Raw genomic sequence first — 57,671 nt, forward strand, 5'->3', positions numbered from 1 at the left:
CCCTCTCCCTTCCCTGTCTCCTTCTCGCTTTCCCCCCCCCCCCCCCCCCCCCCCCCCCCCCCCCCCCCCCCCCCCCCCCCCCCCCGCGACGAGAGCGGTTCTGTGTGTTCTCCGGGCACGCCGAACCGGCGTGCTTGCAGCACGTAAATACATCAGCTTCCCCCCACAGGAAGTCAGACAGACAGCCAGAACCGGTGACCCACATGGTCACCTCGGCCACACAAGCTGTCACGAGAAACACACAAGCGTGCGAGGCGTGCCCCGCAACACCCACCCCATACGGGCCGGAATCAGCCCCACCACTTCGACCGGGTAAATCTGGACAGGGTCAAGCAAACTCCCACCGCCCACAGGGGGAATTGTCCGCTCCGTTATCAATTCGGACGGGCACGCTGACCGAAACCCTTCGACTGCACCTCAATCAGTGCGTCCCGACTGGCTGCTGACCGCTTTTCGGCCAGGTTCAGACCTGACCGGGATGTGCGGAGAGAGCGCTTACCAGCCCTGGAACGCGAACCCACACCGGCACAACTTGTCTCAGAGCCAGCGGGCAGCTGGCGGGGTTGCTGAGGGCAGAGCTTCACTCCATGCACACTTACGGCGTCCGGCACCTTCCGACGCTGTCCACGCCCTGTGAAGGACTCCCCCGCGATGAGCGAACCGGGCAGAACCCGGCCCTCTTGCCACGCCAGCACGGCCTCCGGCCGACTTGCCCGAGACGTCCGGTGCGCCGGCCGCCTCATGTGCTGGAGCTTGGCCATCGGCATGGCCACAGCCGCCACCAGCCTGGTCCTCGAACCACATACCACTTGGTGGACCGCGCTCTGGCCCATCCCGTGGTACCTCACCGGCCTGTCCATCCCGCTCTGGGCCGTCCTACGTGCTCGCGAGAAAGCCGCCCAGCATCCCGACGAGGACGACGGCTTTCCCCGGCGATGGGACAAAGCCGCCTGACCCACCAGCCCTCCGCCTGCGCCGCGAGGCTGTCGAAATCGCGGAGTCGTGCATCGCGCACCGGGGTGCAGAACGGCGGGTGTCGGCTGCACAACTGACGGCGCGGGCCCAGCCCGAGGCATACCTCGATCCGGCGGCCTCCGGCCCGCCTCGTTCACCACGGACCACGCCGACCTCCCATGGCAGGACCTCGGGGTCCTGCTCCTGTGGGGCGCGGTCGGCGCGGTCGGCGCGGTGGTGGCGGTGCGCCGGTTCCGCTGGGACCCGCGCGCGGAGCGCCGGCGGGCATCACTCAACTGAGGCCGTGCCCAATACCCGGCATCCCGCCGCCGCTGCCTGACTCGGCGACGGCTCCCTGTGACCCAACCGACTGGTTCGACGGCCGCCTACTCGGCCGCCCAGGGAAGTGACGACCTTGGGCGACTGCAGATTCTGCCCGGTCGCGCGGGTTCGGTAAGACGTTCAGCCTGGCCAACCGCCTCCGTCAGCAGTGGACTTGGCGAATTCGGCGAAGGTCCGCGGCGGGCGACCAAGGGCACGCCGCACGCCATCGGAGACGTACTCGTCCGTACCCTCCCTGAGTGGCTCAATGACGTCCGCGAAGGCTTCGGCGTCCGCGAGCGGCAATCCCTGCTGGACGAGTTCCGCGACGTAGCCCTCGACGGAGAGCGGCACGTAGCGAATTTCGCGGCCGGTGGCCTCGGAGATCGTGGCGACCACCTCGGTCAGCGTCACCGCCCGGGGTCCGGACAACTCGTAGATCTGGCCCGCGTGCCGGCCCTCGGTCAGCGCGGCGACCACCACCGCGGCGATGTCCTCGGCATCGACGAAGCTGGCAGCCCCATCGCCGGCGGGCAGCCGCAGCTCACCGGCGAGGATGGCATCGGCGAAGAAGCCCTCACTGAAGTTCTGCGCGAACCAGCCCGGCCTGCTGATCGTCCACTCCAGACCGCTCTCCCGCACGGCGGCCTCGCTGTCGACGATGCCCTCAATGACACCGCTGCTGTCCTTCGCGTAATCCGGATTGTCGATCCCCCGCCCCGAGGCCAGCACGATTCGCCGCACCCCATGCTGCACCGCCCGCTCGATGAACGGGCGAACGAGCTTCGTGCCGTCCAACTGCACGATGTACATGGACCGCACGCCCTCCAGAGCGGCATCCCAGCTGCCGCTGTCGGTCCAGTCGAAGAGGTGCTCGCCGTTCCGGGCCGCCGCGCGAACCGGCAGCCCCTTGGCCCGTAGTTGGCTGACAACGCGGCGGCCAGACTTACCCGTTGCCCCGGTGACAAGAATTGGATGTTCAGACATGACCCCAGTCAACCGGCGGACACCGAGACGATCCATGGCCAACAAGCTCCACTTGATGTCCAGGCGTCTAGGCTGAGGGTATGGACGCCGTTTCGGAGCTGTTGGCAGAGGTACGGGCGCGCGGCGCCGTCTTCCGGCAGACGATCATGCGACCGCCCTGGGCCCTGCGGATGGCCAGTGGCGCCCCGCTGACGCTGGCCACGATGCTGCGCGGCCGAGCCTGGATCGTTCCCGACCAGCACGAACCGGTGCCCGTCGGCGTCGGCGACATCGCCGTCATCCGTGGCGACGCGCCTTACACAGTGGCCGACGACCCCGCGACCGCACCCTCGCTGACGGTGACCAGCGCCGACTACTGCACGGGAGCCGAGGGCGTCGAGCACGCCTCCGGGCCCGCCCGGACCTGCGGAACGCCAGCCGAGGGGGCTGCCGTGCTGGTCAGTGGGGCTTTCGAGCGCCGGGGAGAGCTCAGCGAACGACTGCTGCAGGCCCTGCCCGCCGTGCTGGTGGTGCCGGCCGAGGGCAGCCCCCACCCGTGGCTGGAGATGGTGGCCGAGGAGGTCACCAGAGAGCGACCGGGACAGCAGCTGGTGCTGGACCGGCTGCTGGACCTGATGCTGGTCTCCGCGCTGCGCAGTTGGTTCGACAACCCAGACGCCGATGCCCCGGCCTGGTGCCGCGCACTGGACGACCGGGTCGTGGGTACCGCGCTGCGGCTGCTGCACGACACACCCGCCCGCCCTTGGACGGTGGCGGACCTGGCGGCCAAGGTGGGGGTATCGCGGGCAGCGCTCGCCCGGCGATTCACGGCGCTGGTCGGCGAACCACCGATGGCCTACCTCGCGGACTGGCGGATCACCTTGGCCGCGGACCTGCTGCGGGAGACCGACGACACGGTGGGCACGATCGCGAGGAAGGTGGGCTATGCCAACGCCTTCGCGCTGAGCGTGGCGTTCAAGCGGCTGCGCGGCGAACGGCCCAGTGATCACCGGAGCGCGGAACCAACGCAGTGGCGGGCCGGATGAGTCCCGGGCGCCGGGCCCGTCCCGTATTTCAGAGGGACACCTACGCTGTTCTGCCGGCGGCAGAACAGCGGCCGGACCGGGCTCGACGATCACTACAGTCCAGTCTCATGACGACGGTTACGACGCGTACGGTCGAGTACCCGGCCGACGGTTTGACGATGATCGGGCACCTCGCGCTCCCGGCCGGTGTCGACCGCCGGCCCGCGGTGCTGCTCGGACCAGAGGGCATGGGGCTCAGCGACATCGAGCGCCGCCGGGCCGACGCTCTCGCCGAGCTGGGATATGTAGCGCTGGCCTTCGACCTTCACGGCGGGCGCTATTTGGGTGACCCCGAGGAGATGCTGGCCCGTTGCATGCCACTGCTCGCTGATCCCGACCGGATGCGGCGCATCGGCCACGCGGCACTCGACGAGTTGCGCACCGAGCCCCGGACCGACCCCGACCGGATCGCCGCCATCGGCTACGGCACCGGGGGCGCCATCGCACTGGAACTCGGGCGTGACGGCGTCAACCTGCGCGCGATCGGGACAGTCAACGCAACTACCACGGGCCGACCGGGCGAGGCAGCGCGCATCCGCTGCCCGGTGTGGGCCGGGGTCGGATCGGAAGACCCGATCATGCCGCCCGCGCAACGAAACGCGTTCACCGCTGAGATGCAGGCCGCGGGCGTCGACTGGCGCCTCGCGGTCTACGGCGGCGCCTTGCACGCCTTCCACCACCCGCCGGTCGACCACCCCGTGGTCCCCGGTGTCGGCTACCACCCACAGCACGCGCAGCGAGCCTGGCGCGATGTCGTCGACCTGCTCACCGAGTGCCTGCCCGCGACGGAGGACCTGGGGGCATGACCCAGGCGAACATGCTGGTGCCAGGCCAGGTCGGCGTCGCGCACTGACACAGGCAGAGCTGGTCGCGCGCCGACTGCGTCCGCTATCTGCCCTCGCTGGGCCTCGCCGACACCCCCAAGAGCAGTTGCTGGGTATCCGTTCCACGGCAACGCGCAGTGGCGCCACATCCGCGACACCTCGCCCGAGGAATGGGCGGACGTCGTGGCCTTCGATGCCGCCATCCGCCAGGGCAACGCCCGTGCGAACGCCAGCGGCAACCGCCTGCTCGGGCAAGCCTTCCTGCACCGCTCGCGGACTCCCTTGGCCGAGGCGCCCATCGATCACGTCACCGCGGCGTGTGGCCCTTCCTCGGGAAGACGACCGGCCTCATCGCCAGCCCGCTCGGCCAAGCGTGGTCGATGGCCGGCAAGCGTCTCGGGCTTCTCGATCAGCCTCTGGTCCACCAGGCCGTCGCCGACCTCACCCCCCACCCACGCCAAGGTCGCCGAACCGGAGTCGTTGTCCGGGCCGGGCGGCGGGCCGGAGCTCTTGCCGTCCGGGTCACGTAAGACGCTCAGCGACGCGCGCGACCGCGGAAGCCCCAGACCGGCGCGGTCAAGGTCATCTGGTTCGTTGTCCAGGCGAATCCGCAACCTGATCAGCGATGGGCAACTTCCGGTCAAACTTCGATGCGGTAATCGCGCCAACCTGACAGGTCTTCACGTCTGCTTCACAGGTAATCCCGAGGTTGAGCACGGAAGTTGTCCACGTCGAGATCCGTGAGCCTCGACTGGCACGTTTGCGCCAGCCAACTCCGATATCAAGATTTGACTTGTCCTGTCCCGTTCATGTGCACGTATGGTGATCGTCGCGACGGGCGGCTTCTGACCACTCCGCCATCGCATGTGTCAACCGGCGGCCGGGGGAACGGTGTCGCCACGGGGAGAGGTTGGTCGTCATGCCGCGATTCCGGCACTTCACGCATGCCGTTTCAGCCTGCTCCGCCCGTTGCTCCGGTCTCCGTACCGAGACGACGGCCTGATCTCCCCCTGTCGCTTCCGCCTCTTCGGACGGTCGCCCCCGTCTGCCTTCCTTTGCGATGAAGGGATGCTCTGTTGCGCCCGAGACAAGGGTTCTTCAGCTCCAGAACCAGTACCAGATCAAGAAAATCCGGCTTCCTCACTCCCGTCGTCACGTCCGTCGTGGCCGTCTCCGTGCTGAGCGGTCTGGCTGTCCAGCCGGACGTACTCCAGTTGACCGCCGCGAAGACCGCGGCGGCGAACGACTCGTACGACTGGAACGAGGACACGGCTGCCGAGCAGTTGCGCCAGGACCAGTGCCTGATGGCCGATGTGCTGCGCCTGGGTGGGCCGTCGATGGCCACGACGGCGCAGGACGGTCTCAACCAGACTCCGGCGAAGCTGCGTGAGCTGGCCGACCGGGACCACTGGGAGAACACCCCGCTCTCCGCGGCGTACCAGAAGGACAAGGACGCGGCGAGCAAGGAGCTGAACGCCCTCAACGCACTGCGGGACGGGTGGGGCAAGCCCCTCACCGGGCTGACCACTCCGGCCGGCTTCACTGAGACCGGCTTCCACTGGCCTCCCGGAACAGCCGATGACGGCAAGGACGACTTCTATGGCCAGACCGGCCTGACGAAGTGGACCGCAGAGCGGTTCTGGAAGGACGAGGGGGACTTCTACCAGGACTCCACCCCGAGGGCTGACGCGGCGACGGTCAAGGCGGTCAAGGACCTCGGTGCCCCGCTGTACGGCAAGGACCCGGATACGGGTCTTCCCAGTGACGAGTGGAATCGCGCGCTCGCCGAGCGGGACGCCTTCAAGCACCTGTCCGACTGGTCGCTGGAGCCCACCGGCGCGGACAACGCCCGTCTCTTCCTCGCCTCCGGTGGCTTCCCCCGTACGGCCCCGCAGCCGGGCACGGCGGAGCACCGCATCGCGGTCGAGGACCTGAAGAGCCGGTTCGCGGCGTGTGCGTGGCGGGATCCGATCGACCCGAGCAAGGTGCTGGACGACATCTCCTCCACCGCCGCCACCGAGTGGCAGCAGGAGGTCTCCGCGCAGGCCGCGCAGCGCAACCAGATCCTGGGCGCGAACAAGGACGCCACCACGGCGCTGGCAGCGGGCGCGAAGGCGCTGGGGGACATGCTGGGCCACTCCTGGACGGCCGACCACCTCACGCGCTGGCAGGACTACTGGTCCGCGGGCGGCGTCGGATACGTCGGTGACGCTCCGGCGGTGATCGAGGTGCCGGGCGCGTCGGGCAAGTGCCTCGACATCCCGGGTGGTGCGAAGACCAACGGCTCGCCGGTGCAGATCTACACCTGCAACGGCAAGGCTCAGCAGCAGTGGGAGGTCTACGGCGACGACAAGGGCCTGCACCTGCGGAACGTCAACTCCCTGAAGTGCCTGGATGTGTCGGGGACCAACGAGGCGAACGGCACGAAGATCCAGATCTGGACGTGCAACAGTTCTCCGGCGCAGACGTGGGAGTACAACCTCCGCGCCGCCACGGCCCTGAAGAACACCGCCACGGACAAGTGCCTGGACCTGGCCAACTTCACGAACAGCACTGACGGGCGGCTGTGGACGTGCTCCGGCGGCACCTCGCAGAAGTACAGCATCAAGCCGTCCGGGCACACCGGGACGGTTCCGCCGAAGGCACAGTTCGACAAGGCCAAGGCCGGTGTCACGGCCGCTCAGGCGGCGGCGAAGAAGCAGCTCGCTGTGCTGAAGGCCCAGCTGACGGCAGCGCAGAAGGCCGTCACCACTTCCGACACTGCCGAGCAGGCCGCCCACACGATCGCTGACCAGGCGGGGGCTCCGCGGGGCCGTGGTCTGCTGGTGGGTCAGCAGAAGGCGCAGGTCACCAAGGGTGCGGCGGCCGCGCTGACGGCCATGGTGAAGGCCGGTGAGACCGCTGAGGCGGCCACCCGTGCCGCGGCCGCGGACAGTGAGACGATCACGCAGCGTGCGCTGGCCCAGGCCGCGCAGGCGAAGGCGGAGTTCCGTAAGAAGGCCGCGGAGGCGGCCGAGTGGCAGGCCAAGGCCGCCGCGGATGCGGCGAAGGTGCACCGCGACAACGCCAAGAAGGACAAGGAGACCGCCGAGGCCAAGCTCGCCGTCGCCTTGAAGGCGGAGGGTGACGCGAAGGCGGCCGCAGCCGACGCGCACGCCGAGCGGCTGGCCGCGGAAGCCGAAGAGAAGACCGCGAAGACGGAGAAGGAGACCGCCGAGGCCAAGCAGGCCGAGGCAGCCCGCCACAAGGAGAACGCCCAGGCGGAGGCGTCGAACGCGAAGGAGGCCAAGGAGAAGGCCGAAGCCGCCGAAAGCACCGCGGTCGAGAAGAAGGACGCCGCCGTCCAGGCCCGCGACAACGCCAAGGCCAAGCGGGACGATGCCTGGGACGCCGAGCACAAGGCCAACGCCGCCCGGGCCAAGGCCGCGGCCAAGGACGCGTACGCCGAGGCCCACGAGTCCGACAGCAACGCGCAGGAGTCCAGGGCGGCCGCCGACGCGGCGGACGGACACGCCGACGATGCCGAAGCCGCGGCGGGCAGGGCGCGTTCCGCGGCCGACGCCGCCACCCAGGCCGCGGCAGACGCGGACGCTGCCGCCACCCGTGCCGAGGCGGCCGCCAAGCGCGCCCGCGCCCACGCGGACGGTGCTCAGGCGGCGAAGCTGCGGGCGGATGCCGCGGTGAAGACCGCGACCGCCGCTGTGGCCGATGCCATCAAGGCCGCCGCGCACGCCGCCGCCGAGGCGAAGACGGCTGTTGAACTGGCCGATGAGGCGGAACAGCACGCCAAGACCGCCAAGTCCCAGGCGGACGAGGCGAACAAGGAGGCCGCCAAGGCCCTGGTTGCCTCGGCCAAGGCAGCGGGCTTCGCCCACGTCACCGCCCAGGCCGCCGTGGACGCGGGCAACGCGGCCGCGCAGGTTGTCCAGCCGGCCAACGACGCGATCCAGCTCGGCTCGCCCTACGTCACCACCGACTCGGCCGCCGGCCTGGTCGTCCTGACCGGGCAGGCGTCGAAGTCGATCGCCGAGCAGCAGAAGGCCGTCGCCGACGCGCACGCCAAGAACGCCCAGGAGGAGGCAGCCGCCGCCAAGGCCCTCGCCGAGCAGGCGAAGGGTGACGCCAAGGCCGCCTACCAGCACGCTGCCAACGCGGCAGGGCACGCGGCCGACGCACGCGGCTACGCCAAGGAAGCCCTCGGCTACGCCGCCGACGCCGCCCTGGCCGCGTCCAAGGCCAGCCAGTCACTGGCCCGCTCGATCGAGTACCAGCGCCAGGCCACCGAGGACGCAGCCGCCGCCGACAAGGCAGCCGGCCGTGCCGAGGGCTACGCCAAGGACGCCCGCGACGCCGCCGACCAGGCCGCCCTCGACGCCGCAGCGGCCCGCGCCGCGGCCTCGGAGGCCGAACAGGCCGCCAAGGACGCCCGCGACGCCGCCGAACGCGCCGACGCCGCAGCGACCGAGGCCGAGGAAGCGGCCAAGGACGCCCAGAAGTACGCGGACTCGGCCCAGCAGGCGGCCGACCAGGCCGGCCGTGAGGACGCGAACAAGCAGGTGCAGGCGGGCGCGGGCACCGGGGTCGGCGGGGTCTTCTCCGTCATCGACGACCTCAAGCAGAAGGGTGACCCGCAGCGTCTGCCCGACGACTGCTCGCGTCTTCCGTGCGACCTGGTGTACAAGATCACGTTCGACGCTGTCGTCAGCTACTACCTCTGCGCCGACCCGGACGTGCCCGCCACCGAGTCCGGCTGCCCCGCCGAGGACACGTTCTTCCTCACCACGAAGACGTTCCCGAACATGACCAAGACGGTCAAGCTGTCGTCCTGGGACGCGACCAAGGAGCTGTGGAAGGGTCTCTACGAGTCGTTCATCGGCGACTTCACCGGCTGCTACCACAAGATCAACGGTGATGGCTCGGGCAGCTACGGCGACTGCGCCTGGGCCGCGTCCAACTTCATCCCGAACAAGACCTTCGACCTGCTCGCCGACGCGATCCGTGCCCTGAACACCGCCTTGCGCCGCGGGGACGGTGTCGCCGACGCGCTGAAGTCTCTGAAGGAACTGGACGTCGACCCGGAGACCCTCGCCGACATCGAGCGGACGGTGGACAGGTACGAGGAGGCGCGGACGGCCTGCAAGGTCAACAGCTTCCCCGGCGGAACCGAAGTGGTCCTCGCCGACGGCAGCCGCAAGCCGATCCGGGAGGTGCGGTTCGGCGACCTGCTCCTGGCCACCGACCCCGACACCGGAACCACCCGGGGCGAGGCGGTCACCCGCACGTTCTCCCACACCACCGAGGACCTGCTGGACATCACCCTGGCGGACGGGGGAAGCCTCACGAGCACACCGGGTCACCAGGTCTTCGTCGTCGGCCGCGGCTGGACTCTCGCCTCCGACCTGCGCACCGGCGACCGCCTGCGCTCGCCGGACGGCACGCTTCGCACAGTCACCGCACTGCGCGACCGGGACGAACCGACGCCCCGGACCGTGTACGACCTGACCGTGTCCGGCCTGCACACGTTCTACGCCGTGGCGGACGACACGCCGGTCCTGGTCCACAACTGCAACGACCTCATCGCCGACGAAGGCCGGTTCCCCGGCCAGGCTCACATTCTTCAGAAGCATGTGGACCAGAACCAGGCCGAAGCGCTCGCGATGGCCCAGGCCGACGGTGAGAAGGTCAGTGTGTTCATCGACCTGCAGACGGCACAGCAGGTCGTGGACTACGCGATCGTCAACAAGGCAGGAGAGATCGCGACGTGGCTTCGTGGCTCGCAACAGAAGAAGACGTTGACCGGTACGTTCGGAGCGAGGAACTCTCTCGGCTGGGTCGCCCATCCGGACGGAAGGACGGTCACCCAAGCCGGAAACCGGTACACCCTCGTCCTGAAACGGGCTCCAGGGCATAAGAGTGGCTTCTACGTCTTCACCGGATTCCCAGGGTGACATGTGATGGAGCGACACACGGAGTTCATGTTCGGCGTCCCGTGGATCATGGAGTTCTTCCACCAGGACTGGAAGCTCGACGCCTCGACGCCGGCGGAAGCGGTGGCCAACGAGTTCGTGGAGGAACTTGAGCCGGCAGCCGTGCTGTCGGTGCGGCGTGACGCCCGGCTGCTCCTCGACAATCTCACCTCCGCCCAGATCAAGGCGTTGTGGAAGGGGGGCACGGAAGCGACGGAGTCCTTCTTCCAGCGCCATGTCGGGGAAGGCGACGAGTGGATGCGGCAGGTGATCGGGGTGTGCGATGCGTGGCTGTCCCGCTGCGTGGACACCCCGGCTCTCTCCGACGCCGACCGGTACGGGGGTGTGGAGCTGGCCGCTGACGTCCTCGCGGAAGTGCACGAGTTCAGGAGCGACCTGGACACGGAGGTGACGGATGCACTGGCCGAGTGCGCCCGCAGCTGCACTCCCGATCTCGCCCTCAGGCTGCTCCTGCGAGCTCTGCCCAAGAAGAGTGCCTCGTTGTCCCCGGAGTACCTGTATCTGTCCGAGGAGCAGTACGCGAGGCTGGAGGCCCTGGGGAACGCGTTCCACTACGGGGAGTACGTCGTGAGCGACATCAAGTACCTCGTGGACACGTAGGCCGACACCCGGCTCGCATCGCTCGGCCCGCGCCCTTCTACCAAGGGCGCGGGCCGCCTTCGTTCTCCACCGCGACGATGATGCATGCCGGCACTGCCCAGTGACGATGTGATCGCGGCTGAACGCCACGGTTGTGAGAGGGGTTCTGCGAGGGCCGACCTGGTGAACTGCTCGGAGGCTGCCCTCCTGGTACACCTCTCACATCTCCCGCCAATCACCCAGCGACGCGCTAATCCTGGCCTCAGGTTGATCGGGGACAATGAGCGGCAAGAGCATCGACTGGAAGGGGGCGGGCCGGCGTGCGGATCATGATCGCGGATGATGAAGCGGCCATCCGTGAGTCGCTGGAGCGGGTGCTCCAGGTCGAGGGTTACGACACCAGCACCGTCGCCAACGGTCTCGCCGTGCTCGACGGGGTCGGTGGGGCCGACGGTGACACGCTGGATCTGCTGATCCTCGACGTGATGATGCCCCGCCTCGGCGGATTGGAGACCTGCCGGCGGTTGCGGGCCGCGGGTCGGGATCTGCCGGTGCTGATGCTGACCGCCCGTGACCAGGTCTCCGACCGGGTCACGGGGCTGGACGCGGGCGCCGACGACTACCTGCCCAAGCCGTTCGCCACCGAGGAGTTACTGGCCCGGGTGCGAGCCCTGCTGCGCCGGCGCACGCCGACCGACGAGGAGTCGCAGATCCTGTCGTTCGCCGACGTCCGGCTCGATCCCGACAGGTTCGAGGCGTGGCGGGGCGAGCGGCCACTGCGCCTGACCCGGACCGAGTTCTCCCTCCTGCAGGTCCTCCTGCGCAACGCGACCCGGGTCCTGACCCGCGACACGCTGTTCGAGGCGATCTGGGGCTTCGACATGAGTGCCACCGCCAACAACCTCCAGGTGTACGTGAGTTACCTGCGCCGCAAGCTGGAGGCCGAGGGCGAGCCGCGGTTGATCTACACGCTGCGCGGCCTGGGATACACGTTGCGGGAGACTCCTCCGTGAGCAGGCCCACCGGCCGGGAACCGCGCCGGCTGACCCGATGGTGGCGCCGGCGGTCCCTGCGGACCAGGCTGACGGTGATCGCGGCGACGGCCATCGCGGTCAGCGTGTTCGTGGCCTTCCAGGTGGCCAGCGAGCTACTGGACTGGGAACTGCGGGACACCGCCGAGAACCAGCTGCGCGCCGACTCCCGCGTCCTGGCGACGAGCGCGGAGCGCGCCGGTCTGGCGCAGGTCCAGCTGCCGCCGTATCCCGGATCCGGTCGGCTGGTGCGGGTCATCCTGCCCGACGGCTCGACCCGGACGCCGGCCGGTCAGCCCGCGCTGCCCCCCGTCAGCGAGCAGGCCGGGCGCGTGGCTCAGGGTGCGTCGGCCGACCTGATGGAGTCGAACGACAGCGAGGAGGGTTACCTCATCTACACGCTGCGGGCGGGCGACGGCGCGGTCCAGGTGGCCCGCGCCGCCGACGACAGCCCGATCAACCGGTTCGGGTTCGGCATGCTGCTGATCGGGCTGATCTGCGTGGTCGGCGGCGCCCTTGTCGGGCGGACCGTGGCGCGGACCGGGCTGGCACCGATCGACCGGCTGACCGCCGCCGCGGTCCGTGTCGCGCACACCCGGGATCTCGATGCCGACATCCCGGATGAGGGCGGTGGGGAGATCCGGCGGCTGATCCAGTCGATCAACGACATGCTCGCCGCGCTCCGGGACTCCCGGCGGGCCCAGCGGCTGCTCGCCGAGGACGCCGCCCACGAGCTCAAGACTCCGCTCACCAGCCTGCGCCTCAACGTCGAGCTGCTGATCCGGCTCGATCGGCGCGGCACCCTGGACAGCGCACTGCCGGCGGAGAGCCGGACCCGGCTGCTCAACGATCTCGGCTCCCAGGTGGCCGAGTTGAGCACCCTTGCCGCCGAGCTGACCGACCTGGCGCGCGGTGACGTCAGCGACGAGAACACCGAACTGCTCGACCTCGCCGACGTGGTGGTGGCCGCCGCGACCCGGGCGCGTTCCCGCGTGCCCGACATCGAGGTCGCGCTCGACGTGACCTCCGTGTGGGTGAGCGGGCGTCCCGCCGCGCTCCAGCGGGCGGTGCTCAACCTCATCGACAACGCCGGCAAGTGGTCCCCCGCGGACCAGCCGGTCCAGGTCCGGCTCCGTGCCGAGGGCGCGTCGGCGGTGCTCGAGGTCGACGACGCCGGGCCGGGCATCGACGCCGCCGACGTACCGCGGGTGTTCGACCGGTTCTACCGTGCCGACAGCGCCCGGGCGTTGCCGGGATCCGGTCTGGGGCTGTCAATCGTGCAGCGGGTCGTCGACGCCCACGGCGGCCGGGCCACCGTCGCCCGCTCCGCACGCGGTGGCGCGCTGCTTCGGGTCGACCTTCCGACCGCGGCCCCGCCCGCCCCGATCGCGCGGCTCACCGGCGGGGAGGACACCGCGATGCGCTGACCCCAGCCCCGGCCGCACGGCGCAGGACAAGGGACGGCGGCCCTCGGGCATGGCCCCGCGCGGCTCACCGTCGGGGCAGGACACCGCGATGCGCCGACCCCGGCCCCGGCGCGTGGCGCAGGACCAAAGGGCGGCGACCGTCGGGCCCATGAAAAGATCCGGGACGGGCCTGGGGCCCCGTCCCGGATCTCGTCCGTGCCGCCGCGCTCACCGTTGCAGCGCGGGCTCCGCGTCGTCGGCGAGCAGCTGTTGACCGTCCGGCAGCTCCGCCGCCGGCCGGGACAGTCGGCTCGGCCACCAGATCTGTCGGCCGATCAGGAGGGTGAGGGCGGGCACCAGGACCGACCGCACCAGCAGGGCGTCGAGCAGCACGCCGAAGGCGACCAGGAACCCGACCTCGACCAGCATCACCAGCGGAAGTGTGACGAGGACCCCGAACGTGGCCGCCAGGACCAGGCCTGCCGAGGTGATGACGCCACCGGTGGCCGAGAGGGCTTTGAGCATGCCCTCTCTGGTGCCGAGGCGCACGGTCTCCTCCCGGGCCCGGCTGGCCAGGAAGATGTTGTAGTCGACGCCGAGCGCCACCAGGAACAGGAATGCCAGCAGCGGCACCGAATTGTCGATGCCCTTGAACCCGAGGATCGTGTCGAAGACGAACACGCTGCCGCCGAAGGCCGCGGCGAATGAGACGATCACGGTGGCCATCAGGACCAGCGGGGCCAGGATCGCGCGCAGCAGCAGCCCGAGGATGATCAGGACGACGGCGAGCACCAGCGGGATCACCAGCTTCTCGTCGCGCTTGGTGGTCCCCTCGGTGTCGAGGTTCTCCGCACTCGGCCCGCCGACGATCGCCTCCGCCCCGCCCACCGCGTGCACGGCGGTGCGCACCCGCTTGATCGTGTCGTACTCCGCGACGGTGTCCGGCGCGTCCTTCGGGAACACGGAGATGTTGGCCCAGCCACCGCTGGTCTGCTCCGGGACGGCCAGGGCCACACCGCGAGTGTCCTTGACGATGTCGAGCACCCGCTCCTGGTGCGCCGGCCGCGTGAAGATCGTCATCGGCTGACCGCCGAGCTCCGGGAAGTGCTGGCGGAGAACGGTGAAGCCGGTGACCGACTCCGGCGCGGACAGGAACTGGTCCTGCTCCCGCAGGTTGCCGGTGTTGCCCGCCAGCCCGATGGCGAGCACGCCGAGCACTCCGAGCGAGCCGAGCGTCGCCACCCACCGGCGGCGGCTGATGGCGGTGCCGAGCCGTCCCCACAGCCCCGGCTTCTCCTCCACGGCCGTACTCAACCGCGGGATGGCCGGCCAGAAGATCCTCCTGCCGAGCACCACGAGCACCGCCGGGAACAGCGTCAGCATGGCCACCAGCGCGCACAGGATGCCGGCCGCACCGATCGGGCCCAACCCGCTGGTGCTGTTCAGATCCGCGACGAGCAGGCAGAGCAGGCCGGCGACCACGGTGGCCGCGGACGCGACGATGGCCGGCGCCGCGCCGCGCAGCGCGTGGACCATCGCGACCCGGACGTTCTCATGGTGGTGCAGTGCCTCCCGATATCGAGCGATGAGCAACAGCGCGTAGTCCGTGCCGACGCCGAACACCAGGATCGTCAGCAGCGCCGAGTTCTGGTCGTTGACCACGATGCCGAAGCCCTTGACGAGCAGGTAGACGGTCCCCATCGAGGTCAGTGCGGCCGCGCCCACGGCCACCAGCGGGATGATCCACAACACCGGGCTGCGGTAGGTGAGGATGAGCAGGAGCGTGACGACGACGATGGTGGTGAGGAGGACCTGCACGTCGATGCCGTCGAAGACGGCATCCATGTCGCCGTCGATCGCGCCCGGGCCGGTCACGTCGAGTTCCAGGCCGGCGGGACGGTCCTTCGCGGCGTCACGCACCGGGCCGACGAGGTCCTCCGGTGCGCCGTAGGTCGTGCTCACGTCGAGGGTGAACGTCATCGCCTTGCCGTCGGTGGAGCGGCTCGTCGGTGGGCCCTCGTCGTCGTCGCCGGCCGGGGCCGCCACCTTCGGCGGGTACCGCTTGGCAAGGGTGTCGTAGTGGCGCTCGACCGTCGCGCGGTCGGCGTCGGTCATGCCGGCGGCGCGGTGGTACACGAAGACGAACGTGTTGTCGTCACCGTCGGGGAGCTTGTCCTCCAGTACCGCGACCTTGGTGGACTCGGCGCTGGCCGGCAGGGTGTCCGCGGCTCTGTCGGTGGTGACCGAACTCAACTTTCCGCTCAGCGGCACCATGAACACCGCCAGCACCAACCACAAGCCAATCACCAACCAGGGCACCCACCGGCCTGCCAACCGACCGGCCGGCGCTTCCCCGGACGGCGCTGCGTTGACTGCCATCACTAGCCTCCTACATACGGGTTGCATCGCTCATCTGATGCCTACTTCCTAATGAGCGAACCTGAGACCACCGTTAGAGCCGCAGTGATCGTCCGCGCCGCTATCCGTCGGACACCTCGGATACCGAGTGGGAGATCACCGCGCCGTACATCCCGGTCAGAGGCACTCGGGCGGGTGCCGGCGGTCGCCCGGTCCTGGAAGGCATTTTGATCCGCCTCGTCGTGGACCACCTGCCGAGCGATAGTGACCCGGAACCGTTGTGTGTGGACCGGTTGTGGCAGACGTTCTTGCGCCGCTTCGACCTTGAACACACGTTCCGGCCGGCTGTGGCAGGTGCTGCACAGCTTCTTCCCGCGCACCGGGGACTGTCAGTTGGGCACCGGACAGCGTCCGCCGCCCATGGTGGGATGCCCCACCGGCGTCATCACGCGGCGCTCGGCGTTCCAGCCCGCCTCGGCGAGGAAGTCCTCCCTGATCATGGACCACAGGAGGCGGCCACCTCGGCGTCGGACGCGTCCGTTCCCGGGACCGGAGCGGGGACCACGGGCGTGAGCATGCGACTCATCGGACACCCCGATGAACTCGCGGGGCGAGGGCACCGCATCCACCGCGTCCCGCAGACGGTCCGGAGCCGGTGTCAGATACGGCTCCGCGCTGGACAACCGGGAGTGGTCCAACAGCGCGGCGATCTCGTCCTGCCCACCACCCGCGTCCGCGAGATTGCTGTCGGCCGCCCGGCGCAGCATCCGCGGCGTGACGTTCCGGCTCAGCCCGGCACGCTTCGACAACCGCCCGAGCAACTCGGTGATCGAGTCGGCGGTCATCGGGGTGCCGAGCGGCTCGGCGAACAGGTTCACCAGCACGAAATCGCTGCCTGGGCCGTGCGGCAGCGTAATCCGCTCCATCACGTACTGGTCACAGGCGAGGACCACCAGGCGGTCGACAGGCTTCCAACGGGCCCGGCCCGGCGCGGCAGTCGGCTGCCGCTGTCCTCCGGCGACAAGGTAGCCGCGGGCTCCGCCGGGCAGGTCGGCGACGGAATCGGTGGCGACGCGACGGAACGCGGCTGGAGGATGCACGGAAGTGCTGCCGCAAGCCCGTGTGGCCGCCCTTGAGGACGTCGGCCACGCCTGATCCACAACGGTTCAACTCACGACGACTCGTGACCGTGCCGTGCGGACGCCACGGTGTATCTAACCGCACCTGCGCGGTGATACCAGCGGCACTCCATATGCGGGGGCCGACCCCAGTGATCTTCGGAGCAGGCCCCGGCATGGTCATGGGTACCGACTCGCATACCGAACCAGGGAGTGCTGATGCCACGTAAGGGAACCATCTCAGGAGTGCGGAAGGGCCTGTTGGTCATTGCGGCGGCGGGCCTGGTGGGATCTGTCACCACCGTCGCTGCCGTGGCGCATCCGCCACAGGACGCGGCAGCGGTAGCGAGCGGGAACCACGCGCTGCAGAAGAGCCTCGACTCGCTGGTGAGCGAGGACAAATACCCCGCAGCGTTCGCGTGGGTGCGCAAGGACGGCCGTACCTCCTCGCTGGTCTCCGGGTCCGCGCGGCTGAACGAGCAGGTTCCGGTTCCGCACGACGGCTACGTACGGGCCGGCAGCAACACCAAGACGTTCACCGCGGTCGTGGTCCTGCAACTGGTCGCCGAGGGCAAGGTCGCACTGGACGAGCCCATCGACACATATCTGCCCGGAGTCGTACGGGGACAGGGCATCGACGGCAGGAAGATCAACGTCCGCCAGTTGCTGCAGCACACCAGCGGCCTTCCCAACTACACCGAACACATCGGTCTGGAGAACTTCCAGAAGATCCAGCACAAGTTCTTCCACCCCCACGACCTGCTTGCTGCGGCCCTGGCCCACCCCGCGGACTTCACCCCCGGCACCAAGTGGAAGTACAGCAACACCAACTACCTCCTCGCGGGCATGCTGATCGAGAAAATCACCGAACGGCCGGTGCAGGAACAGATCACCGAGCGCGTCATCCGCAAAGCGGGCCTGCGCCACACCTCTTGGCCGCAGCCCGGCGACCAGACCATCCCCAAGCCCCACGCCCGCGGCTACACGCTCAGCAGTCTGGAGAACGGAAAGGTCATCGACGCCACACGGATGGACCCCTCCTGGGGCGGAGCCGCCGGCCAGCTGATCTCCACGCCGAGCGACCTCGCGAAGTTCGCCCGACAACTGCTCGACGGCAAGCTCCTGGCGCCCGCCCAACTGGTTGAGATGCGTAAGACCGTCGAAGCACCGCTCATGCCCGGATGGCGCTATGGCCTGGGCCTCTTCAGCATTCCGCTGAGCTGCGGCGGCGTGTACTGGGGGCACGGTGGCGACATCGACGGCTACGAGACCCGCGGAGGCGCCACCGACGACGGCCGTTCCGTAGGCCTGGCGGTGACCGCACTCCCCGGCACCTTCAGCGACCCGGAGAAGAGCGCCAAGGCAGTCATGTCCGCAACAGACACCGCCTTCTGCAACTAGACGCCGGCTCAGCCCCTTGGGCGTGCTGAGCCTGGCCTACGTCCCGGCCACACGGGACCGAATCCTCAACTCCTGCCGCAGGAACGGTGATCAGCAGCGATCCATCTCATTGTGTTAGCCGCTGTAAGCGGCTTGCCGGGATTCGACCCGTCGGTTTGATCTTGGTTTTGTCGGGGTCGAGGAACCTCACGATGTCAGCGGGTGCGGAAACGAGCGGTCGAGGCAGGGATGTGTCCTGGGCGGCGCCTCCGACGTGGACACCGGCGTCCAGGCCACCACCCGCGCGTTCGAGACCTGGACGGAGTCCTCGCTCTCCCAGCGCACCCAGGTGACGTTCGCCTTCCGGCAGCTCCTCGTGGACCACGAGGAGCTGGGCCGGATCATCTCCGCCGAACACGGCAAGACCGTCGACGACGCCCGCGGCGAGATCACCCGCGGCCGCGAGGTCATCGAGTTCGCCTGCGGCCTCGGCGACGTCTCTAAGGGCGACTTCTCCGACCAGGTCTCCCGCGGCGTGGACGTCCACAACTTTCACCAGCCCCTCGGCGTCGTAGCCGGTATCACGCCGTTCACTTTCCCGCCATGGTGCCGCTGTGGATGCACCCCATCGCCACCGGCAACACCTTCGTCCTCAAGCCCAGCGAGCGTGACCCGTCGGCAGCGAACTTCGTCGCCGAGCCGTACAAGAAAGCGAGCCTGCCCGACGACCCCGGTATCGAGGCAGTCTCCTTCGTCGGGTCACCGATCGCCAAGTACGTGGGAGGTGACACCACTTGTCGCTCAGACAGCCGTTGCCGGGCGAGCCGATCGAGACGGGGCGGCTGTTCAGTCTGCGGGTAGACCGCTTCGGCCAGGTCAGTGTCCGCACCAACCGCTACTCGGTGCCGGTGCGGCTGATCGGCCGGACGGTGCGGGCCATGCTGCACGCGTCCGAGCTGGTGGTCTACGACGGGCAGAAGGAAGTCGCCCGGCACGAGCGGCTCATCGCCAAGGGCCAGGCCCGCCTCGTGCTGGACCACTAGCTGGAGGCTCTGGTCAAAAACCCCGGCGCCTTCCCGGGCGCGACCGCCCTGGAACAAGCGAAGTCCGCGGGCAAGTTCACCCCGGTCCATGACGCCTGGTGGTCCGCGGCCTGCAAGGCCCACGGGGATCGGGACGGCACCCGGGCTCTGATCGAGGTCCTGCTGCTGGGCCGCCACCTCACCCACGAGCACCTGGTCGCCGGACTCGCCACCGCCCTGCGGGCCGACGCTTTCACCGCGGACGCGGTCGCGCTGGAGGCGCAGAAAGCTCACCGACAAGCTCATCCGCCGCGGCGTCCACACCTCTGTGAAGGCACTGGAGAACGACACAACTGCGGAGAGCAGAACCAACCCTCAGGATCTCTGGCGCAGCACACTAGCGAGCGTCCTCCGCCACATGGGTGAGGAACGCGGCGGCCGTTACGCCATCGCAGACCCTGTGATCGAAGGTCAAGGAGAGGTGCGCGACCTTACGCACGGTTACCTGCCCGTCGTGCGCCCAGGGCCGGTCGAGGATCCGGCCGATCCCGAGCATGGCCGCCTGGGGGTGATTGAGGAGCGGAGTGGCGCCGTCGACGTGGAGGGGGCCGTAGTTGTTGACGGTGAAGGTGCCGCCGGCGGTGCAGGCCTTGGTCAGCTCTCCGTGGCGAGCGCGGGTAGTCAGCCTGCGCAGCTCGTCGGCCAGTTCCCCGGGGGTGAGCAGATGGGCGTCGCGCACCACGGGAGTGCGCAGGCCTTGGCCGGTCTGGGCGGCGATGGACAGGTGGACACAGGGCAGGTGGACGACTTCGGCGCGGTCGGCGTCGATCCGGGCGTTGAGTTCCGGGTACTTGGTGAGACCGGTGACGCATCGTGCCGCAAGGGTGGCGAGCAGGCTGCGGGCGGGTATTCCGGTGACGTCGGTGTCCAGCCAGATGGTGACGGCCGGGGTGTCCCGGTGGGCACGTTCGTACTTGCGGGCCGCCGGGTCGAGGGGCGTGCGTCGGCCCGGGGCTTCGGCGGCCTCGGGGCGTGTGCCGTAGCCGGTGAGCACCGCACCGGAACCGGCGGCCGTCTCGGGGCGGACGGACACAAGTGGCGCGCCGACCGTGACCGTCTCCCCCGCACGGCAGTGCAGTCGGGTCACGGTGCCGGCGAAGGGGGTCGGGAGGGTGACAACGGCTTTGGCGGTCTCGACCTCGGCGACCACCTGGTCCACTGCCACCGTGTCGCCCACTGCTACCTGCCACTCCAGCACTTCGGCCTCGGTGAGTCCCTCGCCGAGGTCGGGAAGGGCGAAGACGTGCTCCTGCCCGTCCGGTCGGCGGGGCGCGGCGGCTCGGGGTGCGGCGGGCTCCTCGCCCACGAGGCGGCCCAGTGTGGTCAGGACACGCTCCACCCCCGGCAGATGGGCGTCTTCCAGGAGCGGAGGCGGGTACGGGATGTCGTAGCCGGTGACCCGCAGGACAGGCGCCCGGAGCGAGCTGAAGCACCGCTCCTGGACGCGGGCGGCGAGTTCGGACGCGACCGAGGCGAAGCCTTGGGCCTCCTGGACCACCAGGCAGCGGCCCGTGCGCCGGACCGAAGCCTCCACAGCGGCGTCATCGAGGGGTGTGAGGGTGCGCAGGTCGATGACCTCCACGTCCCAGCCGCGCTCGCTCGCGGCCCGGGCCGCGTCCAGTGCGACGGCGACGGCGGGGCCGTAGGCGACGAGAGTGACGTCGGCTCCCGGGCGACGGACGGCCGCGGTGCCGAATCCGGACGTCGTGCTCGGCGGCAGGGCGAGTTCGCCCTTGGTCCAGTAGTGCCTCTTGGGTTCGAGGAAAACGACCGGGTCGGGGTCCGCGATGGCTTCTCGGAGCAGTGAGTAGGCGTCGTCGACCGTCGCCGGAGCGGCCACCTTCAGGCCGGCGGTGTGGGCGTAGTACGCCTCGCTGGAGTCGCTGTGGTGTTCCACGCCGCCGATGCCGCCGCCGTAGGGGACACGGATCACCATCGGCAGCGGGAGGGCACCGCGGGTGCGGTTGCGCATCTTGGCCACGTGGGAGGCGATCTGCTCGAAGGCCGGGTAGGCGAAGGCGTCGAACTGCATCTCCACGACCGGCCGGTATCCGGCCATGGCCATACCGACCGCCAGGCCCACGATCCCGGATTCGGAGACGGGCGTGTCGAAGCAGCGGTGTTCCCCGAACTCGGCTGCGAGCCCGTCCGTCACCCGGAACACGCCACCGAGCCGGCCGACGTCCTCGCCGAACACCGCCACGCGGTCGTCCCCGGCGAGCGCGTCGCGCAGCGCGGTGCGCAGGGCCTGGGCCATGGTCATGGTCGCCATGCCGACTCCACCTCGGTTCGCTGGGCGGTGAGTTGAGGGGTGGGGTGCTGGAACACGTGGTCGAAGAGCGTGCGCGGGTCCACCTCGGGGGCGGCGGCCAGACGGGTGCGCACGTCGTCGGCGAGCGCCTCGGCGCGGGCGGCGGTCTCGGCGACGGTGGTGTCGTCGAGCAGTCCCCCGGCGCGAAGTCGGCGCTCCAGCCGGCTGATCGGGTCGCGCGTCCGCCACACTTGCGCCTCTTCGGGGGATCGGTAGCGGGTGGGATCGTCAGCGCTGGTGTGCGGCCCCAGCCGGTAGGTGAGCGCCTCCACGAGCCACGGGCCGCCGCCGGTACGGGCGTCCTCGACGGCGGTGGTCAGGACGGCCAGGACGGCCGCGGCGTCGTTGCCGTCGACCTGTTCGGCGCGGACGCCGTGGCCGACGCCGCGGTGGGCGAGGCTGGTGGCGGCGGTCTGCGCGGAGAAGGGCACGGAGATGGCGTAGCCGTTGTTCTGCACGAGGAAGACCACCGGGGCGCGCAGGACGCCGGCGAGGTTGAGGGCCTCGTGGAAGTCCCCCTCGCTGGTGGCGCCATCGCCGAGCAGGGCGAGGGCGACCGTGCCGGTGCCCTTGAGGCGCTCGGCGTGCGCGAGGCCGACGGCGTGCGGGCCGTGGGTGGCGAGCGGGGTGCACTGCGGGGCGGTGCGATGCGCCACGGGATCGTAGCCGCTGTGCCAGTCACCCCGCAGCAGGGTCAGCACCCCGACGGGGTCGATGCCCCGGCTCACCAGTGCCACGGAGTCCCGGTAGGTCGGGAAGAGCCAGTCCGTGTCCCGGAGCGTGAGCGCGGCGGCCACCTGGCAGGCCTCCTGGCCGAGCGAGGACGGGTAGACGGCCAGCCTGCCCTGCCGTGCCAGCACGTTCGCCTGCTCGTCGAAACGGCGTCCGAGCACCATCTTCTGATAGGCGGCCAGCAGCTTTTCCGCGTCCGGCATCAGGTACTCCCGGCCCGGCGGCGACGGATCGTCGTCATTCTCAGGGAACGCGAAAGGGACGGGCCCGGGAAGCAAGGGCTCCACTCCCGTCCGCCTCTCCATTTTTTCCGGCATGCCTGGCAAACCTCTTTCCTCAATCCTCCAGAAAGGGTCGTAGAAAGCCTTTGCGGACGTCAACGCAGCGTCCACCAAGGGAAGATGAACACGGGTTGACATCCGGCACGCGGGTAAGAATTCTTACCTTGCCCTCGGCCTGCCACCTCTCCACATCGCCACCACAGCCTCGTATTTGAGGATTCAAGTGGAGGAAACCGCTTGTTTTTTCCGCCCTGGGGAAATGACAGCATGCTCGGTAAGCGGCACTACTCGCTGGTCTGCGCGGCATGCGGCAAGCACTATGAGGACGACGGCCTCATACTGGAATGCCCAGCCGCGCACGAACCGGCTTTTCTGTACACGGAATACCGGGCGCCCTACGCGGACGGGGCTGATTCCGGACTGTTTCGATACAGCGGTCTGCTGCCGGTGGCCCGCACCTTTCCGGATGTCGGTGAACCCGTGGTCCACCACGCGGAGCGGCTCGGGCGGCTGCTCGGGCTGCGGCGGCTGTGGATCACGTTCAGCGGGTACTGGCCGGAGCGGGGCGCGTTCCTGACGACCGGCACGTTCAAGGAGCTTGAGGCGTACACGGTGCTGGGCCGGCTGCCCGAGGCAGCGCCCGTGCTGGTTGTCGCCTCCGCGGGCAACACCGCCGCCGCGTTCGCCTGGGCCGCCACCCTGCACCGCGTGCCGTGCCTGATCGTGGTGCCTGCTCCGGCGCTGGAGCGCCTGCGCTTTCCGGGTCCACTGGACCCCCGGGTCCGTGTGGTCGTGCTGGGCGGCACGGCCACCTACAACGACGCCCTCACCTGCGCCGAACTCCTGTCGCGTCTCCCTGGACATCATCCCGAGGGCGGCTGCCGCAACGTCGGCCGCCGGGACGGCCTCGGCACCGTCATGCTCGCCGCGGCCCAGACGCTGGGCCGTCTGCCGGAGGTGTACGTCCAGGCGGTCGGCAGCGGTGCCGGCGCGATCGCGGCGCACGAGGCGGCACGGCGGGTGCGCGGCGATGCGCACGGCCCCCTGCCGCGAGTGTTGATGTGCCAGAACACGCCATACGCTCCGCTGTCGCACGCCTGGCGCGGCGGCACCGGCCCCGTACCCGGCCGGGCCGAGGACGTGGTCGCTCCCGAACTCACCAATCACAGGCCGCCGTTCACGGTGCGCGGCGGAGTGCGGGACGTGCTCGCCGAGAGCCGTGGCGAGGTACTGGACGTGGACAACGAGGCCGCACTGGCGGCGATGGCGCTGTTCGAGCAGACCGAAGGGGTCGACATCGAGCCGGGCGCCGGGGTCGCCCTGGCCGCCCTGGCCGAGGCGGCCCGCTCGGGCCGAGTGGGCCGCGACGAACTCGTCCTGCTCAACATCACGGGCGGCGGCCGGGCCCGCCTCTCCAGCGACGTGTCATTGACCTCGGCCGAACCCTGGCTGCGCATGCCATGGGGCCCCGGCAGCACCGCGGAAGACGCCGCGGACCTCGTCCGCCGCGAACTCGGCGAGGTGTCGGGCGCTGCGGCGGGGTGGGCGCCGTGATGCTTGCCGCGGCCGGGGCGACGGGGGCGCCTTCCGCGGACGGGGGCGCCCCTGTGACGCGCCGGCTTCCCCACCCGATCAGCCGCCCGGCCTCGACCACCACCCCACCCGGAGCCTGCCGATGACCGTACTCCGCCGACTCGAACCGTCAGCGGCACAGCGTTCGATGTGGTTCGGCCAGCGGCTCGACCGGGCCGGTGCCGCCTACAACGTGGGTGAGTACACGGAGATTCATGGTCCCGTCGATCCGATCCTGCTGCGGACCGCCGTACGTCGCGTGGTGGAGGCGACCGAGACCCTGCGGTCGCGGTTCGTCTCCGAGGACGACGGCGTACGACTCCTCGTGGGCGCCGACGCCGACGTCGTGAAGACGATGCCCGTGATCGACGCGGCGGACGGCGAGGCCGCCCGGGAGTGGATGGCGGACGACTTCGCCACGCCCTTCGACCTGGAGCGGGGACCGCTTTTCCGGTACGCGCTGCTGCGACTCGCCGACGACCACTGGATCTGGTACCAGGCGTACCATCACATCGCGGTCGACGGCTTCAGCTGCTCCCTGATCGCCCGTCGGGTGGCCGACACGTACACCGCGCTCGCGGCGGGCGACCTCCACACTGCACCGTCCGCGCCCCTTCCCCCGCTGCTCGCCGCCGACGAGGCGTACCGTGCGAGCGAGCGGCACGAGCGGGACCGTGCCCACTGGGCTCGCGCCCTCGCCGACCGGCCCGACCCGGTTGGCCTGAGCACCCGCCCGCCGCACGTCGGCGACCGCTTCCTACGCCGTACCGGCCATCTACCCGGCCCGGCGGGCGACCTGGTGCACGCCGCCGCCGAACGTGCCGGAACCCGCTGGTCCCGCGTGATCCTCGCGGCTGCCGCCGCCTACCTCCATGGGCTCACCGGCGCCCGGGACATCGTCCTCGGTCTCGCGGTCACCGCCCGCGAGACCGAGACCGAACTCGCCACTCCGGGCATGGCCTCCAACGTCCTTCCCCTGCGGCTCTCCGTACGCCCGGACGCCCCCGCCGCCGACCTCGTGCGGCAGGCCGCCCGCGCCACCCGCGACCTGCTCGCGCACCAGCGCCACCGGGGCGAGGATCTGCGCCGCGAACTCGACTGGCCACAGGGCGGGCGCCGCTTCTTCGGCCCGGTCGTCAACATCATGGCCTTCGGCCCGGAGTTGTCCTTCGCCGGACACCGGACGACCCGTCACAACCTGTCCACGGGGCCGGTCGAGGATCTGGCGTTCAACGTCTACGACCGTTCGGACGGCAACGGCCTCAGGGTCGACCTCGACGCGAGCGCCGAGCACTACTCGGACAACGAACTCACCGGCCACCACCGGCGATTCCTCCACTTCCTCGAACGGTTCGCGACGGCGGTCGTGGGGCCCGGCACTGTGGTGGGGCGGGTGGAGCTGACCCGGCCCGAGGAGGAGGCGCTGCTTGGGGGCCCCGTGACTCCCCGCTACGGCCTCAGTGTTCCCGAGGTGTTCGCGGCTCGTGTGGCCGCCGACCCCGACGGGGCTGCCGTGGTCCACGGCGACCGCACGATCACCTACCGGGAGCTGAACACCCGCGCCAACCGCCTGGCCCACCGCCTGCGCCGGCTCGGGGTCCGGCCCGAGGACCGCGTCGCGGTGCTGATGCGCCGCTCCGGCGAGCTCCTCACCGCCCTGCCCGCCGTCCTCAAGGCGGGCGGCGCCTATGTCGGCCTCGACCCGCGCACCCCGGCCGCGCGAACTCGGCAGATCCTCACCGAAACCGGCGCAACCGTGCTCCTCACCGAGGGCGACGCCGACGCGGCCTGGTCCGACACCCGTGCCGGTCTCCACGTCCTCGACGTCACCGACCCCTCCCTCGCCACCGAGCAGGACACCGACCCCGGCGATCCCCCGCATCCGGACCAGCTGGCGTACGTCAGCTTCACGTCCGGGTCCACCGGAACGCCCAAGGGTGTCGCCGTGACGCACCGGGACGTGACGGCGCTGGGGGCCGACTCCGCGTTCGGGGGCGGCGCGCACGCGCGGGTGCTCGTCCACTCGCCGGCCGCCTTCGACGCGTCCACGTACGAGATGTGGGTGCCGTTGCTGGGCGGGGGTACCACCGTGGTGGCGGGGGCGGACGACGATGTGGACGCCGCTGCGGTCGCCCGGCTGACGGCGCGCCACGGGCTCACTGCGTTGTGGCTGACGGCCGGGCTGTTCCGGCTGATCGCCGAGGAGGACCCGGGCTGCTTCACCGGGCTGCGCCAGGTGTGGGCCGGCGGCGAGGCGGTACCCGCGGGCGCCGTCCGCGAGGTGCTGGAAGCCTGCCCCGGGCTGACCGTCGTCAACGGCTACGGCCCGACCGAGACCACCACCTTCGCCACCAGCCGCCCCTGCCGGGACGCGGCGTCGCTGCCCGGAGCGCTGCCCATCGGCCGCCCGCTGGACGGCATGCGCGCCGCAGTGCTCGACGGCGCCCTGCGGCCGGTGCCGCGCGGCACCGTCGGAGAGCTGTACCTGGCCGGGGCCGGCGTGGCCCGTGGCTACCTCGGCCGTCCCGGCGTCACCGCCGAGCGTTTCGTCGCCGACCCGTACGGCCCGCCCGGCGCCCGGATGTACCGCACCGGAGACCGGGTCCGGCTGACCCGCGACGACGAACTGGAGTTCCACGGGCGGGCCGACGGCCAGGTCAAGCTCCGCGGCTTCCGTATCGAGCCCAGCGAGATCGAGTCGGCCCTGTCCGGCCACCCGGCGGTCGCCCAGGCGGTCGCGCTGGTCCGGGAGGACCGGCCCGGCGACCGACGTCTGATCGCGTACGCGGTGTCCGCCGTGGGAGCTGCGGCCGACCCCGAGGCTCTGCGCGCCCACCTGGCCGAACGCCTGCCGGACTACATGGTTCCCTCCGCTGTCGTCCCGCTGGACGGGCTGCCGCTGACCGCCAACGGCAAGCTGGACCGTTCCGCCCTGCCGGCCCCCACCGTGAGGAGCGGCAGCCGCACGCCGGGCAACCCGCTGGAGGCGGCCCTGTGCGGTCTCTTCGCGGACGTGCTCGGCCTGTCCGCCGCCGGTCCCGAGGACAGCTTCTTCGCCCTCGGCGGCCACTCCCTGCTCGCCCTGCGCCTCCTCGCCCGGATCCGCGACGCCCTGGGCGCGGACCTGACGCTGCGGGACGTGTTCGGGTCGCCCACGCCGGCGGCGCTGGCCCGTTCGGTGAGGGCGTGTGCGGTGGACGCGGAGGCCGTGGTACGCCCCGCCTCCCGCCCGACGCCGGGGGCTGTGCCCGACGAGGTCGCGCTGTCGCCGGCCCAGCGGCGGCTGTGGTTCCTCGACCGGCTGGAGGGGGCGAGCCCGGCCTACCACATCCCCCTCGCCGTACGGCTGACCGGCGCCGGGCTCGATACGGACGCCCTGGACGGCGCCCTGTCCGACCTCGTCGCCCGCCACGAGATCCTGCGCACCGTCTACCCGGACACCGACGGCACACCTCGCCAGCGGCTGCTGGAACCGGGGGCGGGGCCGATCCTGCGCGTCGAGCCGACCATGAGCAGGACGAACGAGCTGCCGGCCCGCCTGACCGAGTTGGCCCGCCAGGAGTTCCGGCTCGCCCAGGACATTCCCCTTCGCGCCCATCTCCTCCCGCTGGGCCCGGACGACCACGTCCTGCTGCTGGTGTTGCACCACATCGCCGCCGACGGCCGGTCGATCGAACCCCTCTTCCGCGATCTGGCCTCCGCATACCGGGCCCGGCGCGAGAGCCGCGCCCCCGGGTGGACGCCCCTTCCGGTGCAGTACGCCGACGTCGCGGTCTGGCAGCAGGAGCAGCTGTCCGACGGCGACGCGACGAGGCGTCAGCTCGACTACTGGACAGCGGGGTTGGCCGGCCTGCCCGACGAGCTCACGCTGCCCGTCGACCGTCCTCGCCCGTCCCGCGCCACACACCACGGTGGCGACATCCCCGTACGGCTGGATCCGGCGCTGCACCGGCGGCTGGGCGAGCTGGCGGGCCAGACCGGCGCGACGCCGTTCATGGTCGTCCAGGCAGGGCTCGCCGCTCTGCTCACGCGGCTCGGAGCAGGCACCGACATCCCCTTGGGGACGCCGGTCGCGGGCCGTTCCGACGAGGTGCTGGACGACTTGGTCGGCTGCTTCCTCAACACCCTCGTGCTACGCACCGACACCTCCGGCGCCCCCACCTTCCGGGAGCTGCTGGACCGGGTCCGGGAGACAGACCTCGCCGCCTACGCCCACCAGGAGCTGCCGTTCGAGCACCTGGTCGAGACCCTCAACCCGCCCCGCTCACTCGCCCGGCACCCGCTGTTCCAGGTGATGCTCGCCTTCCGCCCGGACACCGCCGGACCCCACCTCGACCTCCCCGGGCTCGCGACCCGCACCCTCCCGGTGGAGACCGGCGCCACCAAGATCGACCTCACCTTCAACCTCGGTGAGCGCCGCACGCCCGACGGCCTTCCGGACGGCATCGAGGGCATCCTCCAGTACAGCGCCGACCTCTTCGACCGGGGCACGGCCGAGGAGCTCGCCGCCCGGCTGGAACGGCTGCTGCGGGCCGCCGCCGAGGACCCCGACCTGTCCATCGGGGCCCTCGACATCCTCGCCCCGGACGAACGGCGGCGCCTGCTCGTCGAGTTCAACGACACCGCGCGTGAGGTGCCGGAGACGACCTTTCCCCGTATGTTCGAGGCGAAGGCCGCGGAGGTGCCGGACACGGTGGCCGTGACGGACACCCGTACGAGCCTGACGTACGGCCGACTCGACCTGGAGGCAGACCGGCTGGCGAGGCGGCTGGTCACTGCCGGTGCCGGGCCTGGCCGAATCGTGGGCTTCTCGCTGCCCAGGTCGGTCGACATCGCCGTGGCCGTGCTGGCCGTGCTCAAGGCAGGTGCCGCCTATCTACCGCTGGATCCGGAGCATCCGGCCGAGCGAACCGCGTATCTGCTCTCCGACGCAGACCCGGTGTGTGTCATTTCCCGGGAGCCGATGGACGCCGGCTGCCCCGTCGTGAGCCCGGACACCGATGCCTCCCGTATGGAGGCTTCCGGCGCCGGAATCGAGCTGCCCGCCGCCCGTCCCGCCGACCCCGCCTATCTGATCTACACCTCCGGGACCACCGGCCGTCCCAAGGGTGTCGTGATCGAGCACCGCAACCTCACCACCTACGTCGCCCGCTGCGCCGAGGCGTACCCCAGCCTGCGGGGAGCCTCACTGCTCCACGCCACCATGTCCTTCGACGCCACGGTCACGACCCTGCACGGCGCGCTCGCCGTCGGCGGCCGGGTGCACATCGCCGCCGTGCACGAGGCGGGTGCCGAGCCGCTGCCCGGTGGCTACACGTTCCTCAAGGCCACACCCAGCCATCTGGCGCTGCTGCCCACCCTGCCGCGCGACATCTCACCGGCCGAGGAGTTCATGCTGGGCGGCGAGGCGCTGGTGGGCGAGGCCTTGCGTGCCTGGCGCCGGGACCACCCCGGGGTGCGGCTGATCAACCACTACGGTCCGACCGAGCTGACCGTCGGCTGCACCGACCACCGCATCGAACCCGGCGACGCCCTGCCCTCCGGCCCGGTGCCCATCGGACGCCCCATGTGGAACACCCGTGCACATGTCCTGGACGCGTGGCTGAACCCCCTGCCGGCCGGAGTCGAGGGCGAGCTGTACGTGTCCGGCGACCAGGTCGCCCGGGGTTATCGGAACCGGCCCGGGCTCACCGCCGAACGGTTCGTGGCCGACCCGTACGGGCCGCCGGGCACCCGCATGTACCGCACCGGGGATCTGGCCGTGTGCCGCGCCGACGGCGTTCTCGAGCTGCGCGGCCGGGCCGACGGTCAGCTGAAGATCCGGGGCCTGAGGATCGAGCCGGGCGAGATCGAGGGCGTGCTGACCGCACACGACGCCGTCGAGCAGGCCGCTGTGGTGGTGCGTGAGGACCGGCAGGGGGCACGTCGGCTGGCCGGGTACTTGGTGGCACAGCAGGGTAGCGGCGTCGAGGTCCCGGACGTACGAGCCCATGCGGCCCGGCTGTTGCCGGACCACATGGTCCCGGAGGCGTTCGTGGTGCTGGACGCCCTGCCGATGACGTCCAACGGCAAGCTGGATCGTGCGGCGCTGCCCGCGCCGCCCGAGACCGCCGGCTCGGCTGGATCGCGCGCCCCGCGCACCGCCTCGGAGGAGACCCTGCGCACCCTGTTCGCCGAGGTCCTCGGGCGTGCCCCGCACACGGTGGGCGTCGACGAAGGCTTCTTCGACCTCGGCGGCGACAGCATCGCCTCCATCCATCTCGCCAGCCGGGCCCTCGCGGCCGGGCTCCCGCTGACGCCCCGGGACGTGTTCGAGCACCGCACGGTCAGCGGACTCGCGTCGGTGGCGGGTTCACGGCCGGTCTCGGAGCAGGCGCGCGGCCAGGAGCCGGCGACCGGTGAACTGCCGCTCACCCCGGCCATGCACCGGCTGCGCGAGCGCGGCGGCCCTGTCGCCTCGTTCAGCCAGTCGATGCTCCTCGTCACCCCGGCCGGGACCGACGAGAAGCGGCTCGCCTCCGCTCTGCAGGCCGTAGTGGACCATCACGACGCGCTGCGGATGCGAGTGGCGACAGAGGGCGACTGGTCAGCCGTCATCCCGCCGGCCGGAAGCATGGCCGTCCCGCTGGAGCGGGTGCCCGTACCGGGTGGGGACTTCCCGGCAGCGCTCGATGCACCGCCTGTTCGCGGACTGAGCCCGGAACGCGGCGAGTTGGTGCGTGCGGTCTGGTACGACGCCGGGCCGGACCGGCAGGGCCGCCTGCTGCTGACGGTGCATCACTTGGCTGTGGACGGTGTTTCCTGGGGCATCCTCCGGGCGGATCTCGCCGCCGCCTGGCGGGAGGAGGAACTTCCACCGCCCGGGGCCCCGTTCAGGCAATGGGCCAGGCTGTCGCAGCGGCAGGCCGAGGCCCGGCGCAGCGAACTGGACGTCTGGCGCCGGATGCTGGACGCCCCCGACCCGACGCTCGGCACCCGGCGCCCCGACGCCGCGCGAGACGTCGTCGGCGCGGTACGCCACCTCACCCGAGTTCTCCCGCCCGAGCCGACCGCGGACGTGCTCACCGCGGTGCCCGCCGCCTTCCACGCCGGCCCCGACGACGTGCTGCTCGCCGCCCTCGCCCTCGCCTTCGCTCGCCGTCGGTCGCACCCGGCGCTGCTGGTGGACGTCGAACGGCACGGGCGGGAGGACCTGGGCGCCGGGGTGGACGTCTCGCGCACGGTGGGCTGGTTCACCAGCGTCGTTCCGGCGCGGCTCGACCTCACCGGGCTCGACCTGGGAGACCCCGCGCGGGTCCTGCGTGAGGTCAAGGAACAGTTGCGCGCCGTGCCCGACCACGGCATCGGCCACGGGTTGCTCCGCCACCTCGACCCGGCGTCGGGCCCGCTCCTCGCCTCCCTTCCGACGCCGCAGGTCGGCTTCAACTTTCTGGGCCGGGCCACGACCAGCGGGACAGTGACCGGCAGGACGGCGGCCGATTGGACAGCGGCCCCCGAGGAAGTCCCCGGCACGCTCGCCCTCGGCGCCGCGCACGACCCCGCGCTCCCTGTGGCCCACGGCCTGGAGATCACAGCCATGGCCGACGACGACGGGCTGCGGGCCACATGGTCCTGGGTGCCCGGCATCTGGTCCGAGGACGAGGTGGACGCCCTGGCCGGACTGTGGTTCGAGGCCCTGTCCGCTTTGATCCATACCATCCCGGCGGGCGGACACACGCCGTCCGACCTGCCCCTGGTGTCGCTGTCCCAAGCAGAGATCGACGAACTCGAAGCCGAGTTCGGAAGCGAGTGGAGGTAACCCACGGTGACTCGGTCCGGAATCTCCGACGTCCTGCCCCTGTCCCCGCTGCAGGAGGGGTTGCTCTTCCACGCCCTGTACCACGACGACGACAGCGCGCCTGACGTCTACGCAGCCCAGCAGGTCCTGGAGCTGACGGGCGAGGTCGATCCCGCCGCCGTACGGGCCGCGGGGCAGGCGCTGCTCGACCGGCACCCGAACCTGCGGTCCTGTTTCCGCCGCCGGGAGGCCGGGCAGCCGATCCAGGTCGTACCCACCGACGTCGAACTCCCCTGGTCCGAGGTGGACTTGTCGTCGTGCGCCGACGAGGGCGACCGGGAGGCGGCTTGGCAGCGGCTGCTCGACGAGGAGCGCACCCGCCGCTTCGACCTCGCCAGGCCGCCGCTCCTGCGGCAGGTGCTCGTGCGGTGGGCGCGGGACCGCCACCGGCTGGTGACGACCAACCACCACATCCTGCTGGACGGCTGGTCCAAACAACTGCTGGTCCGGGAGTTCGGCGCGTTGTACGCGGGCGAGCACCCGACCGCACTTCCACCCGTGCCGCCGTACCGCGACTATCTGGCCTGGCTGACCCGGCAGGACCGTGACGCCGCCGAACAGGCCTGGCAGGAGGCGCTGTCCGGGGCGGTCGAGCCCACGCTGCTCGCCCCGGCCGCGCCCACCGCGCCCGGTCTCCCGCACGAGCTGACCGTGGAACTGCCCGAGGACCTGACCGCCCGCGCCGAGACCGCGGCACGCTCGCTCGGCGTCACCCTCAACACGGTCGTCCAGGGCGCCTGGGGTGTGCTGCTGGGCCGCCTGACCGGCCGTACCGACGCCGTGTTCGGGCAGACCGTCACGGTCCGTCCACCCGAGCTGCCGAACGTCGCGTCGATGGTCGGCTTCTGCATCAACACCGTTCCCCTGCGTGTGCGTTGGGACGACGATGACACGGTCACCGGCCTCCTCACCGGCTTGCAGAACCGGCAGGCGGGCATGCTGCCGCACCGGTACCTCGGCCTCGCCGACATCCGGCGTGCCACCGGCACGGGCGACCTCTTCGACACCCTGCTGGCCTTCGAGAACCACCCCACCACCATCCCCGAGGGCACGTCCCAGGTCACCCAGCTCACCGGCCGCGATGCCACCCACTACCCCCTCACCCTCGCCGTCCTGCCCGGCCGCCGCCTGGCCCTGCGCCTGTCCTACCGACCCGACCTGTACGACGAGCTGGCCGCCCGCGCCTTGCTGGACCGCTTCACCACCGTCCTGACAGCGCTGACCGCCGACCCCTCGCGCCGCGTCGGCGAGATCGAGGTGCTGCTGCCGGGCGAGCGGGAGCGTCTGCTGGACAGGACGGTTGCCGGGGCCGTCCACTCGGAGGAGGCCACGCTGGCCGAACTGTTCGCGCGGCAGGCGGCCCGCACGCCCGAGGCCACGGCCCTGGTACACGACGGGGCCTCCCTGACGTACGCGGAGCTCGACGAGCGGTCGAACCGGCTGGCTCATCTGCTCGCCGAACGCGGCGCCGGGCCGGAGCGTCTGGTGGCCCTTGCCCTGCCCCGGACGCCGGACCTGGTGACGGCCGTGCTGGCGGTGCTGAAGACAGGTGCCGCGTACGTGCCGACGGACCCGGAGTACCCGGCGGAGCGGCTGGCGTTCATGCTGGCCGACGCCGACCCGGTGCTGCTGGTCACGGCGGACGGGGCGGCGCCGCCGGACCTCGCCGGCAGGGTGCCCGTGGTCTCCGTGGCCGAGTCGCTGCGCTACCCACCCACCCCACCGCGGCTGCCGCTCCCCACCCCCGCCAACACGGCGTACGTCATCTACACCTCGGGCTCCACCGGCCGACCCAAGGGCGTCTGCGTACCACACCGCAACGTCGTTCGGCTCTTCACGTCCACCCGGCACTGGTTCGACTTCGGACCCGACGACGTGTGGACCCTCTTCCACTCCTACGCCTTCGACTTCTCGGTGTGGGAGCTCTGGGGCGCGCTGTTGCACGGCGGGACGCTCGTGATCGTGCCGTTCTCGGTGAGCCGCGAACCGGAGGAGTTCCTGCGGCTGCTCGCCCGGGAACGGGTCACCGTGCTCAACCAGACGCCGTCGGCCTTCGGTGAACTGCTGCGCGCGGACGCCGCCCTGCCCGAGGTGGGCGATCGGCTCGCCCTGCGCTACGTGGTCTTCGGCGGTGAGGCACTGGACATGGCGCGGGTCGCCGAGTGGTTCACCCGGCACCCGCAGGACGCGCCCGTCCTGGTCAACATGTACGGGATCACCGAGACGACGGTCCATGTCACCGGACTGCCGCTGACAGAGGACATGGCCCGCGCGGGCCGGGGCGGGATCGGGCAGGCCATACCCGACCTGCGCGCCCATGTGCTGGACGCCGGACTGCGGCTGGTGCCGCCGGGCACGACCGGCGAGCTGTACGTCGCCGGGGCAGGACTCGCCCGCGGGTACCTGGGCCGGCCGGGGCTGACGGCCGGGCGGTTCGTCGCCGACCCGTTCGGCCTTCCCGGCGAGCTCATGTACCGCACGGGTGACCTGGTGCGCTGGTCGGCGGACTGTGGGCTGGAGTACGCGGGCCGGGCCGACGACCAGGTCAAGATCCGCGGCTTTCGCATCGAACTCGGCGAGGTGGAGGCGGCGCTCACCGACCACCCGGATGTCGCGCAGGCGGCGATCCTCGTGCGGGACGGGCGGCTCGTCGGCTACGTCGTGGGCCCGGACCCCGACGCGGAGGAACTGCGGCGGCATGCGGGGCGAACGCTTCCCGAGCACATGGTCCCCGCCTCCGTGGTCGTCCTGGACCGGCTGCCCCTGACCACCAACGGCAAGCTGGACCGGGCCGCCTTGCCCGAGCCGCCGCGGCACGGCGGGGGCCGGGCCCCGCGCACCCCGCAGGAGGAGATCCTGTGCGGCCTGTTCGCCGAAGTGCTCGGCGTGCCCGCGCAGCAGGTGGGAACCGACGCCGGCTTCTTCGACCTCGGCGGCGACTCCCTCCTCGCCATGCGTCTCGCCGACCGGATCAGAGGCGCCCTCGGCACCACGCTGCCCGTCCGTGCGATCTTCGAGACCCCGACCCCGGCCGCGCTCGCGGAACGGCTGCGTGAGGCGGACGGCGTACGACGTCCCGAACTCGCCCCGTACGAGCGCGGACACGCGCCCATCCCGCTGTCGTACGCGCAGCAGCGGCTGTGGTTCATGAGCCGCCTCGACGGCGGCAACACCGCCTACACCGTGCCCTGGGCCCTGCGCCTGACCGGCCCGCTGGACCGGCAGGCACTCGAGGCGGCCCTCGCCGACCTGGTCGCCCGCCATGAACCGCTGCGGACCCTCCATCCCGACTTCCAGGGCGCCCCGTACCAGCGGATCCTCGACCCGGAGGCGGGCCGCCCGGACCTGGTCGTCGTACCGGCCACCGAGACCGAACTCCCCGCGCTGCTCACCGTCGCCGCGCGCCGCCGCTTCGATCTGGCGGCCGAGACCCCGCTGCGGGCCACCCTGTACGCACTCGACTCCGATACGCACGTCCTGCTGCTGCTCGCCCACCACATCGCGGTCGACGGCTGGTCCATGGCGCCGCTGATGCGCGACCTGGAGACGGCGTACGCGGCGCGGCTTGCCGGGGACGTCCCGCGTGGACGTGACCTGCCGGTGCGGTACGCCGACTTCGCGCAGTGGCAGCGTGAGCTGCTGGGGTCCGCGACCGAGCCCGGCAGTGCGATGAGCCGTCACATCGCCTTCTGGCGCGAGGCGCTGGCGGGCGCCCCGGACGAGCTGCCCCTGCCGACCGACCGGCCGAGGCCGGCCGAGGCCAGCGGTGACGGCGAGCGGGCCGCCTTCACCCTCGACGCCGAACTGCACGCGGGCCTTGCCGACCTCGCCGCCGAGGCCAAGGTGACCCTGTTCATGGTGCTTCAGGCGGGTCTCGCCGCGCTGCTGACGCGATTCGGCTCGGGTACCGACATCACCCTCGGCACGCCGGTCGCCGGGCGCGCCGACAGCAAGCTGGACGATCTGGTCGGCTTCTTCGTCAACAGCCTCACTCTGCGCACGGACACCTCGGGCGATCCCACCTTCCGTGAACTGCTGCGCCGGGTTGGGGAGTTCGACCTCCAGGCCTACGCCCACCAGGATGTGCCGTTCGACGTGCTGGTGGACGCGCTCACCCCGAAACGCAGCCTGGCCCGGCATCCGCTCTTCCAGGTCGTGCTGGCGTTCACGGGACACAGCTCGCAGCCCGCGTTGTCCTTGCCCGGGCTGGAGGTGAGCCGCGAGAACGTCGCGACCGGTGCCGCCCGCTTCGACCTGTCCGTCTACCTGAGCGAGCGCCGGGAGGCCGACGGCAGCCCGGCGGGTGTCGACGGGGTCGCCGAGTACAGCACCGACTTGTTCGACGCGGCTACCGGGGAGCGGATCGCCCAGGGGTTGGTGCGGCTCCTGACGGCCGTCGCGGCGGATCCCGGGGTGCGGGTCGGGGATGTAGATCTCGCGGGCCTCGTAGCGGCAGCCCCGAAGTTGGATGCCGAGGACCACAAGGAGCCCCCTTCGGTCGCATCGGCGCCACAGGAACCGGCGAACCACGCCGAGCGCGTTCTCGCCGGGCTGTTCGGCGAACTGCTCAACCTGACCGACGTCCCCCTCGACGAGGACTTCTTCGCCCTCGGCGGCGACAGCATCTCCTCGATCCGGCTGGTCAGCCGGGCCGCCGAGGCCGGGGTCGTGATCCGCGCACGTGACGTCTTCAAGCACCAGACGGTGCGGGAACTGGCGGCGGTGGCCCGACGGCCGGCCGGCACCGAGGCGGGTACCGGTAGGACTGCCGACGACGTGGGGGCGGTGAGTGACCAGGCTCCCGACGACGCGGTGGGCCCCGTGCCGCTCACTCCGATCATGCGGTGGCTGCTGGAACGCGGCGGCCCGATCGGAAGGTTCAGCCAGTCCGTCCTGCTGACCGTGCCCGCCGCGGCCGGTCTGCCGCGACTGACCGATGCCCTTCAGGCCCTGCTCGACCACCACGAGGTGCTGCGCTCACGCCTCGTTCCCGGCACGGAAGCCGGGCAGGAACCGGCCTTGGACATCCTCCCGGCCGGCGAGATCCGTGCCGCCGACCTGCTGGACAGCGCCGCCCCCGACACCGACGATCTCCACGCGGCTGTGGCCGAGGAGTTCGCGCGAGTCGTGGACCTGCTCGAGCCGGCGGCCGGGTCCATGGTCCGGGCCGTGTGGTTCGACGCCGGCCCCACGACGCCGGGGCGGCTGCTGCTGGTCGTGCACCACCTGGCCGTGGACGGGGTCTCCTGGCGGATCCTCGTACCCGACCTGGAGGCCGCCTGGACGGCGGTCACTGCCGGGCGGCGGCCCGAACTGCTGCCCGTCGGCACGTCGTTCCGCCGCTGGGCCACCGCCCTGGAAGAAGAGGCGCGCAGGCCGTCGCGGGTCGCCGAAGCCGAGCTGTGGCGTGGTGTCGCGGCAGCGCCGCGCACCCCGCTGGGCTCGCGCCCGCTCGACCCCGACCGGGACACCGCGGCCACGATCCGCTCCCTGCGGCTTGCCCTGCCGCCCGCGACGACCGCCCCGCTGCTCACCACCGTCCCTTCCGCCTTCCGCACCGGTATCCAGGACGTCCTGCTCACCGCACTCGCGCTGGCGGCTGCCGGCCGTCATGGCTCCCCGCACCTCGTGGTCGACGTCGAGGGCCACGGCCGCGAGGAACTGGCCCCGGGCCTCGCACTCTCTCGTACCGTCGGCTGGTTCACCTCCCTCTATCCGGTCCACCTCGATCTGTCGGGCGTGGACGTGAGCGACGCGCTGGCCGCCGGGCCGGCCGCCGACCTCGCCGTCGACCGGATCGCCGGGCAACTGCGCGAACTGCCCGACCACGGGACCGGGTACGGCCTCCTGCGCCACCTCAACCCGGACACGGCGGCCGAGTTGGCCAAGGCACCCGTCCCGGAGATCGGCTTCAACTACCTCGGCCGGTTCACCGCTCCTGACGCCACCCCCTGGGCCTTCGCCCCCGAGTCCCTGGCCCTCGGCACGGGCGTGGACCCGGACCTCGCCGCCGCCCACGTCCTGGAGATCAACGCGGTCGTGCATGACACCGGAACCGGACCACAACTGCTGGCCGACTGGGCGTGGCCCGACGGCGTACTCACCGAGCCGGACGTACGGGCGCTGGCCGAGGCCTGGTTCCACGCGCTCACCGTGCTCGTGTCGCGCGGCGACGGCGCCGGGGTCTCGGTCACGGGGCTGTCCACGGACGAGCTGGACGAGTTGGCGGCGGGCCTGGACTCCTGACCGCCCCCGAAGGAGCCGGAAGACTCAGCGAGACGAGAGAACCAGATGACACAGCCCGCGCTGGCCGACGTACTCCCCCTCACCCCGCTCCAGGAGGGTCTGCTCTTCCACGCTCTGTACGAGCACGAACGGGACGCCGCCGACGTGTACGTCGTGCAGTTGGTCTTCGAACTCGATGGGCCCGTGGTCCCCGAGCGCCTTCGCACCGTCGCGCAGGCCCTGCTGGGCCGTCACCCGAACCTGCGGGCCGCCTTCCGCCGGCGCCGTGGCGGACAGCCCGTACAAGTCGTGCCGCGCCGGGCGACGCTGCCGTGGGCGGAAGCCGATCTCACCGAGACGGGGCCCGACCCGGAGAAGGCATGGACCGAGCTGCTGGACCGGGACCGGGAGCACGGTTTCGACCCGGCCACCCCTCCCCTGCTGCGGTGCACCCTGGCCCGCGTCTCGGAGCACCGTCACCGGCTGCTCGTCACCCACCACCACATCCTGCTCGACGGCTGGTCCGTCTCCGTACTGCTTCGGGAACTGCTCGCCCTGTACGCCGCCGACGGCGACCCGGCAGCGCTCCCGCCCGCACCGCAGTACCGCGCTTTCCTCCACTGGCTGGAGCGCCAGGACCGAACCGCCGCCGAAGCCGCCTGGCGGGACGCGCTGGACGGCGTGACGGAACCGACCCGGCTGGCACCGAACGCCGCCCCCGGCGCGCATGACCTGGCCCAGGTACGAACAGAGCTGTCGACCGAGACCGGGGCCGCGCTCACGGCACGCGCGCGGAGTCTCGGCGTCACCATGAACACGCTCGTCCAGTCCGCATGGGCGATCCTCCTCGGCCGGCTGACCGGACGCGACGACGTCGTCTTCGGTGCCACCGTGTCCGGCCGCCCGCCCGAACTGCCCGGTGTCGAGTCCATGGTCGGCCTCTTCATCAACACCATCCCGACCCGCGTCCGGCTCCGCCCGGACAGCCCGCTGCGCGACCTGCTCCGCGAGGTCCAGGACGGCTACGCCCACCTCCTCGACCACCACCACCTCGGCCTGGCCGACATCCAGCGGGCGGCCGGGGTCCCGGAACTCTTCGACACCCTGGTCGTCTTCGAGAACTATCCGGTGGATCCAGCGGCGACAGGGGACGGCGGTCAGCCCAACGCCTCTGACAGTGACCGGCTTCGCCTCGTCGGATCGAGTGGGCGCGACGCCACCCACTACCCCGTGACCCTGGTGGCCCTGCCCGGCCCCCGGCCCCGTTTCCGGCTGGCCTACCGCCCCGGTCTCTTCACTACCCGCTGGGCCGAGGCCACGCTCGCCCGGCTGGTGCGGATCCTGGAGGCCATGGCCGCCGAGCCGGAGCTTCCTCAGGGCCGGCTGGGCCTGCTGGCGCCCCACGAACTCCCCCGACGCCCGGAACTCGGGCCGCCCGCGGACCGTACCCTCACCGACCTCTGGTCGGCGCAGGCCGCAGCCACCCCGAACGCCGAAGCCGTACTCGACCGGGATCGCGACACGCGTCTCACCTACGGTGAACTGGACGCCCGAGCAGAGCGGTTGGCCGAACGGCTCATCGCCCTCGGTGCCGGCCCGGAGCGGGTCGTCGGCATCGCGCTGCCCCGTACGGCGGAACTGGTCGTCGCCGTCCTGGCCGTGCTCAAGTCGGGTGCCGCCTATCTGCCGCTCGATCCCGCCTACCCGGCCGGGCGCCTGGCGTACATCGTCGCCGACGCCCGCCCGATCGTCGTCCTCACCACCTCCGCCGCGGCCGGGGCACTGCCCGAGGACACGCCGACGCTCGACCTCGACGCTCCGCCGGCGGACGATCCGAGGGTCGCTCCCCCTCGCCGCCAGTGCGCGGCACGGCCCGACAACCTCGCCTACATCACCTACACCTCCGGTTCCACCGGCCGCCCCAAGGGTGTGCTGGCCACGCACCGCAACGCGGTCGAGTTCGTCGAGTGGACGCACACCGCGTTCGGTCCCGACCGGCTGGCCGAGGTGCTGTTCTCCACGTCGCTCAACTTCGACGTATCGGTGTTCGAGATCTTCTCCCCGTTGCTGTGCGGTGGCCGTCTCGAGATCGTCGAGAACCTCCTCGTGCTCACCGACGGCACCCGCCGAGACGCCGGCCTGATCAGCGGCGTCCCCACGGTCCTGGCCACCGTGCTGGCAGAAGGCCCCGCCGTCACCCCGCACACGGTGGCCCTCGGCGGCGAGCCGATCCCCGAGCGGCTCCGCGCGGACATCGAGGCCGCCTTCCCCGGCACGCGGCTGGTCAACTTCTACGGCCCCACCGAGGCAACCGTCTACGCCACCGCCTGGCAGTCCGACGTCGACCCGGGCTTCGGCGCTCCCGGCGCCGAAGCAGGTCCGCCCATCGGCCGTCCGCTCGCCCGCAACCGCGTCCACCTTCTCGACCACGCGCTGCACCCCGTGCCGGACGGAGCCGTCGGCGAGGTGTACGTGGCGGGCGGCGGCCCCGCCCGGGGCTATCTCGGCCGCCCCGGCCTCACGGCCGAGCGCTTCGTCGCCGACCCCTTCGGCGAACCCGGCGCACGCCTGTACCGCACGGGCGACCTGGCGGTACGCGGCCCCGACGGTCTGCTGCGCTTCCTGGGCCGGGCCGACCAGCAGGTGAAGCTCCGGGGCTTCCGCATCGAGCTCGGCGAGATCGAGGCCGTACTCGCCACGCACCCGGCCGTCGCCGAGGCGGCGGCGACGGTACGTGAGGACGGGCGCGGCGAGAAGCAACTGGTCGCGTACGTCGTTCCGGGCGAGGCCGCCACGGAATCGGTGCCCGCCGACGACCTTCGCCTCCACCTCGCCCGTCCCCTCCCCGCCCACATGATCCCCTCGGCGTTCGTCACGCTCGACGCTCTGCCCCGCACCGCGAGCGGCAAGCTGGACCGCCGAGCGCTGCCCGCCCCGGCCGGGCCGCTCACCACGAAGACCGCCCCGCGAACCCCACGGGAAGAGAGACTGCGCGACATCATCGCGGAGGTCCTGAACCTGACACGAGCTCAGGTCGGCGTCCACGACGGCTTCTTCGACCTCGGCGGCCACTCTCTGCTGGCGCCCCGCCTCACCGCCCGCATCCATGCCGAACTAGGCGTCAGACTGCCCCTGCGCGCGCTCTTCGACACCCCGACCGCGGCAGGGCTGGCCCACGAACTGGCCGACGCCACCGACGAATCGGGAGCTGCCGTCCCGCTGGGCCCGCTGCTTCCCCTGCGCACCCGAGGCGACCGCGAGCCGTTGTTCTGCCTTCCGCCGGCCTCCGGCCTGGCCTGGGGTTTCGCAGGTCTGGCCCGCCATGTCTCCCCCGACCGCCCGCTGTACGGCCTGCAGTCCCGCGGCCTGATACCGGGACAGACGCCGGCCGACACCCTGGCCGAGGCGGTCGCCGAGCACACCGCCCACATCCGCGGGATCCAGCCGCGCGGCCCCTACCACCTGCTCGGCTACTCGATGGGAGGCCTCGTCGCCTACGAGGTGGCCGTCGCCCTCCAGTCGGCCGGAGAGGAAGTCGCGCTCCTGGCCCTGCTCGATGCCTTTCCGGGCGCCTGGATCCGGCAAGGCCCGGCCTCCTCCGACCGCCCGGCCCTGTTGCGCAACCTGCTCACCATTCTCGGCCGCCCGTTGCCCGGGACCGAGGCCACGCACGAGCCGCTCACGGACCGGCGGTTCGCGGAACTGGTCCGCGGCGTACCCGACATGGCCGGCAGTCTCGGTGACGCCGAACTTTCGGCGCTGGTCGAGGTGACGGCCAACAACGGACGGCTGCTCGGCGAGTTCGCCCCCACCTCGTACCGCGGCGACCTGCTCGTCTTCACCGCCGCGCACGATCCGGGAGCGGTCAGCTCCCGGCACGGCACCTGGCAGCCGTACGTCGCAGGGCACGTCGACAACCACGACGTCCCCTGCGCCCACGGCGACCTGACCCGGCCGGCGGCACTGGACCGCATCGGCCCGGTAGTGGACACCCATCTGCACCTGAGGAGGAACCGACCATGACCACCAACCCCTTCGACGACGACACCATCGAGCACCTGGTGCTGGTGAACGACGAAGGCCAGCACTCCCTGTGGCCCGCGTTCGCCGAGGTCCCGGCCGGCTGGACCGCCGTGCACGGCCGGGCGAGCCGCGCGTCCTGCGTGGACTACGTGAACGAGCACTGGACCGACATGCGCCCCACGAGCCTGATCGAGGCCATGGGCGAGTGAGTGACCGCACGACCGACCGACTCCCGAGGAGACACGCACACCCATGACCACGCATGACAGCATCAAGCTGGTGTGCCTGCCGCACGCCGGGGCGGGCGCCTCCTTCTACCGCCCCTGGACCGCCTCGGCCGGGGACTCGCTGGAGATCGTGGCCCTTCAACTGCCGGGCCGGGAGCGGCTGATCGACGAGGAACCGTACCAGGACGTGCACCGGGCCGTGGAAGGGCTCATGCCCCAACTGCGGGAAAGGCTCGGTGAGCACGATGCCCGCGTGGCGCTCTTCGGGCACAGCCTCGGCGCCGTACTCGCCTATGAACTCGCCCACCGGCTGACGGCCGAGCCCGGCATCGAGCTCGCGCACCTCTTCGTCAGCGGTTCGCCGGAACCCGATCAGGGGCGAACCCGACGAGCCACCGGACTGTCCGACGACGACTTCCTCGCGCGCGTCCGCGAGTTCGCTGGGTACAGCCATCCCGCACTCGACGACCCGGACATGCGTGAACTGCTGCTGCCCGCCCTGCGGGCGGACGTCGAGATGCACGAGACATACGTCCGCAGCACCCGCCTGCCGCTGGACGCGCCCGTCACGGTGATTCGGGGTGAGCAGGACGACCTGGTGAGTCACGAGGACGCGGCGGCATGGGGCAAGGCGTCCGACCGCGACTTCGCCCATGTCGAGCTGCCCGGCGGCCACATGTATCTGACCGAGTCCGCGCCCGACCTGATCCGCGTGATCGTGTCGAGGCTGGTCTAGGACCGGCCCCCCGGCAAGGAGTATTCGATGCGTCTGCACGGCAAGTCAGTCCTCGTCACCGGCGCCGCCCGCGGCCTCGGCCGGGCCACCGCGGTCGCCTGCGCGGCCGAGGGCGCCGACCTCGCGCTGCTGGACATCTGCGCTGACCTGCCCGGGGTTCCCTACCCCCTGGGCACCCCGGGCCAGTTGGAACACACCGCCGCGCTGTGCCGGGAGGCGGGGGCGGCGGTGCTGACCGCAGAGGCCGACATACGGGACCTGTTCGCCGTGCGGGCGGCGGTAGCTCGGGCCGAGGACCGGTTCGGCCGGATCGACGTCGCCGTCAACAACGCGGGGATCGCCGCGCCCTCCGGCAAGCCGGTGCACGAGATCGACGAGGACGAGTGGTCCCTGATGATCGACGTGGATCTCTCCGGCGCCTGGCGGGTGATCCGCGAGGTCGGCCGGGCGATGAGCGCCCGGCGCGCCGGCAGCATCGTCAACGTGGCCTCCACGGCCGGGCTCGTCGGCTACCGCCACTTCGCCGGCTACGTCGCCGCCAAGCATGCCGTGGTCGGTCTCACGAAGGCCGCCGCGCTCGACTTCGCGCCCAGGAAGGTGCGTGTGAACGCCGTCTGCCCCGGATCGGTGCGCGACGACGCGGGGGCCGAGGGCCGGATGCTCGCCGAGATCGCCCGAGCGCTGGAGGTGCCGGTGCACGAGCACGAGAAGACCTTCGTCGAGGCCCAGCCGATGAACGCGCTGATCGAACCCGAGGACGTGGCCGCCGCGGTCGTCTTCCTCGCCTCCGACGAGTCCCGGCAGATCACGGGCTCGGTACTGACCGTGGACGGCGGATTCACCGTCCACTGAGCCCCGAACGCCAAGACGACACGGCGTACGGCCGTGGAACGACAAGGAGTACGGCCCGTGCCCGCTTCGCTGCCCGATCCCCTCCCGTCCGCGCCCCACTGCCACGCGCTGCGCGTCCGCACGGGGGCGGGCCCCAGGGCCGACTCCCGCCGACCGGGGATGTGGGTCGAGGACATCCCCGCACCCTCCGCGGACCCCCTCGCCGTTCGCCGTCGCACCGTCGAACTCGCCCGCCCGAGCGGCGACACTCCGCGCAGCGTCCTCCTGCGCTACGCCGACGGCGTGTCCGACCTGATCATCGTCGCTCCGCGCCGCCGCTTCGACCGCAAGGCCCTCCTCCAGTTCGCGGCCGGTGAGGCCGCAGAGCACCGTCCTGGACCCGCCGCCGCGTCACCCGCACCGGCACCTCCTCCTGCCTGGGGTCTGGGTGGCGACGAAGGCCAAGGCACATCCCACACCCTCCCGCTGGGCCACGATCCGGGCGATGAGGCGAGCTGGCTCACCGCACTGGCCGTCACTCTGCGCCGCTACGACCCCGACACCCCACCACGCATCGCCACCGACGACGGCGTGTACACCGTCGAACCGGCCGCCACACTGGGTAAGTCGAAGCCCTCCCCCGACACGGGCCCCGCTCTCGCGGGCCTGCTGTTCGACGACTCGGCCCTCGCCGCCGAGGGCGGCCCGGAGACCGAGTACGTGCCCTGTCTCGCACCCCCGTTCCCGCTGACCATGTCGGTCTTCCGGGACAGCGGCGGCCTGAAGCTGCGCTGCGATCGCCTGGGCAGCCACATCTCTGCTGAGATCGCCGCACAGCTCGTCCGACATCTCGCGCACGTACACCAGCAGGTCATGAAACACCCGGGAACCTTGCTCCACGACGTGGAACTGCTCGACACCTCCGAACACGCCCGCACGGTCGCACTGGGCCGCCCGCCCCGGTCCCTGACCACCAGCCGGACCAGCGTGCCGGAGGCGTTCGACCGGATCGCCGCGGCGACACCAGACCAGATCGCTCTCACGGACCGCGCCACGCACGTGACCTACCGCGAGCTCGACGAGCGCGCCACCCGGCTGGCATCCGGTCTGCGGGCCCGCGGCGTCGGCGGCGGCGACCGGGTCGGCGTCTGTCTGGACCGCTCGGCCGAACTGGTCGTCACCCTGCTCGCCGTACTGAAGGCGGGCGCGACCTACGTACCCATCGACCCGGCCTACCCGGGCGACCGCCTCGCCCACACGGCCAGGGACGCGGAACTGGGGGTGCTGATCACCCGGCTGTCGCCCTCCCCGGAAGTCCCAGGCTGCATACCGGTGACACCGGACGACCTCCTCGCCCCGGCTCCCACAGAGGAGGCCCTACCCTCCCCCTCCCCCGACGACCCGGCGTACGTCATCTACACCTCGGGCTCGACCGGCCGCCCCAAGGGCGTCGTCGTACCGCACCGCAACGTGATCGCTCTGGTCGACGGGACGCGTGACGAGTACGGGCTGGGCGCCGGCGACGTGTGGACGTGGTTCCACTCCAGCGCGTTCGACTTCTCCGTGTGGGAGATCTGGGGCTGCCTGCTGACCGGAGGACGACTGGTCGTCGTGCCGCACTTCGTCTCCCGTGAGCCGGACAGCTTCCGCGACCTCCTGGTGCGGGAGAAGGTCACCGTCCTCAACCAGACCCCGTCGGCCTTCGCGCAGTTGCTGAACGAGGACCACTCCGAGTTGGAGGTACGCCTGATCGTCTTCGGCGGCGAACCCTTGGACACGCGGATGCTCCTGCCCTGGTTCGACCGGCACCCGGAGCGGTCCTGCCGAGTGGTGAACATGTTCGGCATCACGGAAACGACCGTCCATGTCACTGAGCAGACCCTCGACCGGCGGCTGGCACTGACGTCCACCCGTTCCGTCGGGCACGCCCTGCCCGGCTGGCACCTGTACGTACTGGACCCGGCCGGCCGCTTGCTGCCCCCAGGCGTGGCGGGCGAGATCTGCGTAGGAGGTGCGGGAGTGGCACTCGGCTACCTGGGCCAGGAGCAGTTGACCGCACAGCGCTTCGTCCCGGACCCGTTCGCCGACGGATCAGGCGGCACGATGTACCGCAGCGGTGACCTGGGCCGCCTGCGCCCCGACGGCCGCCTCGAGCACCTCGGCCGCATCGACAGCCAGGTCAAGATCCGCGGCTTCCGCATCGAACTCGACGAGATCCGAACCATCCTCCTGGAAGACCCCGCCGTACGCACCGCTGCCGCCCTCGTCCGCCACGACGACCCAACCGACGCGTCCACAGCCAGAATCGACGCCTACGTGGTTCTGTCCCACCCTGAGGGCGACACGCGGACGATCCGCCAACGAGCTGCAGGATTCCTGCCCGACTTCATGCTCCCCGCCACCATTACCGCCCTGGACACCCTCCCTCTCACCGCCAACGGAAAACTGGACGCGTCCCGACTCCCCGAGCCCGTCCCGAGTACGAACGGTGGTGAGTCCCCAGCCGACACCCTCGCCGAACACCTGACCGAGATATGGAGCGAAGTCCTCGGCGTGCCCGTAGGCCATGATGACGACTTCTTCGAACTCGGCGGCAACTCCCTCCTCGCCCTTCGCATCGGCGCCGCCCTGCGCGCCCGCGGCCTGCCCTCCCTGCGTCTACGAGAGCTGTACCGCAACCCGACCATCCGGGCCACGATCACGAGCCTCAACGCGGTGGACGCTTGACCTGCACCCGCTCGCGTCCGCGAAGCCCGGCAAGAGAAGAGACCGTGTGCGTCGTAGGACGGGCCAGATGCCCTCGACCGGGTTGAGGTCGGGTGCGTAGGGCGGCAGTTGGAAGACGGTGAGCCGGTCGCGGTCGGCGATGTAGCGGCGCATGCCGGCGGTGAGGTGGGTGTTGAGGTTGTCCCAGACCAGCACGATCGGGCCGCCGAGCTGCCGTCGGGCCGGGCGTCCGGGCAGGGGCGGTAGATCAGCCGTGAGGATTCGCCGGTCTTGTAGCGCATACCTCATGCACTTGGCGTACCGCAGGGATCATGGACCGTCAGCCCTACCGAGAAAAGTGCTCATGCGTGTACAGACGAAAGTGCTCAGCCGTGGGACCGGGACGACGACCTTGCGGCCGTGGGGGTGTTCGCGAGCGTCTATGACTTGCCGGCGGCCTGACCTTGGAGCACGCGGGCGTAGGCTCTCAGGGATGCGGATAGGCGAGTTGTCCAAGCGCACGGGCGCAAGTCCGCGCTCATTGCGGTACTACGAAGAGCAGGGCCTGCTGACCAGCTCACGCTCCGACGCGGGGCAGCGTCACTATTCCGATGCTGCGGTCCAGCGCGTGTCGCTCATCCGGCAGTTGTTCGAGGCGGGTATGTCCAGCCGGGTGATCGCGACTGTGCTGCCGTGTGTGGACGTCCCGGGTGACCTGGGCGTCGCCGAGGAGACGTTCATGGCGATGATGCGCGAGCGCGACCGGATCGACGCCGACATCGCGCACCTGATCGAGACCCGGGATGCACTCGACGTGCTGATCAAGGCCAACAGTCGGCACCGGGCGGAGCTGTCCACGGACCCGGAACCGGTGGCGCCGTCGGCCTGATGCTGTGATCTGCGCCATAGCCGCTTGCCCTTTACATCAATGTCAGAGGTGAGGATGGCGACAGCACCCGGAATCACCGGGTCGGTCATACGAGAGGCGGCGGAAGATGGGGCAGGCGTGGGGTTTCGACAGTAATGGCGGGCCCGAGGTACAGGAGTTCTTCGATCGTCCCGATCCCGTCCCCGGTCGCGGCGAGGTGCTGATCCGGGTCGACGTCGCCGGCGTGAATCCCCTCGACCACCTTCTGCGTTCGGGTCTGGTCGACGGGCTCGACGGCGGGCGTCCGTTTCCCCGCGTGCTGGGCATGGAGGCAGCCGGAACGGTTCTCGCCCGGGGCGAGGACGTCGAAGGGCTCGAAGTAGGTGACGCGGTTTTCGGCTTCGCCCTCACCGGTGGTGGCACCTACGCCGAGACGACGGTGCTGTCCGCGTCGAACACCGCGCGCATTCCGGAGGGTCTGTCCGCGACCGTGGCGGCAACGCTGCCAGTGGCCGGGACGACCGCGGTGGACGTGCTCGACCAGCTCGGCCTCCCGGCCGGTTCCACGGTCCTGGTCAACGGGGTCGGGGGCGGGGTCGGCCTCGCCGTCGCCCGGCTGGCTGTCGGGCGCGAGCTGCATGTGATTGGCACCGGGAGTACCGCCAAACGCGAGCACGCAGAAGCCATCGGGGTGCGGTTCATCGACTACACGGCCGAGGACGTCGCCGCCGCGGCACGCGAGCTGGTTCCGGACGGCTTCGACGGGATCGTCGACCTGGTCGGTGGCACCTCGCTGCGGACGGTCGCTCCGCTGGCCCGGGATCCCCGCAACGTCATCGCTGTGGGTGATATGTCTGTGCCCGATCTCGGTGGGCGTTTCGTCGAGCGTCGCGTCGACCGCGAGAACCTGGAGCGGTCGGCCCGGCTGGCCCTCGACGGACTCCTCGCACCCGTAATCACCGCGGTCCATCCGCTCTCCGACGCCCCGGCCGCCCTCGCCACCGTCGAGAACGGTCACACCTCGGGCAAGGTTGTCATCAAGGTGGCATGAGAAGTGCCCGGCCGCCTGACGCCGTCGACGGTCCATTGCGGACTGACGAGAACCCGTGGTCAGCGCACCATCAACTGAGCACGTTCACCGGTACGGGGTTGAGCACGTTCAGGCATACGCCGACAACGGTCAGCGCGAGCGGCCGGGAGGGCGCGGAGCCGGGGCCTTCGCCACGCCGGTCGGGCGGCCGGCTGCGGCTGCCGGGCGGACCGGAGGCAGCGGGCAGGCCTCGCCGGTGAGCCGGTCCTCGCACCACTGCGGCGCCTCATCGACGGTGTCGAAGCCGCCCTCGCGCAGGATGTGAAGGGCATCGCGCTCCGGCTGCGGCGTACGACGGCGACGGCCCTCGCCGAGCTGCGGCGCTGGCGCAGGCGGCCAAGAACGACGGTCCCCCGGGTCAGCCTGGCCTCGCTCCAGGCCGAACTGATGGCCTGGAGCAGAGCGGCGTGCAGCCGGGTTCCAGGGCGGGGCCCGGACCGAGGAGGCTCCTCAGCCCGCTCTCCACCTGACCGAAAATGGCTGCCCTGCTCTGCCATCCGGGCTTTCCTCCTGTGGACGTGCTCGTTCTCTGCGGGTTCTACCGGTTCCACCGGTGTTCCGTAGCGGTCGGCCCGGCGGCTTGGTCCGGCCCCGCCACGGCGCACCACAGCCGCGAACGGCAGACGGCGTCTCTCTCTCCCCCCCAGGGGGGCAGGTCTGGTCACGCCCGCGCTGAACAGACAGGCGGCATCGGCATTCGCGGCCCGCCGGTCGCGGTGGAGGGGGCTGCGGGCCCGCTTTGAGGCGGCTGTCCAGCGGTATTGACCTGTCGTCAGCTGGTGGGCACGAGGACGGTGTCGATGATGTACACGTTGGCGTTGGCGAGCTTGACGTTGCCGCACACGACCTTGGCGGAGTCGTTGACGGTGGAGGACTCGCCGGAGCCGGACGTGGTCGGCTTGGACTTCTCCAGGGTGCCGAAGGAGCCGTTTCTCCTGGTCCTGGGGTACGAGCTTTTGGCCCACGCCGCACAGAGAAACACGAGTGTGCGGGGCGGGCGGTCTTCGGGTCAGGTGTGTGCGATGTTGCCGACCGCGGTGCGCAGGTCGCCCTCTCCAGGTTGCAGCGGGGGCAGGGGGGTCGCGTTGGCGGGGTTCAGTGAGTCGAACAGCAGAGCGATGAAACGGGCTCGCATCGAGGGTGCAGTGCCGGGGATCGCGAGCCCGGCGACGGCCATGACCAGAAAGCGCGGGATGTCTTCCGCGGTGAGGTCGTGGCGGACCTCGCCCTGTTGCTGCGCGCGAAGCAACACGGGGTGCAACGACTCACTGAAGCGCTGAATGGCGTCCACGGCGACATCGGAGAAGTTGCTCGCGAAGGTGACCAGCCCCTTCTCCTCCGCGATCAGGTCGAGCAGGCGCGTGGCGATGTCCTGGAGGGACTGGCGGGGGTGAGGGGCCTCGGCGGCGCGGTCGATGAGGGGGAGCAGGTCGGTTTCGAGGATGTCGTGGAGGACGGCCCGGACGATGGCCTCGCGCTTGGGGAAGTGGCGGTAGAGCGTGGCGATGCCCACGCCGGCCTCGGCCGCGATCTGCTCCAGGGAGGCTTCGCCCGTACCGAGGACGGTCCGTCCGGCGGCGGTGATGCGCTCGATCGTGGAGCGTGCGTCGACTCTGCGTCGCGGGGCCCGGTCGCCCTTGGTGCCGGCCATCTATGGCTCCTTCCTGCTCTGCGATGAAGCCTATCCGCCCTTGGGGTGACCGATAGCCACCCATCGCTTTGATAGTCCACTATCGCTTTGGTAGTACTCTCTCACCTCGTGTCGGTGCCGCCTGCGGGACCCACGAAGACGCCTGACGATGGGAGAGAGCTGTGTCCGTTCTGCTGTACCGGCTGGGAGGGTTCGCCTACCGCAAACCCTGGTACGTCATCGGGGGCTGGCTGGCCGTGGTGGCCGCTGTGGTGGGGCTCCTGGTGGCTGCTCCGGTCAAGTTGAGCAACGAGGTGCGCATTGACGGCACCCCGTCCCAGCAGGTCATCGACGATCTGGCCAGGTCCCTGCCGGAGGCGTCCGGGGGGCAGGGCATGCTGGTTTTCAGGGCGCCGGACGGTGCCCGGATCGGCGACGAGAAGGTCCAGGGTGCTCTGCTGGCGGCCCTGGACGCCGTCTACGGCCACGACCACGTCGTCGATGTCCGAAAGGCTCTCGCGAAGGAAGCCGCGAAGGGCGACAGCAGCCCGCTGCTGCTGGCGCAGGCAGCGGTTGCCCAGGCCGCGGGACAGCCGTCCCCCGGCAGGACACCTGTCCCGTTGCAGGTCGACGGACGGCCCGTGCCCGGCATCGTCGTAGCCGCCGACGGCTCCGCGGCCCTGATGCAGTTCCAGTTCGACGAGCAGACGTACGAGCTTCCCTCCGGGACCATCGACAGCACCGTCGAGGCCGCCGAGCGGCAAGCCGCCCGCGGCGGCCTCGAGGTCCTGCCGTCCGCGTCGATGATGGAGATCCCTGAGGTCGTCGGCGTCGGAGAGATCGTCGGCGTCGTCGTGGCGGCCATCGTCCTGCTGGTAACCCTGGGGTCGGTCGTGGCGGCGGGCCTGCCCCTGGTCATCGCCCTGGTCGGCGTCACGGTGGGCGTGGGCGGAGCCTTCACCCTCTCCACCGTCTTCGAGATCCACTCGCTCGCCGCGGTCCTCGCCTTGATGCTGGGGCTGGCCGTCGGCATCGACTACGCCCTGTTCATCGTCAACCGGGAACGCCGGCTGATCCTCGAAGACGGCCTGGACGCGCACGAGGCGACCAGCCGCGCCATCGGCACGGCCGGGAGCGCGGTCTTCTTCGCCGGCAGCACCGTCATCATCGCCCTCACGGGGCTCCTGGTCGTCGGGATCACCCTGCTCAGCACCATGGCGATCGTCGCCGCCGCCACGATCGCCATCGCCGTCCTGCTCGTCCTGACCCTGCTGCCGGCACTGCTGGGGCTGGTCAAGGAGCGCATCTGCCCCGCCCGCGCACGGCGCCGGGCGCAGGAGCGGGCGGCCGGCGCCGAGCGCCCCTGCCCAACGCGGGCGACCCGGTGGGGAGCTCGTCTGATCCGCCACAAGTACCCGGCGCTCGCGGCCGCGTTCCTGGTCCCCGTGATCCTGGCGGTGCCCGCCGCCGATATGAGGATGGGCCTGCCCTCCGGCGCCAGCTACAACTCCGACACCGCGCAGCGGCAGAGCTACGACCTGGTCAGTGACGCTTTCGGGCCCGGCTACAACGGCCCGCTCATGATCGCCGTCAATTCCACCGCCGAGGGACGTGCGCTCACCCCGGCGACTCTCGCAGCGGTCACCGCCGATCTCAGGGACGTCAAGGGCGCGACCTCCGTTTCCCTGGCGGGGATGAACAACGCCGGCACCACGGCCATCCTCACACTCGCCCCCGGCAGCGGCCCCAACGACGACGCCACCAAAGACCTCGTCACCGCCGTACGGGACGAAAGTGCGCGGATGAGCGAGGCCACCGGCACCAAGATCGGTGTCACCGGCTTCACCGCCCTCGCCATCGACGTCTCCGACCGGCTCGCCGATGTCCTGCCCCTCTACGTGGCCACCGTTCTCGGGCTCTCCCTGATCGTCCTGCTCCTGGTCTTCCGCTCCGTCATGGTCCCCGTGACGGCGACTCTCGGCTTCCTGCTGTCCATCGCGGCCACGTTCGGCGTCACCACAGCCGTCTTCCAGTGGGGCTGGCTGCAGGCCCTGATCGGACTGGATGCCACAGCGCCCGTCGTCAGCCTGCTGCCCATCATCATCACCGGTGTCCTGTACGGGCTGGCCATGGACTACCAGATGTTCCTGGTCACCTCCATGCGCGAAGCACACGTCCACGGCGCCACCCCGCTGAACGCCACCGTCACCGGCTTCGCACGCGCCGGCTCCGTTGTCGTGGCGGCGGCCACCATCATGGTCTCTGTCTTCGCCGGGTTCGTCTTCAACGCCCAGCCCATGATCAAGCAGGCCGGATTCGCGCTCGCCGCGGGCATCCTCATCGACGCCTTCGTCATCCGCATGACACTCATTCCGGCCACCATGGCGCTGGCCCGGGAGAAGGCCTGGTGGCTACCCACCTGGCTGGACCGCCTCCTGCCGGACCTCGACGTGGAGGGCGACAAGCTCGCGCAGAAGATCCCGCTGCCCCGTCCCGTTGCGGCCCAGTCGCACGCCGCCGCACCACAGGGGGCCGACATCACTTCGTGAGACCTCCCGGGGGGAGCGCCGCGAGCGTCGCCCCCCGGGTACCCGGGGGACAGGTCGCCACCTTCCACGACCGACCCACGATTGCCGACACTTCGCCCGCAGACATCACGCAGGTCGGCGTCCGGAAGAGGCGGGGCCTGCGCCGCACCGGCGAACTCGAGCCGATCGGTGTGCCGTCATGGGACCGCTCAGGACCACCGAGCGGCTCAGGCCGCCGCCAGCTTTCGGATGCGCGGGTGGTTCTCCAGAGCCCACCGCACGGTCTTCAGCGGGCGTCCGAGTAGGGTTTCCAGTTGGTCGGTGATACCGCCGTAGCGGGCAGGCGCAGTTCACCGTCGGCCAGTGAGCCCAGGGCCAGCCAGGTCATGATGGGGTTCTCGACGAAGAAGGCCGCCTGTTGACGGTCGGGAGGCCGGACCACTCCAGCACCTGCTCGGCGACCCAATGGGCCCGCTGCTGCGGCGACCAGTTGGCGACGAGTCCGCCGAGCCACGCACGCCGCTCTTCCTCCGGCGCGGTCATCTTGTCGAAGGTCATGAACGACTGCTCGTACTCGGAGAGGTTGACGAACACCTCGATGTCGCCCTGGGCCCGCGCCGCCGCGGCGTGCCCACGCTGTGCCCGGCGTGCGGCCCCCCACGGTCTGAGAAGTATTCCCCGGTGCATGCTGGGCGGCCGGCTCAGCATGCACCGTCGGCCAAGGCGCCGAACCGGCCGCGGAAGAACAACAGCGGCCCCGTCCGTCCGTCGGCGGCAAGGTCGAGCACACGGCCCACCACGATCACGTGATCGGCTCCCTCCAGCACCTCGGTGATCTCGCCGTCGATCCAGGCGAGCGCACCGGCCAGCAGCGGAGAGCCGGTACGCCCCGCCCGCCGGTCGACCCCGGCGAACTTGTCGCCGCCGGAGACCGCGAACTGCCGGCACAGCGCGTCCTGTCCCTCGGCCAGTACGTTGGCCGCGAAAGTCCCGCCCCCGGATCCGCGGCGAGGTCGTGGACGTCTTGGCCGGGGCGAACGTGACCATGGGCGGTTCGAGCGACAGCGCCTGGGACGACGTCTACGTCCAGAACCCTTCGCGGCCTCATCAGGGCCATGGACGACGCCCCGTCAGCACCTTCATGGTGTACACGCGCACTCCAACGCCCACAACTATGACGTCCCACCACATACGCCTCTGACCTGCACCTTCCTACGGTGTGGCGACACACGAACGCCCCCGCCGAACAGCAGGAAGTGGTGCCGATGTCCTCCCCCGCGACCGCTCCCCCACCCCCCGCCAGCCTCAAACGCATCGTCACGGCCAACCTCATCGGCACCACCATCGAGTGGTACGACAACTCATTCGATCACGGCTAGGACCTGCACCTTTTCATGATTCTGGCCCGCCAAGTCAGCACGGAATCAGCACGGAGTTGGTGACGGGCTGACTTGGTGCTGGTCGGAGCCGGTCGGAGCGCGCTCTCCTGAGCCTTGACGGCACAGGGGCGCGGTCACACAGTGTCGCGAAGAGCTCCACCGTCTTGCGCGGCACCGGGTTCGCGTTTCTGTCCGCCCAATCCACGGACGGGACGCGCATGCTTCGATGCATCGGCGAGGAGTGCACCAGATCGGCTTGCAGTGGACCGAGCCATGGACCGGAACATCCCTGCAGCGGTGGGGAGTTCGGGTGCGGTAGTGCGATCGTCTTCCCCCCTCGCCGGGGCCGTGACGGAACACCCTCGCTTTGGCACGAAGGGTTGTCGGTGCCGAAGCCAAATCCCTTGGGCTCCACCGAGGAGCACGAGGTCCTCACCTGGTTGAACCGTGACGATGCGGGGCTCTTCGCGTGACCGCTGCGTCAGGTGCGTTTGCAGATGTGGTCAAGCAGGTTGGCCGTGGCCCGCTGGATGCGGGGATCGACGTGGCCCGGGCGGTCGAGAGCCGGGGACCACGCGAAGGTGCCGGAGGCGAAGACCCAGGCGCCCGACGGGGCGCGGTACAGCGAAGTCTCCTGATGACTCGCGAGGCCCTCGGAATCGGTGTACGGGGAGTGCGCGAGCAGGATGCGCTCCTCGTGCTCGGGAAGGCCGGCGCGTGGGAAGAAGCCGTCGGCCTCGCCCGCGACCAGACCCTCGATCTCGTCGCCCTCCTGCGCGCCGGTCGACTCCCACAGCCAGTGGTCGGCGTTGCGGACGATCAGCGGGTGCGGCTCGGGGACCTGGCCCGCGTACTGGACGCCGATCAGTTCCTGCTCGGGGCGGTCGATCTCACGCCAGAGCACCGGGCGCCCGGGGCCCCTGCGCTTGCGACAGGTGAGCAGGCGATCGGGGACTCCGGACGGCGAAGGACCCAACTCGGCCTGCCAGTACATGGCGTTGGCGCAGAGGAAGACCAGCGAGGTGCCGTGATCGCGGGCGTTCTCGACCGCCCGGCGCATAGGCATCGACCAGTACTCGTCGCGGCCGGGGAAGACCAGGCCGCGGTAGCGGGTGGGGTCAACGCGGCCGGCGTGCAGGTCGCGGGCGTTGGCATAGGCGAGGTCGTAGCCGTAGCGCTCGGCCCAGCGGATGAAGTCGTAGGTGTGGCCGACGTGGTGAGGCAGGCCGGCGCCCGCGTACGGCCGGTCGAAGGAGACCGTGGTGGCCGCGTTGGCCTCGCCGAGCAGCCGACCCTGCTCGTCCCAGGCGTGATAGAAGCTGGCGCCGGTGCGACCGTCCTCGGGGTAGAGGTTGTAGGCCTGCCATGTGACGTCAGGCAGCAGGAGCAGGAGGTCCGCGCGATGGCCGTTGCGGATCGTGAACGGTACGTGGGAGCGGTAGCCGTCGGCGGTGGTGAGGACGGCCACGTACGCGCCGATGCTCCAGTACGAGGGGATCTGGAGCCGCCAGGACAGCCACCAGTGGTGGCAGGAAACGGTGCGGCCAGCGGTGAGCGGGGGCGGCTGGACGATGCCGGAAAGGCGCGGGCTGGTGGTGATCTTCGCGGCGCCGTCACCGCCGTAGTGGCCGATGCGGTAGATGTCCACCCAGAAATCCTGAGGGGGGTTGACGGAAATGTGGAAGTCGATGGCCTCACCGGGCGCCACCGCTCCTGTGGAGGTGAAGCCCTTGATCTGACCGTGCGCATCGTCCGCGGAGCGGGGGCCGCCGGCAGCAACGCGCGGGGCCGGGACGCCCACGGTCGCGGTGGGGTGCGGCTGGACCGCGTCGAGGTACCTGGGCACGCTGCCCGCCGTGCCCTCGAGAAAGGCCGGATTGCCACGCAGCCACGGAACGGGGCCCTGGCCAAAGGGGTCCGAGACGGAATGCCGCAGCGAGGGAGGGGCCGGCCTGTCGGGCGCGAGCGCGCCGAGGGCCGTGAGCACGCTACGGGATGCCGTGACCAGACGCCTGAGGGGTGCGGGAGTGGCAGGATCGCCCGCCGGGTCGTAGACGGTGGCCAGGAAGGACGTCTCGTCGCCCGCCTGCTCCACGATGCGGCTGTCCAGCGCGTCGTAGACCTTCCAGGCGTCCGATTCGCCCACCATGCTGAGGAGTTCTTGGCGGACGTTGTCGCGGAAGGCCAATGTCGCGCCGTCCGCCACCAGCAGGCCGCTCACGATCAGCTCGCCGACGTCCTCATGCGTCGCTTCCGGCACCACCGCTTCCCGTACAACGGCGATCAGCGGGACGGTCAAGTCCGGGATCAACGCGCAGAGGGCGGCCAGCTGCAGCGCTGCCGGCGAGGTGAATCGCCGGAAGAAGGCGGTGAGATCGGCGTCGGAGGCAGGTCCGTCGTCATCGCTGGGCCGCCCCGTCGGCGGGACCAGCAGCGCGTCGCATCCCGGCGCGTCCCTCCGCATCACGGTCGTGGCCCACTGGCGGAGCGCGTGGGGAGTGATGCTCGCGACCGGGACGGGGAGCCAGTCGCCTTGTTCGCGGTCCCGCAAGAGGTGCGGCAGCGTGAAGCGCAGGTCCGCGTTGCCGGATCCAGTCGTCGAGGGGCTGACCCGGACAGCGGGGAGATCCAGGCCGGATCGGCCCCAGAGCCGGGCCGGGATCGGGGTGATCAGAGCCGTCGGGCAGACGGACGCCCAGGAACGGATCAGGCGCCACACCTCGGGCCGCCGCCACCCTGGGTCGCTTCCGTCGGTTACGACCAGGACGAGCGTCCGGCGGCTCGGCCCGTTCACCAGGCGCGGACTCACTTGGTCGTTGCGCTGGTTGCGCAGTAGGGAACCCCGCCGGGTGAGGCAAATGCGCTGCTCGTGCAGACGCCCGAAGGCACCGAGTTGTTCCAGGACACGGACCAACTGGAAGACGGTGTCCTCCCACAGCGCCATACCGGGTGAGTCGTCGATGATCAGGACAACATCGAACAAGGGCTCCTGGGCGGGGCGGAACCTCGGAAGCAGCCTGTTCGTGTAGGCGTATGACTGGACCGTGGCTTCCAGGTCGAGTTCTGTCCTCCGCCCGCGCGGCAAGCGGTGCTTGAGCGGGCGCAGCGCACGACCGAGAGCGACCTGGTCGGGCGACGTGCGTGCCTGTCGGAGCCGGACCTGCTTTCCTGGGCCCTGCTGAAATGCCTCCGATGGCCCTGTGGACGGTTCCGGGTCCGCTGGCTCGACGAGATCGTTGTCCTGGCGCGCGGGGGGCCGGTGTCCACCGCCACCACCACTGAGTGCGATCCGGCCGGCGCCGGCTGACGGCGGGAGCAGCACCGTATTCGCCGTGCCCGGGGGAACGCGCGCGGCCGCGGCGAGCCACAGCGCCTCGGCGACCGCTGTGGCGTCCAGATCGAGACCGAGCCGCAGGACCGACTCCACCATGCCTTGAAGGCGGTCGGCCGCATGCCCTTGAAGAGGGTCAGCCACTGGCGAGGTCCTGAAGCAGCATCTTGAGGAGCTCCTGGCGCGACGTGCCGTGCGGCGCGTCCTCCCCGGCGAGGACGAAGACCGCGTTGAGGAGCTGGTCCACCGCAAGGCTCTCACCGGCGTCGATCC

30 protein-coding genes and 6 pseudogenes (1 of these 36 running past the window's edge) are annotated in these 57,671 nt (G+C 70.9%); 23 read left to right on the forward strand and 13 right to left on the reverse strand.

Going from position 1 to position 57,671, the window contains the following annotated elements; translation table 11 throughout:
• Nucleotides 1-1,416: 1,416 nt before the first annotated feature.
• Nucleotides 1,417-2,262: an SDR family oxidoreductase gene (locus ACZ6I3_RS11105; RefSeq protein ID WP_469413694.1), complete on the reverse strand. Its 846-nt coding sequence runs from the start codon at nucleotides 2,260-2,262 to the stop codon at nucleotides 1,417-1,419.
• A gap of 80 nt (nucleotides 2,263-2,342) precedes the next feature.
• Here ACZ6I3_RS11105 and ACZ6I3_RS11110 point away from each other — a divergent pair, with 80 nt between their 5' ends.
• The 8 genes and pseudogenes from ACZ6I3_RS11110 (at nucleotide 2,343) to ACZ6I3_RS11145 (ending at nucleotide 13,174) form a co-directional block, all read left to right on the forward strand.
• Complete coding sequence (locus tag ACZ6I3_RS11110; protein ID WP_469413695.1) at nucleotides 2,343-3,287, forward strand: AraC family transcriptional regulator; 945 nt, start codon at nucleotides 2,343-2,345, stop codon at nucleotides 3,285-3,287.
• A gap of 107 nt (nucleotides 3,288-3,394) precedes the next feature.
• Nucleotides 3,395-4,132: a dienelactone hydrolase family protein gene (locus ACZ6I3_RS11115; RefSeq protein WP_469413697.1), complete on the forward strand. Its 738-nt coding sequence runs from the start codon at nucleotides 3,395-3,397 to the stop codon at nucleotides 4,130-4,132.
• A gap of 59 nt (nucleotides 4,133-4,191) precedes the next feature.
• Nucleotides 4,192-4,468: pseudogene (locus ACZ6I3_RS11120) on the forward strand (hypothetical protein); the annotation flags it as partial.
• Nucleotides 4,468-4,729 (forward strand): annotated as a pseudogene (locus tag ACZ6I3_RS11125) (hypothetical protein); the annotation flags it as partial. The pseudogenes ACZ6I3_RS11120 and ACZ6I3_RS11125, both read left to right, overlap by 1 nt.
• Before the next feature lie 584 nt (nucleotides 4,730-5,313).
• Nucleotides 5,314-10,098 carry an RICIN domain-containing protein gene (locus tag ACZ6I3_RS11130; RefSeq protein ID WP_469413698.1) on the forward strand — a complete coding sequence of 1,595 codons (4,785 nt, stop codon included), beginning with the start codon at nucleotides 5,314-5,316 and terminating at the stop codon, nucleotides 10,096-10,098.
• 6 nt (nucleotides 10,099-10,104) lie between these two features.
• Nucleotides 10,105-10,737: a hypothetical protein gene (locus ACZ6I3_RS11135; protein WP_469413699.1), complete on the forward strand. Its 633-nt coding sequence runs from the start codon at nucleotides 10,105-10,107 to the stop codon at nucleotides 10,735-10,737.
• 299 nt (nucleotides 10,738-11,036) lie between these two features.
• A complete protein-coding gene (locus ACZ6I3_RS11140) occupies nucleotides 11,037-11,729 on the forward strand; it encodes a response regulator transcription factor (protein ID WP_469413701.1) in 693 nt (230 codons plus the stop codon).
• A complete protein-coding gene (locus ACZ6I3_RS11145) occupies nucleotides 11,726-13,174 on the forward strand; it encodes a HAMP domain-containing sensor histidine kinase (protein ID WP_469413703.1) in 1,449 nt (482 codons plus the stop codon). Before ACZ6I3_RS11140 ends, ACZ6I3_RS11145 begins: the two co-directional genes overlap by 4 nt.
• A gap of 207 nt (nucleotides 13,175-13,381) precedes the next feature.
• On the opposite strand, the gene ACZ6I3_RS11150 is transcribed toward ACZ6I3_RS11145, so the two are convergent.
• Nucleotides 13,382-15,532: an MMPL family transporter gene (locus tag ACZ6I3_RS11150; RefSeq protein ID WP_469413704.1), complete on the reverse strand. Its 2,151-nt coding sequence runs from the start codon at nucleotides 15,530-15,532 to the stop codon at nucleotides 13,382-13,384.
• A 368-nt stretch (nucleotides 15,533-15,900) separates the two neighbouring features.
• Nucleotides 15,901-16,611, reverse strand: a complete 711-nt coding sequence (locus ACZ6I3_RS11155; protein WP_469413706.1) for a tyrosine-type recombinase/integrase — start codon at nucleotides 16,609-16,611, stop codon at nucleotides 15,901-15,903.
• Nucleotides 16,612-16,848: 237 nt separating this feature from the next.
• Between ACZ6I3_RS11155 and ACZ6I3_RS11160 the strand changes: the two genes are divergently transcribed.
• The 3 genes and pseudogenes from ACZ6I3_RS11160 to ACZ6I3_RS11170 all read left to right on the forward strand — a co-directional run bounded on the left by ACZ6I3_RS11160 (nucleotide 16,849) and on the right by ACZ6I3_RS11170 (nucleotide 19,052).
• On the forward strand, nucleotides 16,849-18,030 hold the full coding sequence (locus ACZ6I3_RS11160; protein ID WP_469413707.1) for a serine hydrolase domain-containing protein: 1,182 nt from the start codon (nucleotides 16,849-16,851) through the stop codon (nucleotides 18,028-18,030).
• Between the two features lie 205 nt (nucleotides 18,031-18,235).
• A pseudogene (locus ACZ6I3_RS11165) lies at nucleotides 18,236-18,789 on the forward strand (aldehyde dehydrogenase family protein); the annotation flags it as partial.
• A gap of 14 nt (nucleotides 18,790-18,803) precedes the next feature.
• Complete coding sequence (locus tag ACZ6I3_RS11170) at nucleotides 18,804-19,052, forward strand: Mu transposase domain-containing protein (RefSeq protein WP_469413708.1); 249 nt, start codon at nucleotides 18,804-18,806, stop codon at nucleotides 19,050-19,052.
• A gap of 376 nt (nucleotides 19,053-19,428) precedes the next feature.
• On the opposite strand, the gene ACZ6I3_RS11175 is transcribed toward ACZ6I3_RS11170, so the two are convergent.
• Together ACZ6I3_RS11175 and ACZ6I3_RS11180 are read right to left on the reverse strand one after the other, a co-directional pair.
• Nucleotides 19,429-21,363, reverse strand: coding sequence for a 2-oxo acid dehydrogenase subunit E2 (locus ACZ6I3_RS11175; protein ID WP_469413710.1), 1,935 nt, complete (start codon nucleotides 21,361-21,363; stop codon nucleotides 19,429-19,431).
• Nucleotides 21,351-22,451 carry a thiamine pyrophosphate-dependent dehydrogenase E1 component subunit alpha gene (locus ACZ6I3_RS11180; protein ID WP_469413711.1) on the reverse strand — a complete coding sequence of 367 codons (1,101 nt, stop codon included), beginning with the start codon at nucleotides 22,449-22,451 and terminating at the stop codon, nucleotides 21,351-21,353. The genes ACZ6I3_RS11175 and ACZ6I3_RS11180 overlap by 13 nt, the downstream gene beginning before the upstream one ends.
• Nucleotides 22,452-22,682: 231 nt before the next feature.
• On the opposite strand from ACZ6I3_RS11180, the gene ACZ6I3_RS11185 reads away from it, so the two are divergent.
• From ACZ6I3_RS11185 to ACZ6I3_RS11220, 8 genes are all read left to right on the forward strand, one after another.
• Entirely contained in the window at nucleotides 22,683-23,969 is a 1,287-nt protein-coding gene (locus tag ACZ6I3_RS11185; RefSeq protein ID WP_469413712.1) for a cysteate synthase, read from the forward strand.
• 121 nt (nucleotides 23,970-24,090) lie between these two features.
• Nucleotides 24,091-31,785 carry an amino acid adenylation domain-containing protein gene (locus tag ACZ6I3_RS11190; RefSeq protein ID WP_469413713.1) on the forward strand — a complete coding sequence of 2,565 codons (7,695 nt, stop codon included), beginning with the start codon at nucleotides 24,091-24,093 and terminating at the stop codon, nucleotides 31,783-31,785.
• A 6-nt stretch (nucleotides 31,786-31,791) separates the two neighbouring features.
• Nucleotides 31,792-38,070: an amino acid adenylation domain-containing protein gene (locus ACZ6I3_RS11195; RefSeq protein WP_469413714.1), complete on the forward strand. Its 6,279-nt coding sequence runs from the start codon at nucleotides 31,792-31,794 to the stop codon at nucleotides 38,068-38,070.
• A gap of 45 nt (nucleotides 38,071-38,115) precedes the next feature.
• Entirely contained in the window at nucleotides 38,116-42,072 is a 3,957-nt protein-coding gene (locus ACZ6I3_RS11200; protein WP_469413715.1) for an amino acid adenylation domain-containing protein, read from the forward strand.
• Nucleotides 42,069-42,281 carry an MbtH family protein gene (locus ACZ6I3_RS11205; RefSeq protein ID WP_469413716.1) on the forward strand — a complete coding sequence of 71 codons (213 nt, stop codon included), beginning with the start codon at nucleotides 42,069-42,071 and terminating at the stop codon, nucleotides 42,279-42,281. The genes ACZ6I3_RS11200 and ACZ6I3_RS11205 overlap by 4 nt, the downstream gene beginning before the upstream one ends.
• Before the next feature lie 43 nt (nucleotides 42,282-42,324).
• Nucleotides 42,325-43,035, forward strand: coding sequence for a thioesterase II family protein (locus ACZ6I3_RS11210; protein ID WP_469413718.1), 711 nt, complete (start codon nucleotides 42,325-42,327; stop codon nucleotides 43,033-43,035).
• A gap of 27 nt (nucleotides 43,036-43,062) precedes the next feature.
• Entirely contained in the window at nucleotides 43,063-43,887 is an 825-nt protein-coding gene (locus ACZ6I3_RS11215) for an SDR family oxidoreductase (RefSeq protein ID WP_469413719.1), read from the forward strand.
• A 159-nt stretch (nucleotides 43,888-44,046) separates the two neighbouring features.
• Complete coding sequence (locus ACZ6I3_RS11220) at nucleotides 44,047-46,593, forward strand: non-ribosomal peptide synthetase (RefSeq protein ID WP_469414069.1); 2,547 nt, start codon at nucleotides 44,047-44,049, stop codon at nucleotides 46,591-46,593.
• 48 nt (nucleotides 46,594-46,641) lie between these two features.
• Here the strand turns inward: ACZ6I3_RS11220 and ACZ6I3_RS11225 are convergent.
• Nucleotides 46,642-46,815, reverse strand: a pseudogene (locus ACZ6I3_RS11225) (transposase); the annotation flags it as partial.
• A 250-nt stretch (nucleotides 46,816-47,065) separates the two neighbouring features.
• On the opposite strand from ACZ6I3_RS11225, the gene ACZ6I3_RS11230 reads away from it, so the two are divergent.
• Nucleotides 47,066-47,461 carry a MerR family transcriptional regulator gene (locus ACZ6I3_RS11230; protein WP_469413720.1) on the forward strand — a complete coding sequence of 132 codons (396 nt, stop codon included), beginning with the start codon at nucleotides 47,066-47,068 and terminating at the stop codon, nucleotides 47,459-47,461.
• A gap of 106 nt (nucleotides 47,462-47,567) precedes the next feature.
• Entirely contained in the window at nucleotides 47,568-48,491 is a 924-nt protein-coding gene (locus ACZ6I3_RS11235; RefSeq protein ID WP_469413721.1) for an NADP-dependent oxidoreductase, read from the forward strand.
• Between the two features lie 811 nt (nucleotides 48,492-49,302).
• On the opposite strand, the pseudogene ACZ6I3_RS11240 reads toward ACZ6I3_RS11235, so the two are convergent.
• Nucleotides 49,303-49,495, reverse strand: a pseudogene (locus ACZ6I3_RS11240) (fasciclin domain-containing protein); the annotation flags it as partial.
• Between the two features lie 44 nt (nucleotides 49,496-49,539).
• The gene (locus ACZ6I3_RS11245) at nucleotides 49,540-50,181 is read right to left on the reverse strand and encodes a TetR/AcrR family transcriptional regulator (RefSeq protein WP_469413723.1); all 642 of its coding nucleotides are present in this window, start codon (nucleotides 50,179-50,181) and stop codon (nucleotides 49,540-49,542) included.
• 161 nt (nucleotides 50,182-50,342) lie between these two features.
• Here ACZ6I3_RS11245 and ACZ6I3_RS11250 point away from each other — a divergent pair, with 161 nt between their 5' ends.
• Complete coding sequence (locus ACZ6I3_RS11250) at nucleotides 50,343-52,709, forward strand: MMPL family transporter (protein ID WP_469413725.1); 2,367 nt, start codon at nucleotides 50,343-50,345, stop codon at nucleotides 52,707-52,709.
• Nucleotides 52,710-53,072: 363 nt separating this feature from the next.
• Here ACZ6I3_RS11250 and ACZ6I3_RS11255 read toward each other — a convergent pair whose 3' ends face one another.
• The gene (locus ACZ6I3_RS11255; RefSeq protein ID WP_469413726.1) at nucleotides 53,073-53,282 is read right to left on the reverse strand and encodes a hypothetical protein; all 210 of its coding nucleotides are present in this window, start codon (nucleotides 53,280-53,282) and stop codon (nucleotides 53,073-53,075) included.
• Nucleotides 53,283-53,389: 107 nt separating this feature from the next.
• Nucleotides 53,390-53,659 (reverse strand): flavin reductase family protein, encoded by a 270-nt coding sequence (locus ACZ6I3_RS11260; RefSeq protein WP_469414071.1) that lies wholly within the window; start codon nucleotides 53,657-53,659, stop codon nucleotides 53,390-53,392.
• 246 nt (nucleotides 53,660-53,905) lie between these two features.
• On the opposite strand from ACZ6I3_RS11260, the gene ACZ6I3_RS11265 reads away from it, so the two are divergent.
• Nucleotides 53,906-54,067, forward strand: coding sequence for a hypothetical protein (locus tag ACZ6I3_RS11265; RefSeq protein ID WP_469413728.1), 162 nt, complete (start codon nucleotides 53,906-53,908; stop codon nucleotides 54,065-54,067).
• Between the two features lie 481 nt (nucleotides 54,068-54,548).
• Here ACZ6I3_RS11265 and ACZ6I3_RS11270 read toward each other — a convergent pair whose 3' ends face one another.
• The 3 genes and pseudogenes from ACZ6I3_RS11270 to ACZ6I3_RS11280 all read right to left on the reverse strand — a co-directional run.
• Nucleotides 54,549-56,054, reverse strand: a complete 1,506-nt coding sequence (locus ACZ6I3_RS11270; protein WP_469414072.1) for a N,N-dimethylformamidase beta subunit family domain-containing protein — start codon at nucleotides 56,052-56,054, stop codon at nucleotides 54,549-54,551.
• Nucleotides 56,055-56,159: 105 nt separating this feature from the next.
• A pseudogene (locus ACZ6I3_RS11275) lies at nucleotides 56,160-57,497 on the reverse strand (SAV_2336 N-terminal domain-related protein); the annotation flags it as partial.
• Nucleotides 57,498-57,534: 37 nt separating this feature from the next.
• A protein-coding gene (locus ACZ6I3_RS11280; protein WP_469414074.1) for an AAA family ATPase crosses the window boundary here: on the reverse strand, nucleotides 57,535-57,671 show its 3' end. The gene runs 796 nt beyond the window's last position; 137 of the gene's 933 nt are visible here — the last part of the coding sequence; its start codon lies off the right edge, out of view — the gene reads right to left on this strand; its stop codon occupies nucleotides 57,535-57,537.

This window comes from Streptomyces sp. NPDC041940 (assembly GCF_055589465.1).

Bases quoted from the DNA above. Each gene is read 5' to 3' on its own strand.
- ACZ6I3_RS11105 (WP_469413694.1), bottom strand. From the start codon at position 2,262: ATGTCTGAACATCCAATTCTTGTCACCGGGGCAACGGGTAAGTCTGGC.
- ACZ6I3_RS11110 (WP_469413695.1), top strand. From the start codon at position 2,343: ATGGACGCCGTTTCGGAGCTGTTGGCAGAGGTACGGGCGCGCGGCGCC.
- ACZ6I3_RS11115 (WP_469413697.1), top strand. From the start codon at position 3,395: ATGACGACGGTTACGACGCGTACGGTCGAGTACCCGGCCGACGGTTTG.
- ACZ6I3_RS11135 (WP_469413699.1), top strand. From the start codon at position 10,105: ATGGAGCGACACACGGAGTTCATGTTCGGCGTCCCGTGGATCATGGAG.
- ACZ6I3_RS11150 (WP_469413704.1), bottom strand. From the start codon at position 15,532: ATGGCAGTCAACGCAGCGCCGTCCGGGGAAGCGCCGGCCGGTCGGTTG.
- ACZ6I3_RS11160 (WP_469413707.1), top strand. From the start codon at position 16,849: ATGCCACGTAAGGGAACCATCTCAGGAGTGCGGAAGGGCCTGTTGGTC.
- ACZ6I3_RS11175 (WP_469413710.1), bottom strand. From the start codon at position 21,363: ATGGCGACCATGACCATGGCCCAGGCCCTGCGCACCGCGCTGCGCGAC.
- ACZ6I3_RS11180 (WP_469413711.1), bottom strand. From the start codon at position 22,451: ATGCCGGAAAAAATGGAGAGGCGGACGGGAGTGGAGCCCTTGCTTCCC.
- ACZ6I3_RS11185 (WP_469413712.1), top strand. From the start codon at position 22,683: ATGCTCGGTAAGCGGCACTACTCGCTGGTCTGCGCGGCATGCGGCAAG.
- ACZ6I3_RS11190 (WP_469413713.1), top strand. From the start codon at position 24,091: ATGACCGTACTCCGCCGACTCGAACCGTCAGCGGCACAGCGTTCGATG.
- ACZ6I3_RS11200 (WP_469413715.1), top strand. From the start codon at position 38,116: ATGACACAGCCCGCGCTGGCCGACGTACTCCCCCTCACCCCGCTCCAG.
- ACZ6I3_RS11205 (WP_469413716.1), top strand. From the start codon at position 42,069: ATGACCACCAACCCCTTCGACGACGACACCATCGAGCACCTGGTGCTG.
- ACZ6I3_RS11210 (WP_469413718.1), top strand. From the start codon at position 42,325: ATGACCACGCATGACAGCATCAAGCTGGTGTGCCTGCCGCACGCCGGG.
- ACZ6I3_RS11215 (WP_469413719.1), top strand. From the start codon at position 43,063: ATGCGTCTGCACGGCAAGTCAGTCCTCGTCACCGGCGCCGCCCGCGGC.
- ACZ6I3_RS11220 (WP_469414069.1), top strand. From the start codon at position 44,047: ATGTGGGTCGAGGACATCCCCGCACCCTCCGCGGACCCCCTCGCCGTT.
- ACZ6I3_RS11230 (WP_469413720.1), top strand. From the start codon at position 47,066: ATGCGGATAGGCGAGTTGTCCAAGCGCACGGGCGCAAGTCCGCGCTCA.
- ACZ6I3_RS11235 (WP_469413721.1), top strand. From the start codon at position 47,568: ATGGGGCAGGCGTGGGGTTTCGACAGTAATGGCGGGCCCGAGGTACAG.
- ACZ6I3_RS11245 (WP_469413723.1), bottom strand. From the start codon at position 50,181: ATGGCCGGCACCAAGGGCGACCGGGCCCCGCGACGCAGAGTCGACGCA.